At 65.3% G+C, this 55849-nt stretch carries 54 protein-coding genes (2 of these 54 running past the window's edge); 24 read left to right on the top strand and 30 right to left on the bottom strand.

The window, feature by feature from the left end; genetic code table 11:
- The 4 genes in view from AC07UX_RS13855 to AC07UX_RS13840 are tightly spaced (each overlapping or abutting the next) and all read left to right on the top strand, a layout consistent with a single transcriptional unit that may run on beyond the window.
- A protein-coding gene (locus AC07UX_RS13855) for a CDP-glycerol glycerophosphotransferase family protein (protein ID WP_495192583.1) crosses the window boundary here: on the top strand, positions 1-1012 show its 3' portion. Its footprint begins 233 nt before the window's first position; the window shows 1012 of its 1245 coding nt (coding positions 234-1245); the start codon falls outside the window, past its left edge; its stop codon occupies positions 1010-1012.
- Positions 1005-2168 carry a glycosyltransferase family 4 protein gene (locus AC07UX_RS13850; protein ID WP_495192582.1) on the top strand — a complete coding sequence of 388 codons (1164 nt, stop codon included), beginning with the start codon at positions 1005-1007 and terminating at the stop codon, positions 2166-2168. The genes AC07UX_RS13855 and AC07UX_RS13850 overlap by 8 nt, the downstream gene beginning before the upstream one ends.
- The gene (locus AC07UX_RS13845; RefSeq protein ID WP_495192581.1) at positions 2168-3157 is read left to right on the top strand and encodes a sulfotransferase; all 990 of its coding nucleotides are present in this window, start codon (positions 2168-2170) and stop codon (positions 3155-3157) included. The genes AC07UX_RS13850 and AC07UX_RS13845 overlap by 1 nt, the downstream gene beginning before the upstream one ends.
- Positions 3132-3845 carry a winged helix-turn-helix domain-containing protein gene (locus AC07UX_RS13840; protein WP_495192580.1) on the top strand — a complete coding sequence of 238 codons (714 nt, stop codon included), beginning with the start codon at positions 3132-3134 and terminating at the stop codon, positions 3843-3845. Before AC07UX_RS13845 ends, AC07UX_RS13840 begins: the two co-directional genes overlap by 26 nt.
- Before the next feature lie 3 nt (positions 3846-3848).
- On the opposite strand, the gene AC07UX_RS13835 is transcribed toward AC07UX_RS13840, so the two are convergent.
- From AC07UX_RS13835 to AC07UX_RS13800, 8 genes are all read right to left on the bottom strand, one after another.
- Positions 3849-4838 carry a DUF2891 domain-containing protein gene (locus AC07UX_RS13835; RefSeq protein ID WP_495192579.1) on the bottom strand — a complete coding sequence of 330 codons (990 nt, stop codon included), beginning with the start codon at positions 4836-4838 and terminating at the stop codon, positions 3849-3851.
- The gene (locus tag AC07UX_RS13830) at positions 4835-5770 is read right to left on the bottom strand and encodes a DUF979 domain-containing protein (RefSeq protein WP_495192578.1); all 936 of its coding nucleotides are present in this window, start codon (positions 5768-5770) and stop codon (positions 4835-4837) included. The genes AC07UX_RS13835 and AC07UX_RS13830 overlap by 4 nt, the downstream gene beginning before the upstream one ends.
- Positions 5767-6444 carry a DUF969 domain-containing protein gene (locus AC07UX_RS13825; protein WP_495192577.1) on the bottom strand — a complete coding sequence of 226 codons (678 nt, stop codon included), beginning with the start codon at positions 6442-6444 and terminating at the stop codon, positions 5767-5769. The genes AC07UX_RS13830 and AC07UX_RS13825 overlap by 4 nt, the downstream gene beginning before the upstream one ends.
- Positions 6445-6463: 19 nt before the next feature.
- The gene (locus tag AC07UX_RS13820) at positions 6464-7054 is read right to left on the bottom strand and encodes a LuxR C-terminal-related transcriptional regulator (protein ID WP_495192576.1); all 591 of its coding nucleotides are present in this window, start codon (positions 7052-7054) and stop codon (positions 6464-6466) included.
- 107 nt (positions 7055-7161) lie between these two features.
- Positions 7162-7755: a nitroreductase family protein gene (locus AC07UX_RS13815; RefSeq protein ID WP_495192575.1), complete on the bottom strand. Its 594-nt coding sequence runs from the start codon at positions 7753-7755 to the stop codon at positions 7162-7164.
- A 66-nt stretch (positions 7756-7821) separates the two neighbouring features.
- Positions 7822-8001, bottom strand: a complete 180-nt coding sequence (locus AC07UX_RS13810) for a hypothetical protein (protein WP_495192574.1) — start codon at positions 7999-8001, stop codon at positions 7822-7824.
- A 117-nt stretch (positions 8002-8118) separates the two neighbouring features.
- Positions 8119-10158: an amidohydrolase family protein gene (locus tag AC07UX_RS13805; RefSeq protein ID WP_495192573.1), complete on the bottom strand. Its 2040-nt coding sequence runs from the start codon at positions 10156-10158 to the stop codon at positions 8119-8121.
- A gap of 118 nt (positions 10159-10276) precedes the next feature.
- Entirely contained in the window at positions 10277-12412 is a 2136-nt protein-coding gene (locus AC07UX_RS13800; protein ID WP_495192572.1) for a TonB-dependent receptor plug domain-containing protein, read from the bottom strand.
- A 78-nt stretch (positions 12413-12490) separates the two neighbouring features.
- Between AC07UX_RS13800 and AC07UX_RS13795 the strand changes: the two genes are divergently transcribed.
- Both AC07UX_RS13795 and AC07UX_RS13790 read left to right on the top strand, forming a co-directional pair.
- On the top strand, positions 12491-13030 hold the full coding sequence (locus tag AC07UX_RS13795; protein ID WP_495192571.1) for a hypothetical protein: 540 nt from the start codon (positions 12491-12493) through the stop codon (positions 13028-13030).
- A 29-nt stretch (positions 13031-13059) separates the two neighbouring features.
- Positions 13060-14001 (top strand): cytochrome-c peroxidase, encoded by a 942-nt coding sequence (locus AC07UX_RS13790; RefSeq protein WP_495192647.1) that lies wholly within the window; start codon positions 13060-13062, stop codon positions 13999-14001.
- A 164-nt stretch (positions 14002-14165) separates the two neighbouring features.
- Here the strand turns inward: AC07UX_RS13790 and AC07UX_RS13785 are convergent, their stop codons facing one another.
- Genes AC07UX_RS13785 through AC07UX_RS13775 form a run of 3 tightly spaced genes read right to left on the bottom strand, consistent with a single transcriptional unit; the run spans position 14166 to position 16626 of the window.
- Complete coding sequence (locus AC07UX_RS13785) at positions 14166-14912, bottom strand: SDR family oxidoreductase (RefSeq protein ID WP_495192570.1); 747 nt, start codon at positions 14910-14912, stop codon at positions 14166-14168.
- Positions 14909-15850 carry a 2-hydroxyacid dehydrogenase gene (locus tag AC07UX_RS13780; RefSeq protein WP_495192569.1) on the bottom strand — a complete coding sequence of 314 codons (942 nt, stop codon included), beginning with the start codon at positions 15848-15850 and terminating at the stop codon, positions 14909-14911. Before AC07UX_RS13780 ends, AC07UX_RS13785 begins: the two co-directional genes overlap by 4 nt.
- A 14-nt stretch (positions 15851-15864) precedes the next feature.
- Positions 15865-16626 carry an SDR family oxidoreductase gene (locus AC07UX_RS13775; protein WP_495192568.1) on the bottom strand — a complete coding sequence of 254 codons (762 nt, stop codon included), beginning with the start codon at positions 16624-16626 and terminating at the stop codon, positions 15865-15867.
- Positions 16627-16766: 140 nt separating this feature from the next.
- On the opposite strand from AC07UX_RS13775, the gene AC07UX_RS13770 reads away from it, so the two are divergent.
- The 7 genes from AC07UX_RS13770 (at position 16767) to AC07UX_RS13740 (ending at position 22417) form a co-directional block, all read left to right on the top strand.
- Positions 16767-17822: an L-idonate 5-dehydrogenase gene (locus AC07UX_RS13770; RefSeq protein WP_495192567.1), complete on the top strand. Its 1056-nt coding sequence runs from the start codon at positions 16767-16769 to the stop codon at positions 17820-17822.
- Positions 17819-18154 carry a hypothetical protein gene (locus AC07UX_RS13765; protein WP_495192566.1) on the top strand — a complete coding sequence of 112 codons (336 nt, stop codon included), beginning with the start codon at positions 17819-17821 and terminating at the stop codon, positions 18152-18154. Before AC07UX_RS13770 ends, AC07UX_RS13765 begins: the two co-directional genes overlap by 4 nt.
- A 45-nt stretch (positions 18155-18199) precedes the next feature.
- Entirely contained in the window at positions 18200-19285 is a 1086-nt protein-coding gene (locus AC07UX_RS13760) for a LacI family DNA-binding transcriptional regulator (protein WP_495192565.1), read from the top strand.
- A 1-nt stretch (position 19286) separates the two neighbouring features.
- A complete protein-coding gene (locus AC07UX_RS13755; RefSeq protein ID WP_495192564.1) occupies positions 19287-20168 on the top strand; it encodes an NAD(P)-dependent oxidoreductase in 882 nt (293 codons plus the stop codon).
- Positions 20165-20659, top strand: a complete 495-nt coding sequence (locus tag AC07UX_RS13750) for a gluconokinase (protein ID WP_495192563.1) — start codon at positions 20165-20167, stop codon at positions 20657-20659. Before AC07UX_RS13755 ends, AC07UX_RS13750 begins: the two co-directional genes overlap by 4 nt.
- A 34-nt stretch (positions 20660-20693) precedes the next feature.
- Positions 20694-22049: an MFS transporter gene (locus AC07UX_RS13745; RefSeq protein WP_495192562.1), complete on the top strand. Its 1356-nt coding sequence runs from the start codon at positions 20694-20696 to the stop codon at positions 22047-22049.
- A 164-nt stretch (positions 22050-22213) separates the two neighbouring features.
- Complete coding sequence (locus AC07UX_RS13740) at positions 22214-22417, top strand: hypothetical protein (RefSeq protein ID WP_495192561.1); 204 nt, start codon at positions 22214-22216, stop codon at positions 22415-22417.
- 240 nt (positions 22418-22657) lie between these two features.
- Here the strand turns inward: AC07UX_RS13740 and AC07UX_RS13735 are convergent, their stop codons facing one another.
- Together AC07UX_RS13735 and AC07UX_RS13730 are read right to left on the bottom strand one after the other, a co-directional pair.
- Positions 22658-23602, bottom strand: coding sequence for an isocitrate lyase/PEP mutase family protein (locus AC07UX_RS13735; protein WP_495192560.1), 945 nt, complete (start codon positions 23600-23602; stop codon positions 22658-22660).
- Positions 23603-23631: 29 nt separating this feature from the next.
- Positions 23632-26472, bottom strand: coding sequence for a TonB-dependent receptor (locus tag AC07UX_RS13730; RefSeq protein ID WP_495192559.1), 2841 nt, complete (start codon positions 26470-26472; stop codon positions 23632-23634).
- 321 nt (positions 26473-26793) lie between these two features.
- On the opposite strand from AC07UX_RS13730, the gene AC07UX_RS13725 reads away from it, so the two are divergent.
- The 6 genes from AC07UX_RS13725 to AC07UX_RS13700 all read left to right on the top strand — a co-directional run bounded on the left by AC07UX_RS13725 (position 26794) and on the right by AC07UX_RS13700 (position 35949).
- Positions 26794-27855 carry an NAD(P)-dependent alcohol dehydrogenase gene (locus tag AC07UX_RS13725; RefSeq protein ID WP_495192558.1) on the top strand — a complete coding sequence of 354 codons (1062 nt, stop codon included), beginning with the start codon at positions 26794-26796 and terminating at the stop codon, positions 27853-27855.
- A gap of 195 nt (positions 27856-28050) precedes the next feature.
- Positions 28051-28524: a hypothetical protein gene (locus AC07UX_RS13720; RefSeq protein ID WP_495192557.1), complete on the top strand. Its 474-nt coding sequence runs from the start codon at positions 28051-28053 to the stop codon at positions 28522-28524.
- Between the two features lie 53 nt (positions 28525-28577).
- Positions 28578-29702 (top strand): hypothetical protein, encoded by a 1125-nt coding sequence (locus AC07UX_RS13715; protein WP_495192556.1) that lies wholly within the window; start codon positions 28578-28580, stop codon positions 29700-29702.
- Positions 29703-29768: 66 nt separating this feature from the next.
- Entirely contained in the window at positions 29769-34751 is a 4983-nt protein-coding gene (locus AC07UX_RS13710) for a hypothetical protein (protein WP_495192555.1), read from the top strand.
- The gene (locus AC07UX_RS13705; protein ID WP_495192554.1) at positions 34751-35275 is read left to right on the top strand and encodes a hypothetical protein; all 525 of its coding nucleotides are present in this window, start codon (positions 34751-34753) and stop codon (positions 35273-35275) included. The genes AC07UX_RS13710 and AC07UX_RS13705 overlap by 1 nt, the downstream gene beginning before the upstream one ends.
- 14 nt (positions 35276-35289) lie before the next feature.
- The gene (locus AC07UX_RS13700; protein ID WP_495192553.1) at positions 35290-35949 is read left to right on the top strand and encodes a PilZ domain-containing protein; all 660 of its coding nucleotides are present in this window, start codon (positions 35290-35292) and stop codon (positions 35947-35949) included.
- 4 nt (positions 35950-35953) lie between these two features.
- Here the strand turns inward: AC07UX_RS13700 and AC07UX_RS13695 are convergent, their stop codons facing one another.
- Entirely contained in the window at positions 35954-36232 is a 279-nt protein-coding gene (locus tag AC07UX_RS13695) for a hypothetical protein (protein ID WP_495192552.1), read from the bottom strand.
- Positions 36233-36414: 182 nt separating this feature from the next.
- Between AC07UX_RS13695 and AC07UX_RS13690 the strand changes: the two genes are divergently transcribed.
- Genes AC07UX_RS13690 through AC07UX_RS13680 form a run of 3 tightly spaced genes read left to right on the top strand, consistent with a single transcriptional unit; the run spans position 36415 to position 39979 of the window.
- Positions 36415-37071 (top strand): response regulator transcription factor, encoded by a 657-nt coding sequence (locus AC07UX_RS13690; protein ID WP_495192551.1) that lies wholly within the window; start codon positions 36415-36417, stop codon positions 37069-37071.
- The gene (locus AC07UX_RS13685; protein WP_495192550.1) at positions 37068-39584 is read left to right on the top strand and encodes an ATP-binding protein; all 2517 of its coding nucleotides are present in this window, start codon (positions 37068-37070) and stop codon (positions 39582-39584) included. Before AC07UX_RS13690 ends, AC07UX_RS13685 begins: the two co-directional genes overlap by 4 nt.
- Positions 39581-39979, top strand: a complete 399-nt coding sequence (locus AC07UX_RS13680) for a response regulator (protein ID WP_495192549.1) — start codon at positions 39581-39583, stop codon at positions 39977-39979. The genes AC07UX_RS13685 and AC07UX_RS13680 overlap by 4 nt, the downstream gene beginning before the upstream one ends.
- Here AC07UX_RS13680 and AC07UX_RS13675 read toward each other — a convergent pair.
- The 12 genes from AC07UX_RS13675 to AC07UX_RS13620 form a co-directional block, all read right to left on the bottom strand.
- Positions 39976-40194 carry a hypothetical protein gene (locus AC07UX_RS13675; RefSeq protein WP_495192548.1) on the bottom strand — a complete coding sequence of 73 codons (219 nt, stop codon included), beginning with the start codon at positions 40192-40194 and terminating at the stop codon, positions 39976-39978. The two genes, AC07UX_RS13680 and AC07UX_RS13675, sit on opposite strands and share 4 nt — an antisense overlap.
- Positions 40195-40246: 52 nt before the next feature.
- Positions 40247-40393: a cbb3-type cytochrome oxidase assembly protein CcoS gene (gene ccoS, locus AC07UX_RS13670; protein ID WP_495192547.1), complete on the bottom strand. Its 147-nt coding sequence runs from the start codon at positions 40391-40393 to the stop codon at positions 40247-40249.
- Complete coding sequence (locus tag AC07UX_RS13665; protein WP_495192546.1) at positions 40390-42516, bottom strand: heavy metal translocating P-type ATPase; 2127 nt, start codon at positions 42514-42516, stop codon at positions 40390-40392. The genes ccoS and AC07UX_RS13665 overlap by 4 nt, the downstream gene beginning before the upstream one ends.
- Complete coding sequence (locus AC07UX_RS13660; RefSeq protein ID WP_495192545.1) at positions 42516-42968, bottom strand: FixH family protein; 453 nt, start codon at positions 42966-42968, stop codon at positions 42516-42518. Before AC07UX_RS13660 ends, AC07UX_RS13665 begins: the two co-directional genes overlap by 1 nt.
- 3 nt (positions 42969-42971) lie before the next feature.
- On the bottom strand, positions 42972-44405 hold the full coding sequence (ccoG, locus tag AC07UX_RS13655; protein ID WP_495192544.1) for a cytochrome c oxidase accessory protein CcoG: 1434 nt from the start codon (positions 44403-44405) through the stop codon (positions 42972-42974).
- A 129-nt stretch (positions 44406-44534) separates the two neighbouring features.
- Positions 44535-45446 (bottom strand): cytochrome-c oxidase, cbb3-type subunit III, encoded by a 912-nt coding sequence (ccoP, locus tag AC07UX_RS13650; protein WP_495192543.1) that lies wholly within the window; start codon positions 45444-45446, stop codon positions 44535-44537.
- Positions 45439-45609, bottom strand: a complete 171-nt coding sequence (locus tag AC07UX_RS13645; RefSeq protein ID WP_495192542.1) for a cbb3-type cytochrome c oxidase subunit 3 — start codon at positions 45607-45609, stop codon at positions 45439-45441. The genes ccoP and AC07UX_RS13645 overlap by 8 nt, the downstream gene beginning before the upstream one ends.
- The gene (gene ccoO / locus AC07UX_RS13640) at positions 45606-46355 is read right to left on the bottom strand and encodes a cytochrome-c oxidase, cbb3-type subunit II (RefSeq protein WP_495192541.1); all 750 of its coding nucleotides are present in this window, start codon (positions 46353-46355) and stop codon (positions 45606-45608) included. Before ccoO ends, AC07UX_RS13645 begins: the two co-directional genes overlap by 4 nt.
- Positions 46356-46367: 12 nt before the next feature.
- Entirely contained in the window at positions 46368-48026 is a 1659-nt protein-coding gene (gene ccoN / locus AC07UX_RS13635) for a cytochrome-c oxidase, cbb3-type subunit I (protein WP_495192540.1), read from the bottom strand.
- 164 nt (positions 48027-48190) lie between these two features.
- Entirely contained in the window at positions 48191-48934 is a 744-nt protein-coding gene (locus AC07UX_RS13630) for a Crp/Fnr family transcriptional regulator (RefSeq protein ID WP_495192539.1), read from the bottom strand.
- A 255-nt stretch (positions 48935-49189) separates the two neighbouring features.
- Positions 49190-49819 (bottom strand): response regulator FixJ, encoded by a 630-nt coding sequence (fixJ, locus tag AC07UX_RS13625; RefSeq protein WP_495192538.1) that lies wholly within the window; start codon positions 49817-49819, stop codon positions 49190-49192.
- Between the two features lie 13 nt (positions 49820-49832).
- Positions 49833-50987 carry a sensor histidine kinase gene (locus AC07UX_RS13620; RefSeq protein WP_495192537.1) on the bottom strand — a complete coding sequence of 385 codons (1155 nt, stop codon included), beginning with the start codon at positions 50985-50987 and terminating at the stop codon, positions 49833-49835.
- A 133-nt stretch (positions 50988-51120) separates the two neighbouring features.
- On the opposite strand from AC07UX_RS13620, the gene AC07UX_RS13615 reads away from it, so the two are divergent.
- A complete protein-coding gene (locus AC07UX_RS13615) occupies positions 51121-51465 on the top strand; it encodes a hypothetical protein (protein WP_495192536.1) in 345 nt (114 codons plus the stop codon).
- 36 nt (positions 51466-51501) lie between these two features.
- On the opposite strand, the gene AC07UX_RS13610 is transcribed toward AC07UX_RS13615, so the two are convergent.
- Positions 51502-52164: an OmpW/AlkL family protein gene (locus tag AC07UX_RS13610; RefSeq protein ID WP_495192535.1), complete on the bottom strand. Its 663-nt coding sequence runs from the start codon at positions 52162-52164 to the stop codon at positions 51502-51504.
- Between the two features lie 130 nt (positions 52165-52294).
- Here AC07UX_RS13610 and hemN point away from each other — a divergent pair, with 130 nt between their 5' ends.
- Positions 52295-53599: an oxygen-independent coproporphyrinogen III oxidase gene (gene hemN, locus AC07UX_RS13605; RefSeq protein WP_495192534.1), complete on the top strand. Its 1305-nt coding sequence runs from the start codon at positions 52295-52297 to the stop codon at positions 53597-53599.
- Between the two features lie 187 nt (positions 53600-53786).
- On the opposite strand, the gene AC07UX_RS13600 is transcribed toward hemN, so the two are convergent.
- The 3 genes in view from AC07UX_RS13600 to AC07UX_RS13590 are tightly spaced (each overlapping or abutting the next) and all read right to left on the bottom strand, a layout consistent with a single transcriptional unit that may run on beyond the window.
- Positions 53787-54305 carry a phosphoribosyltransferase gene (locus AC07UX_RS13600; protein WP_495192533.1) on the bottom strand — a complete coding sequence of 173 codons (519 nt, stop codon included), beginning with the start codon at positions 54303-54305 and terminating at the stop codon, positions 53787-53789.
- Positions 54292-55464 carry a glycosyltransferase gene (locus AC07UX_RS13595; RefSeq protein ID WP_495192532.1) on the bottom strand — a complete coding sequence of 391 codons (1173 nt, stop codon included), beginning with the start codon at positions 55462-55464 and terminating at the stop codon, positions 54292-54294. The genes AC07UX_RS13600 and AC07UX_RS13595 overlap by 14 nt, the downstream gene beginning before the upstream one ends.
- Positions 55461-55849: the final stretch of a sugar-transfer associated ATP-grasp domain-containing protein gene (locus tag AC07UX_RS13590; RefSeq protein WP_495192646.1), read on the bottom strand. Its footprint extends 688 nt past the window's final position; the window shows 389 of its 1077 coding nt (coding positions 689-1077); its start codon lies beyond the right edge, outside the window — the gene reads right to left on this strand; it ends in the stop codon at positions 55461-55463. Before AC07UX_RS13590 ends, AC07UX_RS13595 begins: the two co-directional genes overlap by 4 nt.

The raw sequence follows: 55849 nt of genomic DNA, 5'->3' as shown, positions 1-55849 counted from the left end.
CTGTGGCGGGCGCTGGCTCGATGCGCTGGCGGGCCTGACCGGCGCCACCATCCCGCCCAAGATTGCCAGCCTGATCGCCGCGCGACGGCACATGGGCGATTATGACGCGATCGTCGTGCCGGAACGCACGTCGCTGCTGCTCAAGCGGCTTGGCCTGTCGCGCACCCGTTTCATCCACAGTTGCCATGGCGCGGGCGACCGGGCGGTCGGCTATGACCGGCGCATCGCCCAGTTCGACTTCGTCCTGCTGGCGGGCGAGAAGCAGCGGCGGCGGATGCTGGACGAAGGGCTGATCCGCGAAGGCCATTATGCGATCAGCGGCTATAACAAGTTCGACCTGACCCGTCCGCATGGCGCCCGGCACGGGCTGTTTGCAGACGACCGGCCGGTCGTCCTCTACAATCCGCATTTTTCGCCACGCCTGTCCTCCTGGCCGACCATGGGGGAAGACGTCATCCGCCAGTTCGCACGGGACGACCGGTTCAACCTGATCGTCGCGCCCCATGTCCGGCTGTTCGACAATCGCCGGAAAAGGGCGGCTATGGAACGGCGCCTGGCAGAACTCGCAAGCCTGCCCCACGTCCATATCGACCTTGGCAGCCGGGCCAGCGTCGACATGCGCTATGTCCATATGGCGTCGCTTTACCTCGGCGACGTTTCGAGCCAGATCTATGAATATCTCGCCCGCCCGCGCCCCTGCCTGTTCCTGAACGGTCATCGCGCCAACTGGCAGGAGGATCGCAGCTATGGCCATTGGCATTATGGGCCGGTCCTGGACAGCGCGCAGGGTATCACCGACGCGGCGGCAGCGGCGATCGCAGACCATGCCGCCTATGTCGATGCGCAGCGGCAGGGCGTCGCGCGTACCTTCGGCAATATGGACGCCCATTTGGCAGGAGGCGCCGGCGCTCGCGCCGCCCGTGCGCTGTCCCACTATCTCCAACGCAGCCACATGGCTGCGCGCCCGGCCCTGGACGGCCTCCCTCGACTGGAATTGGCCGCCCATGCCTGACATTTCGAACGCCATCTGGTCGAACGCCATCTGGCTCGTTGCCCGCGTCTATGCGCCCGACGAAGGCGGGGTGCAGACCTATGCCCGCGAAGTGGCCAGCGCCTATGCCGCGCAGGGTCGGCGCGTCACCATCTTCGCCAAAAGCTCGGCCGGGCCGCGGCATGAGCAGCAGGATGGGATAGAGTTGATCGACGTCGGCGCCGCGTCGATGATGACGGTCTATTGGCGGCTGTTCCATGCGATGCTGACCGCCTGGACCGCAGGTAATCGTCCGGCCCTGATCCACGCCTGCACATGGCGTGCGGCGCTGCCGGCCCTGCTCTTCCCCCGGCCCATCGTCGTCACCATCCATGGCCGGGAAGTCGCTCGTCCGCGCGGGCTGGCGCTGATGCTGCTGCGCCTGACGCTGAAGCGGGCGCGGCGGATCGTCGCGGTCAGCGACGTGACCCGTACCCTGCTGCTCTCGCGCCTGCCGCATCTGGCGGCTCGCACCGTCACCGCCTGGAATGGCGTCCGGATGCCGGTCGATCGGGCGCCGACCCGCTTTGCGCAGGGGGATGGCCCGGTCCAGTTGCTGACCGTCTGCCGGCTGGTCGCGCGCAAGAATGTCGCGGCGGCCGTGCGTGCCATTGCCGGCTGCGTGCAGGCCGGCGCGCATCTGCGCCATGTCATCATCGGCCGGGGTATCGATTCGGTGCGTGTGCGGGAAACGATCCGCCATTGCGGGCTGGGCAATAGCGTCACCATGGCCGGCTATGTCGGGGAGGCGGAACTGCGCACGGCCTATGCCGGCGCCGACATCTTCCTCCATCCCCAGATCGCGCTGGAGGATGGCGCGGAAGTCGAGGGTTTCGGCCTGTCCATCGCCGACGCCATGGCGCAGGGGCTGGTCTGCATCGTCGGCAAGGATGGCGGCCCGGCGGAATTTGTGCGCGACGGCGTGACCGGCTTCGTCGTCGATGGCCAGTCGATCGACGCGATCCGCACCGCCATTGACCTGTTGATATCGGATCCGGCCCTTTGCCGCCGCATCGGCGAGCGGGCACGGATCTGGTCGGCGGACAATCTGTCCTGGGACCGGCATTGCCGCCTGTGCCTGGGTGAGCCGGTGGCATCGTCATCGCAGCAGGCCACGCCAATGGCGGAGGCCGCCTGATGGGTCCGATCGTCCATATCGGTTATCACAAGACCGGCACGACCTGGTTTCAGGAGCGCTTTTATCCGGCGATACGGAACCGCCGCTACATACACCGCGCAACGGTACGGGCCGCTTTCCTGGAGGCTGGCGCGCTACAGTTCGACCCGGCAGAGGCGCGCGCATGTCTGGGCGACGCCGCCGATGCGATGATCCTGTGCGAGGAAAATCTGACCGGCGGCCTGCATAATGGTGGCCTTGCCGGCAATTTGTCGAAGGATGTGGCCGATCGCATAGTCCGTACCCTCCCCAATGCGCAAATCGTCATCTTCGTGCGCGATCCGCTGTCCGCGATCGTGTCCGCCTGGCTGCAATATGTGAAGGGCGGCGGCACGTTCGGCCTGCGCCGCTATCTGTTCGGTCGCGATCGGCTCGGCCCGGTGGCGCCGGAACGGGATGAGGCGCCGGGCTTCCGCCTTGACCATTTCGACACGATCCGCCTGATTTCCCATTATGACGGGCTGTTCGGGCCGGACCGTGTGCATGTCTTTCGCTATGAGGATTTCCGCGCCGACCCGCGCGGTTTCGCCGCCGCCTATGCCGCGCGCTTTGGGCTGGACGTCGATCTGGCCCATATCGATTGGGGTACGCGCAACCCCTCGCTCAGCCTGCCTCTGCTGTGGCTGGCGCGGGCGATGAACCTGTTCACCCGCCGCGCCGTGGCCGACAAAAGCTGGCTGGTCCATATTCCCGGCTGGTATGGCCTCAGCCGCCGCATGCTGCGCCGCGCCAACGGATCGGGCCGTTTCGGCCGACCGCTGGGCACGCACGACCTGCTCGACGATGCGCTGGCTGCCCGGCTGCGCAGCCATTTCGGTGCCGGCGAACGGCTGCTGGCGGCACGGCTGCAATGGCAGGCGCGCAATGATGACGCGGACGGCACGGTTTTACGCTGGCGGCAGCGTCCTTGCAGGTATGACGATCATGCTCAGTCGCCTGCTCATCGTTGACGATGACACCGCCCAGATCGGCCAGCTGGCGGATTATTTCGCGCGCTACGGCCTGCATGTCACCGGCGCGCCCTCCGCGCTCCAGATGCACGAGCGGCTGGCGCAGGACCAATATGCGCTGGTGGTGCTCGACCCTGCCGTCGCGCCGGGTCAGGGCGCCGGGCTGCTGCGCGAACTGGCGATCGAGCGGCGCCTGCCGGTAATCGTCCACAGCGCCGCCTGTGGCGATGCCGACCGCATCGCCGCGCTGGAACTGGGGGCGGAAGATTGCCTGAGCAAACCGGCCAATCCGCGCGAACTGCTCGCCCGCATCCGCGCCGCCCTGCGTGGCCGCGCGGGAACGGCGCGGCAAGTGCAGGCGCCCGTCGCCCGCAGCATCGCATCCTTTGAGGGCTGGCGCGTGGACATGACCACCGGCCAATTGTTCAACCCCGTCGGCATGGCCATGGCCCTGTCCGACGGCGAATTTCAGCTGCTGCGCGTCTTCATCGAGCATCCACGCCAGGTGCTGGATCGCACCCGGCTGCTCGACCGCGTCTATGGCGCGACCAGCGACCATTATGACCGGTCGATCGATGTGCAGCTATGCCGTTTGCGGCGGAAACTGTCGGCCTGCGGCCTTAAAGGCCCCGTGATCCGCACGATCCGTAACGAAGGCTATATGTTCGTCCATAGCGTGACGCACTGACCCCTATTCCAGCGCCAGCAGGGCGAAGGTGGCGAGCCAATGTTCGCCCATATAGTCGCCTGCGACATGGGGCAGGCTGGCGTCGATATGGGCGCGCGCAGCCTGCTCCGCCAGAGCGGCGACCGGATCGCCCGCACCCAAAGCGGCGGCGATCCCGCGCCAGCACCAGGCACGGCTGAGATTGAGGCCGTCGAGATGCGCGATCTTGCCATCGCTGCGGTCCGAAACCGTCGCAGGCATGAACAGTGTCGCCGGCTCGCCGCGCTCAAGATGGGGCAGGAAGGCGTGGAACCAGTCGGCAAACGCCGCGCGATCCAGCAGGCGGCTCATCAGCAGCGCCTCGCACAAGGCGGGCGAGAGAAATTCGTCGCCGCCCGGCTCCCATGCCTGACAGGCGCGGTCCTGCCCGAACCAGCCGATCGCCTTGTCGTGGATCAGCGCCACCAGCGCGGAATCGCGCGTCTGCGCCCAGCCCAGCGTCAGGATCAGCGCGAAGGCGATGTTGAAATGGGTGCCGACGCGCAGCGGATAGGTCAATTTAGGCAGAAAGGCGTGGAAGCGCGCTGCGAACGCATCGGCCAGCGGCGCGAAAGCATCCGCCCAGGGCGCGTCATGCAGCGCCAGTTCCTGATGCAGCGCCAGCGCCCAGGCCCAGCCATAGGGCCGTTCGAACCCGGTACTGAGCGGCCGATGCAGATAGGCCAGTTCGCCCGCTACCTTGTCCGGCACCAGCATCGCGTCGCCGCGCGCCCGGATCGCATCGCCCTGCGCCAGATCGGGGAAGAGGCGCTTCAAGCGCATCACCTGCCACCAGCCATGGACGCAGCTATGCCAGTCGAAACTGCCGTGGAAGATCGGGTGATGGTCCTGTGGCGGCCGGGCATCCTGTGGCCCGCCCATCACCAGATCCATCTTGTAAGGATAGAGGCGGCCCAGATGGGACAGTGTCAACGCGGCGAAACTTTCGCCGGTCTCTTGCGTCAGAAGCGTCATCGAAAGGCCAGCCAGTAGATAAGAGCGATGTTGACGATCAGCAGCGGCAGCGCGGTGCCGACCTGCCGCCTGATCACGCCATGCTTGTCCTTGAGTTCGAGCAGGGCGGCGGGGACGAGGTTGAAATTGGCGGCCATGGGGGTCATCAGCGTCCCGCAAAAGCCTGCCAGCATGCCGATGGCGCAGACCACCGCCGGATCGCCATGATAGGTACGGATTAGCAAGGGCACGCCGATCGCCGCGGTCATCACCGGAAAGGCGGCAAAGGCATTGCCCATGATCATGGTGAAGAGCGCCATGCCCAAAGCATAGGCGATGACGGCGCCGAGCAGGCTGCCCTGCGGGATCGCCTGTTGCACGATGCCGCCCACCACATCGCCCACGCCGGCGAGCGCGAAGACCGCGCCCAGGCTGGCCAGCATCTGCGGCAGGATGGCGGCCCAGCCGATACAGTCCATCAGCCGCCGCCCCTGCTGCAATGGCACCAGCGCCCCTGCGCGCAGCCACAGGCAACCGACCGTCATCGCTACAACCACGCCCAGCGCCAGCGCGATCAGCGTCGCCTGCCTGGCATCGAACCAGTCCGGCGCGGCCTTGAACAAAAAGGTGCCGGCCAGCGCCGTCACCGGGATGATGAGCGCGATGGCGAACAGGCGATTGCCGAAGCGATCGGCCCGCGCCTGCCGCTGCTCCGGCGGCACCGCGCCATCGCCCCGGCCAAGGCCCAGCGCGCCCAGAGCGATCAATCCCAGCACCAGCACGCCATTGCCAAGGTCGCCCAACCTGTCGCCCGCCCACATGGAGGTTGCGAGCAAGGCCCAGAAGGCGGCGGTCGTCCAGCGACGGGGATTGCCCATGTCGCGCGCGCCCAGCAGGGCGAAGGCGGCGAACACCGCGCCGGCGAGCGCATAGACCCAGTGCAGCGTAATCATGACGGCCCCTCCCCGCGCGGACGCGCCAGCCTGCGATCCAGTCGCCAAAGGCGGAAACCATGGATCAGCAGCGCCGCGATCGCGGTCGGGATCGCCCAGACCGACAGCTGCAATGGCTCCAGATTGATGCCATATTGTTCCAGCAGCCCCTTGATCAGCAGGATGGAGCCGATGGCGAGGAAGATATCCTCCCCAAAGAAAAGCCCGATATTGTCGGTCGCCGCCGCCCAGGCCCTGATCTCCTCCCGCTCGGCATCGTCCAGATCGCCCGCCTGACGCTCGGCCGCCGCTTCGGCGATCGGCGCGACCAGCGGCCGGACGGTCTGGGGATGGCCGGCGACGGAGGTGAGGCCAACGGCGGCCAGCATCTGCCGCAGGATCAGGTAGAAGGTCAGGAACCGCCCGACAGTCGCCCCGCGCATCTGCGCGATCAGGCCGCGCGCCCGCTCCTGCAATCCGTTCGCCTCCAACAGGCCGACGACTGGCAGCACGATCCAGATGATGCTGACATAACGGGCATCGTTGAACGCCTTGCCGAAGGCGGCGAGGATCGCCAGCGGGTCCAGCCCCGCCGCAAGGCCCGTGACGATGGCGGAAGCCAGGATCACCAGCAGCGGATGGAAGCGCAGCAGGAAGCCCGCCACGATGATGGCAATGCCCAGCAACACCATCAACGACGCCCCCGCTTCATGCTCACAGCCCCGCTTCGATCGCCAGGCGGATGGCGTCGGCCGCCGTGCGTGCACCCAGCGCCCGCAGCATCGCCGCGCGGTGCATCTTCACCGTCCGTTCGGTAAGGCCAAGGTCAAAGGCGATCTGTTTGTTGAGCTGCCCCTCCGCCATGCCGGTCAGCACGGCGCGCTGGCGATCGGTCAGCGTCGCGATCAGCGCAGCGGCCTCCTCGCTGCGGGGCGGCCCCACATCCTCGACCGCAACCTGCGACCCCAGATACCAGTCGAGCCTGCCGTCAGTGCCAAAGATCGGCGCGATCATCACCGCGTTACGGAAACCCGTCCCATCCTTGCGATAGTTGAACAGTTCGACCAGCACCGGCCGCTGCGCCTTCAGCGCGCCGCGGATGGTGTTGATCGCAGCATGGTCGGTATCCGCGCCGGACAGGAATCGGCAATTGCGCCCGATCACCTCATCTGGCGCATAGCCGGTCAGCGCGACGAAGGCGTCGTTGCAGGCGACGATCGGATTGTCGGGCAGGCGCGGATTGGTGACGACGGCCGCGACGGCGCTTTCAGCAATCATTGCGACGGTCGTTGCGGGCAGGAACATGAAAAACAGGCACTCGATGGGACGACGGGGACAACGCCAGCGCGCTGCCCCCGTCATGGTGCCCAATTCACCCCCCGACCGCAAGGCAAGGGAATGATTTCAAAAGGTCAGCCCGCGAAATTGCCCTGATGGGCGAAGCTTTCGACCGGCTTGCGATCGCTTGGCTCCTCGCGCGCCTGAAGCGCTTCGGGCAGGACCGACTTGTCGCCCTGACGCCCGATCGCGACCGCCGCTTCGATCCGGAAACGCTCCGGCACGGCCAGTTCGGCCCGCGCCTTGTCGAAATCCACGCCGGTCATGCCATGGGTGTGATAGCCAAGCCGCGTCGCTTGCAACGCCAGCAGCGCCCAGGCGGCACCGGCGTCGAAGCTGTGGCTGTGCGACGGCTTGTAATCGTCCGATCCCGGCGCGGCGATCAGCGTATCGGACAGGATGAAGACGATCGCGCCGGCATTCTTCACCCAGCCCTGGTTGAACGGCAGCAGCAATTCCAGGAAACGCTGCCAGTCCGCATCGTCGCGATGGGCGTAGAGGAAACGCCAGGGCTGATAGTTGAAGGCCGAGGGCGCCCAGCGCGCGGCGTCGAAAATCGTGTCCAGATCCGCCTGCGGGATCGCCGAACTGTCGAACGCACGCGGCGACCAGCGGTCAAGGAACAGGCTATCGACGGGGCGCGTGGAGGCGCGGGGATTGGTGGCCATGCTATCTCCTGGAAAAGACGAAGGAAGGACCGTCAATGTAGGCGATCCTGCGCGCATGCGAAGGGGTCAGTTGACGGTTTCGCGCGTCGGTGCGGGCAGGTCACGGGCATGGGGCAGGTCGAACAGGACATCGGCGTCCCGATCGATCAACACGACCGAAGGCTCACGGAGCAACGCCTGCGCCAGTCGCGCCCGCCACCGCCCGAACAGGCCATCGGCCCTATCCTGCTCCTGCCTATCCTGCATAGATTCTCCGCGCCGACTCATGCGGCTTATCTACCGATGCTATAGAGAATCGTCCTGCAAGCAATGCTGGATCGCGACACAGAAAAATTTGGGGGCAGGCCGGCCCGCCCCCGCCCCTCATTTGGGCATGCCGGACAGGCCGCTCGCACGCCGCAGCGCATCTCCGTCCAGCCGATAGCCATCCAGGAACACGGTGTTGACCTGGCGAAGCCTTGTGATGTCCTTCGACACGTCGCCATCGACCAGGATGATGTCGGCCTTCTTGCCCGGCGCGATCGATCCGATGCTGTCGGCAAGGCCCGTCATCCGCGCCGGCACGATGGTCGCGGTCTGCAAGGCCTGCGCATTGGTGAGGCCAGCCTGCTCATAGAGTTCCAGTTCACGCACCAGTTCGAGCCCATAGCCATCCGTACCGGCGACGATGCGGACGCCGGCGGCATGCAGTCGCCCGACCAGCCCGACCATCTTGTCGAAACTCTTGCGATAATCGTCCCGCGTCAGCCCGGCGACCAGCGGATAGCCGCCGATCTTCCAGCCCCGCGCCACCGATGGCGGGGCAATATCGGCGAACGGCGCATATTCGGGCGAGATGGTCGTGCCGTCCGACGTCATCAGCGGTTCCCACACGGTCAGCGTCGGGTCGATGATGGTCCCCCGCTTCGCTAGTTCAGCGTAAAAGGCCTTCATAGTCGGCGAATCGAGATCCACATCCTTGCCATATCTGGCCGGTCCCTCCAGCCGCGCGGCCGTGTTCGCCTTGTCCACCACATCCTGCGGCATCGCCTGCATCATGATGAAGTTGATATGGGTGATCTCATCATAGCCCGCCCGCACCGCATCGAGCGGACGCATGCCGGCGGGCACATGGCCATGGACATGCAGGCCAAGCTTGTGCGCCTCCGCCGCCGCCGGTGCGATCCAGGCCGGGTCCATGGAGGTGTAGAATTTGGCGCCCCACAGGCCCGCCGCCTTGATCCGGTCGACCGCCGCCACCGCTTCGGCCGCCGACGACACGGTCAGCGCGCCCTGCGCGGCTAGCGGATCCTTGCGGTCGATGATGACCGATATCTTCCCGTCCGGCGCCAGCAGGTCGCCGGCCGCCCGGCGCTTCTGGATGCTCAGCGCCTCGTCGATCATGGAGCCGGGGCTGCGATAATTGGTCATGCCCGTCGCCAAATTCTGCAACAGGTTCCAATCGTCGCCGACATGCTGGTGCGCGTCCCACAGGCCGGGCGACAACGTCTTGCCGCGTCCGTCGATCAGGGTCGCGCCGCCCGGCGCCTTGATGGAACCGCCCGCGCCGACCTTTGCAACCTTGCCATCGGCGATCAGCACCGCCCGGTCGGGCAGGTAGGTGCCGGCGACCGAATCGAACAGCAGAACATGGTCGATCAGGGTCGGGGTGCGATTGGCGGGGCTAAGGAATTGGTGCGCCACATCGCGCACCATGGCGGCGGTGGCCGCGTCCTGGATATCCTTCAGCTTCGGCCCGTTCTTCTCATAGCCCGCCGGCAGCAGCGATATCACACCGGCATTGCCGAAGAAGCGATTATCCTGGTCCAGCCACATGGGCGAGGGGGAAAAGCCATAGCCCCTGATGAAGGCCAGCTTGACCGTCTTTGGTCCCTGCGGTCCGTCTATCTGCACCGGCTGGCCGATGCTGATGCTGGCATGGCCGGTCGGCAGCAGGTCGATGCCCTTGTCGCCGGCGGCCACCAGCGCCTCTATATCCTTTTCACCCGCCAGCCAGGGGCCGCCATATGTATTGTACCGCTTGCCGGCATAGGGCGCGGCGCCCTCGTCGATCACTGTCTTCCACCGGCCGGTCCCATCCGCACCGACGTGGAAGGTCTCGGCCGCATCGCCCTGATCGGTAAAACCGCGAATGACGATTCCGGTCGGCCGCCCGTCGGCGCCCAGCGTCATCACCTCGTCCGTTTCCGTCACCCATCCGCGCAGCGACATGGACATGCGATAGGCGACCTGCCCGTCCGCCAGCGTCCAGGACCAGATGTCGCCGTGATTGCCGGCGGTCGAACTGATGGTGAAATGGCGCGCATCGGACGACGCCGTCAGCAATTGTTCCTTGGGCGTCGGCGCCGCCATGGCGATGGACGAAATGGCGGCAAGCAACGAAGCCAGCATCGTTCGGCGCATATCTCACTCCCCATAGATTATGAAAGCAGACTGACGCGCCCGCGCGCGCCGCGCAATGGCTATTCGTTGCGACCGCCGGGGCTGCGGCAGGTTACCCGCTACAGCCCCGGCGCCCTAGTCAGTAGCGCGCGCGGATGCTGGCGAAGAGCGTGCGACCCGTTTCCGGGAAGCCATCGGTCAGCGTATAATAGTCATCGAACAGGTTGCGGCCGCCCACGCCGATCTCGATCCCGTCGGTGATGGCATAATCGACGCGCAGCCCGGCATTCACATAGGCGCCGGTGCGATAATAAAGCTGCGGCGCGCTGGCCGGCAGGGCGGTGAACAGGGTCCAGCGGTTCGACGCCAGATCCACGCTGGGGACGATGTGCAGTTTCTCGACCGGTGCCCAGTCGAGATAGGCGAAGCCCTTATGCGTGGGCACGCCGGTCGGATGGAACAGCGGGTTGGCGGCATAGTCCAGATCGCGCTTCGTGCCGGTATAGTTGAACCCGGCATCCAGCCGCGGCAGGATCGTGGCCGATACCGACAGTTCGACGCCATAATATTCGCCCCTGCCGACATTGCGGCTCTGCGACAGGTTGGTCAGCACGCATCCGGCGACCGGCACCGCCGGCGGCGTGGTGGACGCGGTGCAGGGATAGGCCGGCGTCGGCACGCTGAATATGGCATTGCGCACCCAGCTGTAGAAGAGCGCGCCCTCCACCCGCAGTCTGCCCGCCGCCCAGCTCCCGCCGATTTCCGCGTTGGTGGCGCGTTCGGCCTTCAGGTCGGGATTGGGGATGGCGGCGTTGAAGCGTTGGCTGAACCGTTCGAAGATCGTCGGGAAACGCGCGCGCGACGACAGGCTGGCATGCAGCTTTACCGCATCGCTCGCCTGCCAGTCGAACCGGCCCTGAAGATTCCAGGTGTCGGCATCACGGCGCGGATAATCATACAGCACCGACGCACCCGACGTGCCGAGCGGCGCGCCATATTCCTGCGCGTTGATGAGGTTGCGCCAGTCGAAGCTGCCGCCCAGCGTAAAGCGCAGGTCCGGCGTCAGGCGCAGCTCATTTTCCAGCGCCGCCGAAAATGTTTCCTCCGTCTGGGTCTGGCGCGGCTCGGTGGTGCCGACGCCGGCGGTGGAAAAGCTGGTTTGATACTCGACATGCCTGTCATGCCGATAATGGAAGGCCAGACGCAGCGTATCCGCCTCGCTCGCCTCGAAATCCAGCTGGGCCGATCCGCCCCAGGCGCGATCTTCATAGGGGCTGTCGAACGTGTAGGGCCGGGTCTGCGTCGTCATCGTCCGGTCGGTGAAGCTGCGCAGGATCGAATCGAACTGGTTGTAATAAGCGCGCGTCTTCAATGTCGCCCGGTCGCCCAGCGCGGTGGTCGACAGGAAATAGACGCTGGTTATGTTCCATTCCGGCCAGTCCCAGAAGCGCGGCGTCGTCACCGTATCGCTGATGTGCAGCGGCGCGCCCTTCGCCCCCTCCTGATAGGTGTAGCTCAGCGCATATTCGTCGGTCGCATTGGGGGTGAAGCCGACCTTGGCATTGACGCGCCAGTCGCGGGTGCGCGAAAAATCGCGCGCGCCGCCATCCTCCAGCGCCACGTTGCGCGGGGTGAAATCATCGGGCAGATCCCAATGGTCGGTGAAGCTGCGGGCATAGCTGGCCTGCGCGTACCAGCGCTCATGGCGCGTCCCGACCTTGGCGGAGACATTATAGCCGGCATAATCGGCATCATTGTCGAAATTCACGGTGCCGCGCAGGTCGATATCCAGCGCCTTGGCCGGCTTGGCAGTGACCAGATTGATCGCCCCGCCCATCGCGCCCGGCCCGTCCAGTACCGACGCATAGCCCTTGGCCACCTGCACTTCGGCGATGTCGGTGATCAAAAAGCGGCCATAGTCCAGCCGGTTGTCGGCGGGCAGATAGACGCGGATGCCGTCGATCGACAGCGGCACCTGAAACCGGTCGAAACCGCGCACGAACACCAGCCGTTCGTTGCGCGTGCCGCCGCTGTTGCCGGCCGACACGCCGGGCATCAGGTTGACCGCATCGTCCAGCGCGGTGCGGCCGAAGGTGTAGATCGCGTCCGACGACAGGGTGTTGCCGTCAATCTCGATCCCCTGAGTGCGCGGCGCCGTGACGATCATCTGGCCCAGCGAGAAGCGATCGCTCCCCTCTTCCGGCTGAACCTGTGCCTGGGCCTGCCCCGCAAGGGCGCTGCCCGCCAGCAACAGGGCGGTGAAAGCGATCCGCATATATTTTCCCCCTTTTCCGGTCGTTCGACTCGATATATCCGGCCGTATATAGCGAAATATTTCAGAGGGAAGCCCCAGATGCCATTCAGCGCCCCGTTCCAGCGCCTTGCGCCTGCCGCCATCGCCGCGCTCCTGTGCGCCGCGCCTGCCGCCGCGCAGATGGACCATGCGCCGGTCCAGTGCGCCGCCCCGGGGGACTTGCCCGCGCCGATGACCTCCTGGCGCAGCCCGGTCGCGCTCAAGGCCGCCGCCGATGGCAAGGGCGCCGCGCGCGCCATGCTGACGCCGGGCCGGGCGGTGACGCTGGCGCTGCTTCCCACGCCCAGGGTCGCCTATCCGGTGCGGCCGGCCAAGCCGGGCGGCAGCGTCAGCCACGGCGGCTTGGCCAGCTTCACGGTGAAGGACGCCGGCACCTGGCGCGTGGCGCTGGGATCGGGGGCCTGGGCCGATGTCATCGGCGACGGTCGGGTCGCGACCTCGACCGCCCATGGCCATGGGCCCGACTGCACCGGCATCCGCAAGATGGTGGATTATGATCTGAAGCCCGGCCGCTACACGCTGCAAATCGCGGCCAATGGCGAAGACAGGCTGACCCTGCTGGTGACGCGCCTGCCGTGAAGCCCCTGCTGCTGGCGGCCGCATTGCTGATGCTGGTCGCGGCCGGCAAGCCATGGCGCTGGGATCTGCCGGCCGGGGTGGATGCCCCGCCCGTGCCCGCCGACAACCCGATGAGCGCGGCCAAGGTCGAACTGGGCCGCCGACTCTTCTATGATGCGGACCTGTCGGCCGACGGCACCATGGCCTGCGCCGCCTGCCATGAACAGAAGCGCGGTTTTGCCGACGGCAATGCCACCCGGCCGGGCGTGCATGGCAATCCGGGCCGGCGCAACGTGCCGGGGCTGGCCAATGTCGGCTGGCTGTCGCCGCTGACCGTCGCCGATCCCGCCCTCACCCGGCTGGAGGATCAGGCGCTGGTGCCGCTACTGGGTACGCAGCCGGTGGAAATGGGCATGAAGGGGCTGGAGGCGGAACTGCCACGCCGGCTGGGCGCCGACGCCTGTTATCGCACGATGTTCGCTCGCGCCTTCCCGGCGCAGAAGGGGCGTATCGACACGCGCATGGTCACGGCCGCGCTGGCCGCCTTTCAGCGCACGCTGATCGCCCGCGACAGCCCCTATGACCGGTTTCGCCGGGGTGAGGCCGGACTGCCCGCCGCTGCGCAGCCGGGGCTGCGCCTGTTCGACCGGCACTGCGCCACCTGCCATGGCGGGCAGGACATGACGGACCTGCGCTATCATGGTTTCGAGCCGGCGCAGGCGCGCGACCCCGGACTCATCGAAAAGACCGGCCGGGCGGAAGATGCTGGCCATTTCCGCACGCCATCGCTGCGCAATGTCGCCGTCACCGGTCCCTGGTGGCATGACGGTTCGGCCCCGACCATGGCCAGCGCGGTCCGCCGTCATGGCTCGTCGCTTCCTAAAGACGCGATGGCCCCGCTCGGCGCGCTTCTCGACCAGATGACGGACGCCACCTTCCTTGCCGATCCACGCTTCGCCATGCCCGATCGCGCCTGCGGGAAGCGGCTATGATGCACTCAGGGGCGATCGGGTCAAACCGCCGGACGCCGGGCAGAATGAACAATCTTGACGGACAGGGGGCCAGACTCTCCCAAATTTGGCCATGGCCTACCGGAAGCTGATAAATAGGCCTTGATGTTCGCGCATGAGCGATATCGAAATGCCGGTGCGTTATATTATCCTCGGCCGATAAAGGGCATGTTGGTCGCCATCAGCGTCATGAACTGCACATTGGCGTCGGGCGGCAGTCCGTCCATATAGGCGACCGCCTCCCCCACTTGGCCCACGTCCATCACCGGTTCGGGCATCCTCTCGCCATTGGCCTGGGCCACGCCGGCCGACATGCGATCGCCCATGGCGCTGCTGGCATTGCCGATGTCGATCTGGCTGCACGCGATGCCAAACGGCCGGCCGTCAAGCGATGCCGATTTGGTGAGGCCCGTCACGCCATGTTTGCTGGCTGTATAGGCGATCGAATCCGGGCGCGGGCTGTGCGCGGAAATCGAGCCGTTGTTGATGATGCGCCCGCCCTGCGGCGCCTGCGCCTTCATCGCGCGGAACGCCGCCTGAAGGCACAGGAACGCCCCTGTCAGATTGGTGTCGATCACCCGGCGCCAGTCGCCTTGCGCCAGCGCGTCGATCGGCACATCGACCACATTGACGCCCGCATTGTTGAACAGCAGGTCGATCCGGCCGAATGCCGCGATAGTGGCGTCGAACAGGGCGGTGACGCTCGCCCCATCGGTGACGTCGGTGGGAACGGACAGATGGTCCGCGCCTTCCAGCAGCGCCAGGGTTTCCGCCAATCCTTCCGCGCGCCGGCCTGCCAGGGCCAGCCGATAGCCGCGCCTATCAAGCGCGATCGCCACCGCCCGCCCGATCCCGCTGCCCGCGCCGGTGATGACGGCGACGCGCCCGGTCACGGCAACGCACTCGGCAGCGTCGCGCCCGCCAGCAACGCATCCACATTGGCCAGCACCAGATCGGCCATCGCCTTGCGCGTCTCCACCGTGCCGCTGGCGATATGGGGCGCCAGCACCGTGGACCCGCTGGCGATCAGACCGACCGGCACGACCGGCTCGTCCGCCACCACGTCGAGCGCCGCGCCGGCGATCGTGCCGCGCTCCAGCGCCGCCACTAGCGCATCCTCATCTACCACGCTGCCCCGTGCGACATTGACCAGATAGCCCTCCGGCCCCAGCGCCTCCAGCACCGAAGCATCGATCAGACCGCGCGTCTCCTCCGTCGCGGCGCAGGCCAGCAGCAGCACGTCGCTGTCCCGCGCCAATGCGTGCAGGTCAGGCTCGAACCGATAGGGCGCATCCTTTGGGCTACGGCCATGATAGGCGATCGGCCCGAACGCAGCCAGCCGATCCGCCGTCGCCCGGCCGATATGCCCCAGCCCGACGATGCCGAAGCGCCGCCCCGTAACTTTGCGCTTCAGCGGAAAGCCTTCCTCCAGCCAGCGCCCGTCGCGCACGAATCGATCCGCCGCGGCAAGCCCGCGCAGCAACCCGATGGTCAGGCCCACCGCCAGATCGGCGACATCTTCGGTCAGCACGCCGGGCGTCGTGCTGACGGCGACGCCGCGCGCCTGCGAATAAGGGACGTCGACCTTGTCGAACCCCACGCCGTTGATGGCGATCAGCCCCAGCGACGGCAGCGCATCGATCAGATCGTTGGAACAGCCCAGATGCCCGCCGGTCACGACGATGGCGGCGCTGTCGGCCTGCGTCGCCAGCCACGCGCGCTGCGCCGCCTCGTCCAGTTCGAACCAGCGCACCACCGGGCCACGTTCGGCTAGTTGCGCCTCCAGATACTCCGACAGCGGGCAAAGCTGCAACGCGACCCGTTTTCCCATGATCCCGTTTCCCTTTAGATGACGGACAAGATGCCGCCATCGACATAGATGGTCTGGCCGTTGACGAAATTGGATGCGGACGAAGCAAGGAACACGGCCGCGCCATGCAGTTCCTCCAACTGGCCCCAGCGACCGGCGGGCGTGCGATTGCATAGCCATGCGTCGAACACAGGATCTTCCACCAGCGCCTTGTTGAGCGGCGTGTCGAAATAGCCCGGCCCGATCGCGTTGACCTGAAGCCCGTGCCGCGCCCAGTCGGCGCACATGCCCTTTGTCAAATTTTTCACCGCGCCCTTGCTGGCGGTATAGGGGGCGATGCCGGGTCGGGCCAATTCGCACTGGACGCTGCCAATATTGATGATCTTGCCATGGCCGCGCGCGATCATGTGCGGCGCCACCGCCTTGCTGACATAATAGACGCTGTCCAAATTGGTCGCCATCAGTTCGCGCCAGTCCTCGTCGTTGAAGCTGTCGAGCGGCGCGCGGCGCTGGATGCCCGCATTATTGACCAATATGTCGATCGCGCCGACATCCGCCTCGACCGCCGCTATGGCGGCGTTGACCGACGGCTGATCGGTCACGTCGAACAGGCTGGTCGCAACCGCGATGCCCTGCGCCTCCAGTTGCGCCGCCGCCGCATCCAGCGCGTCCTGACTGCGGCCGTTCAGCACCAGGCGGGCACCGGCCTGCCCCAACGCCGTGGCGATCGAAAGGCCGATACCGCGCGCCGCGCCGGTGACGAGCGCCGTGCGCCCTTCAAGGGAGAAAAGGGTCATGTGGCAAACCTCCATACCTGCCTGTTAGCGTAGAAAGTGACCGGTCACATTGCAATCGACATTTTTCATTTTATCGTGTTTCATAACTTCATTGCAGCAAGATGTGACAAATGATATCGGTCCCATCAAAGGAGAGACTCATGCTGGCTGCGATATGTCATGGGAAGAAGGATTTACGGGTGGAATCCCGCGCGGAGCCAGCGCTGGCCGCCGATGAGGTCAGGGTAGGCGTCGCCTATGGCGGCATTTGCGGGTCGGACATGCACTATTATCATCGCGGCGCCGTGGGCGACTTTGCGGTGCGCGAACCGATGGCGCTGGGCCATGAAATTTCCGGCGTCGTGCTGGAGGTCGGATCGGCCGTCAGCCATGTCGAACCGGGCATGAAGGCGGCACTCGACCCCAGCCGCCCCTGCCTTACCTGCGACTATTGCCGCGCCGGCCGCATGAACCTCTGCACCGACATGGTTTTCCTCGGCAGCGCCGGCCGCTTCCCCCATGTGCAGGGCGGCTTCGCGCAAACCCTCATCCTGCGTGGAGACCAGATCATCCCGGTCCCTGCCGATGCCGACCTGCTGGCCCTTTCGGTCGCCGAACCCCTGTCGATCGGCCTCCACGCCGTCAACCGTGCCGGCTCGCTGATGGGCAAGCGCGTCATCGTCACCGGCTCCGGCCCGATCGGCCTGCTGACCGCGCGCTGCGCGCTTCATGCCGGCGCGATCGAAGTGGTCTGCACCGATGTCGAGGACGCTGCGCTTGCCGTCGCGCGCGACCGCATGGGCGCCACCCGCACCATCAACGTCGCCACCGATCCCGACGCGCTGGCCGCCTATGCCAGCCCCGCCGGCCATTTCGACGTCGCGTTCGAAGCATCGGGCGCACCGTCCGCCTTGCTCTCGCTCTTCCCCATCGTCCGGCGCGGCGGCCGTATCGTGCAGGTCGGCATGCTGCCCCCCGGCACCGCCCCCATCCCGGTCAACCCATTGCAATCGCGCGAGATCGAGTTCGTCGGCGCCTTCCGCGCCAATGGCGAGTTTCGCCTGGCCGTCGATCTGATCGTCAGCGGCGCGATCGACGTGTCGCCGATCCTGTCGGGCACCTTCCCGCTCGAACGGTCGGTCGACGCCTTCGAACAGGCCGGCGACCGATCACGCTTCGTCAAACTGCACATCGCCATCAACGAGGATATATTGTGATCACACGCACCGCCATTTTCGAAGGCACGATCAAGCCGGGTTTCGAGGATCGCTTCCGCGAAGAGGTCCGCACCCGTCTCGCCCCGCTCTGGGGCCAATTCCCCCATGGCAGCAACGTCCGCCTTTTCTTCGTCGATCAGGTCGATGACGGCGCGCCGCCGATCGCGATGATGCAGCAGGTGGACTATCCCTCGCTCGCCGCGCTGGACGAAGCGCTCGCTTCCCACATCCGCACCCAGGCCCGCGCCCTGACGCTGGAATTGCTGGAGATGTTCGAGGGCCGTTTCTACCACATCATTAGCGGCGGCAACGCGGTGGCCGAGGCCGCCTGACGCTGATATGCGACAAGCATCGCAGCCATCAGGAAAGCCCCGCCCATGAGCCGTCCCCCCCGCGAAACCGCCGCCGCTCCCGCTGAGCCGAAACCCGGCCGGCGCGCGTCGCAGCGCCCGACCATCCGCGACGTATCGCGGCTGGCCGGCGTGTCGCGCATGACGGTATCGCGGGTGCTGAGCGATCCCGAACTGGTCCTGCCAACCACGCGCGACAAGGTGCTGAAGGCTGTCGCCGACCTGGGCTATGTCCCGGACAAGACCGCCGGCAGCCTGTCCAGCCGCCGCACCGGCTTCATCGCGCTGATGCTGCCGACGCTGACCAACGCCAACTTCGCCGCGGTCGCCCATGGCCTGACGGAAGCGCTGCGGGAAGCCAATTATCATCTGCTGATCGCCTATACCGACTATGACATGGCGGAGGAGGAACGGCAGCTTCTGAACCTGCTCGCCCGCCGACCCGAAGCGATCGTGCTGACCGGCGCTATGCACCGGCGCAATGCGTCTCGCATGCTGATGGCGGCCGACGTACCGGTGGTGGAGATTGCCGACCTGCCCAGCCAGCCGATCGAACATGCGATCGGCTTTTCCAACTATCAGGTCGGCCGCACCGCCGCCCGCTATCTGCTCGATCGCGGCTTTACCCGCATCGGCGCCCTAGCCGCCTCGCCAGACGGCGAAGTCACCGACCATCGCGGCGAAGAACGCATGCGCGGGTTCGAGGACGAGTTGCGCCTCGCCCGCCTGCCCACCGACGCCGTGCTGCGCCATGGCAGCGCGCCTGTCAGCTTCCATCATGGCGCGGCCGCCTTTCGTGCGCTGGTCGAAAGTCATCCGGATGTGGAGGCGATCTTCGCCGTGTCCGACCTCTCCGCCGTCGGCGCGGTGATGCAGGCGCAGCGCATGCATATCCGCATCCCCCAAGATGTTTCCATCATGGGATTTGGCGACTTCGAAATCGGGCGGGAAATCAACCCCGCCCTCACCACCATCCATGTCGATTTCCGCGCGCTGGGGCTTCGCACCGGCAAGATGCTGGTCGACATGCTCGCCAGCGATGCCACCCCGGCCCCGTCCGTCGTCGATGTGGGCCTGCGCATCGTGGAGCGGGCCTCTATCAAGGACAGATAAGATGCAGCTTGCGGTCATCGGCGTGGGTGTCATGGGGTCGGCGATCGCCGGCCGGCTGCTGGACAGCGGAGCCACCCTCCACCTCTATGACCGCAATGCCGCACAGATGGCGCCCCTGATCGCGCGCGGCGCCATTGCCGCCAGCAGCGCGCGGGACGCCACCGCCAACGCCGACCATGTCATCATCAGCCTGAACAGCGCGGCCATCGTCGAACAGGCCGTCTTCGGCCCCGATGGCGTGGCGCAGGCGGCAGATGCTTCCAAACTTCTCATCGACATGTCCAGCATCGACGCCGGCCGCACCGCCACCATGGCGCAGCGGCTGCGCCAGGAAACCGGCATGGGCTGGGTCGATGCGCCTTTGTCGGGTGGCGCACCCGCCGCCGCGCAGGGCAGGTTGACCCTGATGGTCGGCGGCACGGCGGAGGATTTCGCCCGCGCCCATACCGTGCTGGATCATCTTTCCATCAACATCACCCTGTTCGGTCCACCCGGCGCGGGCCAGACGGTGAAGCTCATCAACCAGATCCTCTGCGCCAATGCATTCATGGCCGTCGCCGAAGCGGTCCGCTTTGCCGAAGCGCATGGCGTGGACGCCACGCTGATCCCCGCCGCGCTGGCCGGCGGTCGCGCCGACAGCCGCATCCTTCAGGAATATATGAGCAAAATGGCCCGGCGCGATTATTCGCCGACCGGCCGGATCGACAATATGCTGAAGGATCTGGAGACGGTGCAGGCCTCCGCGCTGGCCACCCGCACGCCGATGCCCGTCACCTCGCTGATCGCTGACCTGCACCGCATCGCCGTCGCCGGCGGCCTCGGCCCGGCGGACAGCGCCGCCTATATGCGCCTCTTCGACATGGACAGGGAGCAACCGGCATGACCCGCGCCGTCGTGGTGATGGGCGTGGCGGGCTGCGGCAAATCGACCCTGGGTCGCGCCCTCGCCCAACATCTGGGCTGGTCCTTCGTGGAGGGCGACCTGTGCCACCCGCCCGAAAATGTCGCGCGCATGACCGCCGGCATCCCGCTGGACGACGAAGCCCGCCAGCCCTTCCTGCGCAATGTCGCCACGGCGCTGACCGCATCGCATAACGGCGCCGTCGCCTCCTGCTCCGCGCTCAAGCGCGACTATCGCGACCTGATCCGCCGCCATGTGGGCGATGTGCTGTTCGCCCTGCCCCATCTGTCGCGCGCCGATCTGGAACGGCGCATGGCGCAGCGGCCCGGTCATTTCATGCCGACCTCCCTGCTCGACAGCCAGCTTGCCACGCTGGAGCCGCCCGACCCGGACGAGCGGGCGCTGATCATCGACGGCAACCTGCCCGTCGCCCAGCAGGTCCGCCAGATCGAGGCCGCACTGCAATATTCATAAAGAGGCTGACGTCGCCAGCCCGCAAGATGAGAGGATGACCATGGCCCTGATGCCCCAGCCGGACATCGCCGCCCCTGACGCCACGGACCTGCGCCCCTGGCCGAACCCGCGACGGGCATGGACCGTGGCGCTTTTGCTGTCGCTCGCCTCGATCGCGTCGCAGTTCGACCGGGTCGTCCTCAACCTGACCGTCGAACCGGTGAAGGCGGAATTCGGCCTCGACGACACCAGCTTCGCGCTGTTGCAGGGGGTGGCGTTCGGCATCTTCTACACATTGGGCGCAGTCCCGCTCGGCCGCCTCGCCGACCGCTATGAACGGCGGATCGTCTTGGGCATCAGTCTCTTCTTCTTCAGCCTCGCTTCCATGGCATCGGGCCTGTCCCGCAATTTCTCGCAGCTCTTTCTTTCTCGCGTCGCGGTCGGCTGCGGCGAAGCCAGCGTCACGCCCAGCGGCCTGTCGCTGCTCAGCGACCTGTTCCCGCCCGAAAAGCTCGGCCGCGCCGTCAGCGTCTTTTTCCTGAGCGCGCCGTTCGGCATCGGCCTTGCCTTCATGGCCGGGGGCAAGCTGCTCCAGTCCCTCACCGAACGCTGGCACGGCGCCGGACTGCCCTTTGGCCTGGAGCCTTGGCAGGCGGCCTTCCTGATCGTCGGCGCCCCCGGCCTGCTGCTCGCCCCGCTGCTCTTGTTCATGAAGGAGCCCGACCGGCGCGGTCCCGGCGGCACGACCCCGCTCACCATAGCCGAAGTGCTGGGCGTCATCCGCGCCCGCCGCCGCGCGCTGATCCTGATGTTCGCCGGCTTCTCGATGGTGACGGTGGTGAACTTTGCGTACAATGTCTGGACGCCCGCCCTCTTCGCCCGCGTCTATGGCTGGACCCCGGCGCAGGTCGGCATCGGCTTCGGCCTTATCATGATGATCTGCGGCACGGGCGGCACCTATTTCGCCGGCTGGCTGAGCGACCGTCTGACCCGCGCCGGCCATGTCGATGCCCATCTGCGCGTCGCCGCCTTCGGCTTCCTCGCCTGCGGCGTCTTCGGCACGCTCGCCCCGCTGATGCCCAACGCCTGGGCCGCGCTGGCGCTGATCGCCCCGGCGATGTTCTTGAGCTGCATGCCGGTCCCCTGCGCCGGCACCGCGCTGCAACTCATCCTGCCCAACCGCGCGCGGGGACAAGTGACGGCGCTCTACATCATGGTGATCTCGCTGGTCGGGATCGGCATCGGCCCGGTCGTGATCGGCTTCATGACCGACCATCTCTTCACCGCCCCCACCGACATCCGCTATTCCCTCGCCATCGTCGTCGGCTGCGCCGCCCCGATCATGTGCGTGCTGTTGCTGCTGGCGCTGAAGCCGTATCGGGCGCTAAGGCTGGCCGGGGTAGAGGGGTAAGCGCCAAAACATACCGTCACCCCGGACTTGATCCAGAGTCCAGCTTTTCTTCTCCTACGGTGCCCAGAAAGAAGCGGGATGCCGGGTCAAGCCCGGCATGACGAAGGGCACTGAGATTGTATGAGATCCCTTGCAGACCTGATGCAGGTGCGTACCATTCGCCAATGACCGAAGCAGCTGTCACCGGTGTTCTATTGGCTCTATTCTCTACGGGTATCCTCTCCGTGGGGTTAGCCACCGGTAAAATGCCGTTCAACTACCAGTCGCTCGATACGGAGCGGAGCAGCGCGCCAATGACATTCTGGACTTTCGTCTGGTTGTGGGTGCTGTTCGCAACCCTCGGCTTGGCCATTGCGTGCAGACACTGAGGTGGATGACTGCTGTTGACCCAAACCCTGTCCTACGCCCGCCCCAGCTGTTATCCCTCATCCTGCTCTTTCACACCGTCCGCCACCCCCCCCTCACGACATAAAATTTCCTACTCTTATTCCAAAATGTCGCAATCAGCGGGAAACGTGCCAAGTTAAGCGTCGCCTTTCCTACACCACACACAAAAAAAGCCCGGTCGCGTGCAGTCGACCGGGCTTCCAGGGGAGAGGATCTAAGCCTTAAAGGCGATCGTCGATCGAGGAGCGGACGAAGCCTTCGGGGAAGTCTTCGACCTGATTGCCAACGATCGTATATTCCTTGGCGCGACCCGAAAAACGGCCTTCCAGTTCCATATAGCTTTGCGGGTCGAACAGCGGCGTGGCGCTCATGCCCATGATGCCAGTCGCGTCGACCTTCTCGCAGGTATAGTCGCAGCCCTGCTGGGCGAAGTTCTTGATGCCATGTTCCAGCATCCCGTCCATCGCGGCCTTGAGCGTATAGTGCATCGTCATCATGTTGAAGCCGAGCGGATAGATGTCATCCACCGTCACCGCCGGCTTGCCGTTGATGTTGCGCACATCGGGGAACATCTTCCATCCCGGCACCTTGGACGAGACATATTGGGCATGGGCCAGCGTGCCGATCTTGACGACGGTGGTCATCTTCGCACCCAGTTCATGCGCCAGCCGCATCCGTTCGCAGCCTTCGTCCATCTGCCTTTCCGGGTCGGCATTGGTGCGCGCGATCAGGAAGCAGTTGGTGCCCTCCAGCGCCGCGAGCGCCGCCCGCACCTTTTCCAGATAGCGTTCACGCGGCAGCAGGCCGGTGGATTCCTCCATATCGTCGGCATCCTCCAGCTGAAGCGCGGTCGCGCCCGCCATCGCCATGCGCCGGGCGCTGCGATAGACAGCCAGCGGCCCGCCAAAGCCGTCCTCGATATCGGCGGCCAGCGGAATGGGCGATGTCTGGCTGATGCGGCTGGTGATCCATTCCACATCGGTCAGGTTGCTGAAGCCATAGTCGATCACGCCGTTCATCGCGATCGACACTTCGCCGCCCGACAGCATCATCGCTTCGAAGCCGACCATCTCCACCGCCCGTGCCGACGCACAGTCATAGACGCAGGGAGCGACGATGCACTTGTCGCTGGTTTCGAGCAGTTGTTGCAGAGACTTTTTTGCCATGTGCTTGCCAGTTTCCTTAGTTGAACCAATTACATGCGGATGCGGGCGCCGACCTTGAAGTAACGGCCGATCGGATCGAAATAGACCTGGTTGGTACCGCCCTGCGCGCTGGCGGCGAGCGGCGGATCCTTGTCCAGCAGGTTGTTGACCACGCCGAACAGCTCGAACTGGTCGTTCACCTTCACCGTCGCGCCAAGGTCCAGGTAGAAGCGGCCGGCGACGCGATTATTGTTCACGCTGTTGGGCAGGCCGGCCGAATAATCGTCATCCTGCGGCCCCACCAGCGTCGTGTCGAACACGCCCTTGGGGATATATTTGCCGTGCAGGTTCAGCGCCACGCTGCCCAGATCCCACAGCACGGTCCCGTCCACGATCCAGTCCGGCACGCCCGTCGTAGTGCCGGGGCGATATCCGGTCTGGCCGGTGCGGTCGATGCCGCCAATCTCCAGCTTCAGATAATGAGTGGCGAGCAGGCGGAAGTCGAGGTTGCCGAGCGTGCCGACATCGGTGCGATAGCTGGCCTCGATATCGATGCCGCGATTGCGCACCTGGCTGACATTCTGGAGCACGTCGCTGACGCTGGTGAGCGCGCCCGCGCCATCGCGCTGTACGAAGTTGCACAGTGCCGTCTGCCCCGCCGCGCAGCGATCGACCACCACCTGCGCGCCCAGGGTCGAGATCGCACCCTTCAGGTCGATGTCATAATAATCGACCGAGAAGCGGAAGTTGCGCAGGAAGCCCTTGGGCGCCAGCACCACGCCCGCCGTCCAGGTATCGGCCTTTTCCGGCGCCAGTTGCTGATTGGCGCCGGAAAAGCTGTTCACCTGAATTTGCGCGCCATTGTTGAGCGGATCGACGATCGTCGTGCGGCCCAGCGTTACCGGACCGAACAACTCCGTCAGATTGGGCGCGCGAATGTCGCGCGAACGGGTGACGCGGAAACGCACTTCCTCGATCGGGGCATAGACGCCGCCCAGCTTCCAGGTGGTGGCATTGACCGTCGTGGTATTCAGGCCGGGGCTGGAGCGACGATAATGGGTACGGCGGACCGCGCCGTTCAGTTCCAACGTCTGGGCGAAAGCGACGTCCTTCAGGATTGGCGCCTGCGCCTCCAGATAGGCTTCGGCAACACGGATGCTGCCATTTACCGCCTTGCCATTGAACGACCAGAAGGCATTGGCAGTTGATAGCGCGTCAGCCGTTCCGACCGCCTTGTCGCTGCGATATTCGCCGCCCGCCGCGATAGAAAAGTCTCCGCCCGGCAGCGCGAAGACCGCACCATTGATGTTGGCGGCGATGACATGCTCGGTCGTGTCGGTGGTCTGATAGCCCGCCGGCGCGATATAGGCGGCGGCGGCCTGCGAGATATTGCCTGCGCCAAACAGGTTGATCGGCGCGCAATTGGGATCGTTATTGGCCGGGTTGGCATCGGCATTGATGCCGCACACAATCTGCCCGTTCACGTTGACGGCATTGGCCGCGTTGGTAATGCGCGACCCGACGACATTGCCCGTATAATCCTGGCGGAATTCGTTGCGGCCATATTGATAATAGGCGTCCCAGCGCCAGTTATCGCTGATCTTGCCCTCCAGCGACAATACCGCGCGATAGGTCTGGTTGTCGCTATGATTGACCGACCCGCCCAGATCCATCAACGCGCGGCCCAGGCTGAACGAACTGATGCCGTTCGCGTCCATGATCGCCGCGACACCCGAAGGCAGATAGGCATTGTTGCGCTGGATCGTCTGCGTCGTGCGCGCCACCGATCCGATCACCATGCCCTTCGATCGCGCGTAGGACAGGTCGAGATTGGCCTTCAGCGCGTCGGAAAATTCGTAAGACGCCTGGCTGTAGGTGACGAACCGCTTGACCGGTGGGATCAGCAGAATGCCGTCCAGGAATCCGTTGCGCACGGACTCTTCGCCCCCTTGCGTGAACAGCGGCGATGGATTGGTGCCGTAGATGGTGCCGAAATCATACGCATGGGTCGTGCCGTTCGGATTGAACGCCAACCCGCGCAACGGCCCGGAATTGGCGACGATCAGGCCGCCGGACGAAATATTGCCCGTGCCGGCCGGACCGCCACGGATACTGGCGGGCAGGCCGCCCGCACCCGCCGGCGTATTGCCGATCAGCTGTTCGCGCGGGCACCAGCTGCGGGTGTAGCAATCGCCCATCCCATCCGACTTGTCATATTCGCCCGCGATCATGAAATGACCCTTGTCGTCGGCGAATTTCGTGCCCCAGGCGAGCTGGGCATTTTGCTGCCCATAATCGCCCCGGCTGGAAATGCCGGCCTGGATCGAACCTTTCAGCCCGGTCAGGTCGCGATCGAGGATGAAGTTGACGACGCCCGCCACCGCGTCCGACCCATAGGCGGCCGATGCGCCACCGGTCACGACTTCGGTGCGCGACACAAGCGAACTGGGGATCAGGTTGACGTCGATCGTCCCCTGCGTGGTCGAAGGCACGAACCGCTTGCCATCCAGAAGCACCAGCGTTCGGGTCGCACCCAGGCCGCGCAGGTCGAGCACGCGCGCGCCGATATTGCCGCCCACGGCCTGCTGCGTCGCCGGCGTTACCAGCGGACGGAAGGACGGCAATTCGTTCAGGGCATCGCCGACATTGGTGATGGCCCGCTGGGCCAGTCGTTCCTCACCGACCACGGTGACCGGGGTGGGAGCGTTGAAGCCGGACCGGGCGATGCGAGAACCGGTAACGACGATATCGGCCGCGACCGCGCCATCCACTTCGGCCTGCTGTCGCTGGGGCGCGGCCTGCTGCGCCATCGCCGGCGCGACCAGCGCGCATAGCGCCGCTCCGCCGCCCATCAATCCATATGTGAAGCGATTCACCATCATACGATGCATCAACTCATCCTCCCAACACTGCCGGATCTGCCATCCGCTTGCTCGTGATATCGGTCACATTAAACAACATGAGGGGACAAGGCAATCCCTTTCCCGGCAGGAAATGACTTTTGCTTTAGCGTTAGGAATTTGCCCAATATCCTCGTTTTTTGCCTTTTAATGCCCAATTTTTGAAAAATAGCGCCGGCCAAGTCACGTGATCCGAATCGCCGGCTTGGCGATGAACCCATTTTTTGATATCGGTCCCATACATGTACTAGATAGGAAATTGAGGATCATATGGATATTCGCGCAGCCATCGTCGAAGCATCGGATCGACCCATGGTTATCCGCCCCCTGACCATAGAGGCACCGCGCGCCGGCGAACTGCTTGTCCGCCTCGTCGCCACCGGCATCTGCCACACCGATGCGACCATGTGGCAGCAGGGCGTCCCCGTCCCCCAACCGGTGGTGCTGGGCCATGAAGGCGCCGGCATCGTGGAACAGGTGGGCGAAGACGTAACCGACATTCGTCCGGGCGATCCCGTCGTGATGAGCTATAACAGCTGCGGCACCTGTCCAACTTGCTGTTCGGATCATAGCAGCTATTGCCACGACTTCTTCCCGCGCAATTTCTTCGGCACCCGTCCCGATGGCAGCAGCGCGCTCAGGGCGCAGGACGGCAGCCCGGTCTTCGCCAATATTTTCGGCCAATCCTCCTTCGCGACCCATGCCATCTGCCATGTCCGCAATGCGGTGGTTGTGCCGCGCGAACTGGACCTGCGCATCGCGGGACCATTAGGATGCGGTATATTGACCGGGGCCGGGGCGGTGATGAATGCGCTGAAGGTGCAGCCGGGACACAGCGTCGTCGTACTGGGCGCCGGATCGGTCGGCCTGTCTGCGATCATGGCGGCCAAGGTCGCCGGCGCTGCGTCCATCGTTGCGGTGGACCTGAACCCGGACAGGCTCGCAATCGCCGCCGAACTGGGCGCGACACTGACCATCAATGGGCGGAGCAACGATCCTGTCGCGCGCGTACTGGACATGCTGCCCGCCGGCGTGGATTTCGCCATCGACTGCACTGGCCTGCCGGCGGTCATCCAGCAGGGCATCGCCATGCTGGGGGTGCGCGGCACCTGCGGCATCGTCGGTGCCGCGGCGCCCGGCACGATGCTTCAGGCCGATGTGTCGCACATCATGAGCGGGGGCCGCACCATCCGCGGCATCGTGGAAGGGGACGCCGATCCCAAAAGCTTCATCCCCCATCTGGTGGCGCTGCATCAGGCCGGGCAATTCCCTTTTGACCGGCTTATCCGCTTCTATCCGTTCGACGCGATAAACGAGGCATTTCACGATGCTGAGAGCGGCGCCGCGATCAAGCCTGTCCTGCTGTTCGACTGACTGACATATCGGGCGACCTGTCGGGTCAAGCGCTCGGCTGGTCGCACGAGGCATGCGGCTGGACGCTTCCGATACGAAAATCGGACGACCATTAGACCATGGTCGAACTTCGCTCCACCGCGGACCGGCCGGTAAGAGTTCATTAGCCGCAAAACCATCCAAGGGCTCCAGTACCTCATAGCAAGGACTGAGCCCATGGCCCGTACATTGATGACCGCTCTAATCGCCGCCGTGGCCGCCGGCACGCCGGCGATCGCTGCACAGGGACCGTTACAGGTCGCCTCGAAGATTTTCGTCGAACAACGCGCCCTCGACAAGGCAGGCGCGGTCAGCACGGCGCTGGCACCGGCAACCCGCGCGGTACCGGGCGACCATGTCGTCTTCGTGCTCGCCTATCGCAACACCGGCGCGCAACCGCTGTCCGACATCGTCCTCGACAATCCCGTGCCTGATGCGATCACCTATCGCGCGCCCGGCGCCGGATCGGCCGCGCCGCTCCTGTCGGTGGACGGCAAGACCTATGGCCCGCTCGCCCAGTTGCGCGTGCCCATGGCCGGCGGCAACAGCCGCGCGGCCACATCCAATGATGTTCGCCATATCCGCTGGCGCATCGCGACCGTCCCTGCCGGAGGACAGGGTCAGTTCGCCTTCAAGGCTGTCCTCAAGTGATCGCTCTTCCGGGCGCTCGCGCGCATGACCCTCAAGCAACAGGAATTCACAATATGATGTCTCGCTCAATGCGGCTGATGCTGCTGGGCGGCGCCGCCATGGTTGCGACCGGCACGGCGCATGCCCAGACCGGATCGACGGCCACCGCCGCCGGCACGGAAGTCTCCAATATCGCCACCGTCACCTACACCGTGAACGGCGCGTCGCAGACCACCACCTCCAACGCTGCCAAGTTCGTGGTCGATCGCAAGGTCGATTTCACCGTCATTACCGACCAGACCGGCGCAACGCAGGTCAATCTGAGCCAGCAGGCGGCAGTGACCAAGTTCAAGGTCACCAACCACACCAACGGCATTCAGGATTTCTGGCTCGATCCCGACCAGACCACCCTGTCCGTCGGCATACTGACCGGCACCGACGATTTCGACATTTCCTCCATGAAGGTCTTCGTCGATAGCAACAATAATGGCGTCTATGATGCCGATGTGGATACCCAGACCTATATCGACGAACTGGCGCCCGAAGCGTCGGTCGCGGTCTTCATCGTCGGCAACATCCCCGCAACCGTGGGCATCCATGAAGCGCAGGTTTCATTGCATGTCATCGCCGCGGCCGGTGGCGCATCGGGTACGAAGGGCGCGATCCTGCTCCCGACCGACCTCAGCCTGGGCAATGCCGACAATGTGGTCGATATCGTATTCGCCGACGACGACAGCGACGGACTGGTCAATCTGGGCGACGCCGCACGCAATGGTCAGGGTCGCGCCTATGCCTCCTATGTCATCGGCACCCAGAATGTCGCGCTGACCGTGACCAAATCTGCGCTCGTCCTGTCGGATGGCGTCAATCTGGTCAATCCCAAGGCGTTGCCGGGCGCAACGGTGCAATATTGTCTGCTCGTCCATAATGGCACCGCCCTGACCGGCGCGAGCGGCGTGGTATTGACCGACATCATACCGACGAACACGACCTATGTGCCGGGTTCGATCAGCGCCGGCCTGCCCGGCGGCACCTGCGTCCTTTTGGGTACGACCGAGGATGACGATGCCGACGATGCGGCCGAAACGGATGGCTATACCGCTAACTTCAATACGGGAACCACGACCGTGACCGCCAATGTCGGCACTGTTGCGGGCCTGGCTTCCGTGGCTGTCGCCTTTAAAGTAACGATCAACTAACCCCTTCCACAGCAACGGAAAAACCCACGTCGTGCGCCTTGACCCGCGCGCGCCGATAGGAAAGCCATGCCCAAAATCCGCGCTTCTGCCAGCCTGATGGCTGCCCTTATGGGTCTTGTCGCTGCGACCCCGGTCGTGGCGCAGGGGCAGACGCGCGTCACCAACATAGCGACGCTGACCTGGCAGGCGCCTACCGGCCCGGTCAGCGTCGATTCCAATATCGTGACCTTCGACGTGGAATCGCGCGGCAAGCGCCCGACCCGGCTGAGCTTTCGCCTGCTCCCGGTCGGTTACAGCCTGCAAGGCATGCGATGCGACACGTCCCCCACCATCAATTTCACGCCAGCCCCGATCGACGCTGCCGACCTTGCGCGCGCGCCGGTGGCCGAATCCATCGACACCCATGTCCCGTTGATCCTGGTGCTGGACAATCCGGGCGGCAATCACGATCCCGATGTGCGTGAAACATCGCGGATCAACGTCCATACCCAATATCTGACCAGCACCATCCTGTTGCAGGAAACCGGTCCCGATACCGGCGTCTTTGCCGGCGGCGTGCCGCAGAGCGATGACGGCACAGCCTCACCCTGCGACCCGACGCTGGATCGCGGGGCTGATCTGACGCTCAGCTTCACCGAGGATGAGTATAGCTATGGTTCGGACACGTCGATCCTGATCGACCCGACCGGCTATGTGTTCGATTCGCAAACCGGCGCATTGGTCGATGGCGCAACCGTGACCCTGCTCGACGACAGCGACCGCCCCGCCAGCGTCTTCGGCGACGATGGCGTCAGCGCCTATCCCTCCACCGTCATGAGCGGTGGCAGCGCGACCGATGCCAGCGGGCGCACCTACAAATTCCCGCAGGGCAATTATCGCTTCCCGCTGACGGCACCCGGCCGATATCATCTGCGCATCACCCCGCCGACCCATTATGTGGCGCCATCGACCCGCAACAGGGCCGAACTGGAGGCAATGCGCGACCCCAAAAACCATCCTTTCATGCTGAATGAGGCCTCCTTCGGCGGCATTTTCACGCTGAAGGATCCCGAGCCCTTCATTGCCGACATTCCGCTCGACCGGATCGGCGACACGCATCTGCTGCTGACCAAGACAGCATCGGTGCGCGAAGCATCGCCGGGCGATTTCATCCAATATCTGGTCCGGGTCGACAATCGCTCGGACAGTGACGCCAGCGGCATCCACCTGACCGACATCCTGCCGCCCGGCCTGCGCTACGAGCGTGGATCATCACGCGGCGCAGAAGAACCGATCGTCGCGACCGACGGCCGTACGCTGGACTTCAGCGTTCCCACCCTGCCCGCCGGCAAGACGGCGGAGGTGCGCTATGTCGTGTCCGTCGCGCCGGGCGCGCCCCGCGGTGAGGCGCTCAACCGCGTGCTGGCTTCCGGATCGGCCGGGGCGACCAGTAATGAGGCCGCCGCCTCCGTGCGCATCGGCGCCTTGCTCTTCACAGACGGCTTTACCGTCGTCGGCCGCGTGACCGAAGGGGATTGCAACAGTCCTGCCAGTGGCCGCAAAGGCGTGGCCGGCATCCGTATCCTGATGGAAGATGGCAGCTATGTCGTGACCGACAAGGATGGCCTCTATCATTTCGAGGGCGTGCGAAACGGCCGCCATGTCGTTCAACTCGACAGCGCCAGCCTGCCCGCCAGCCACGCGCCCTCGCTGTGCGATGCCGATACCCGCCAGGCCGGCAGCGCCATCTCCCGCTTCGTCGAAAGCGATGGCGGCCTGCTGAAGCGCGTGGATTTCCAACTGCGCCCGACCGGCATCGCCGCTGCCAGCACGGCCGACGCCCTGCCGGTCGCGCCTGATGCCGGTGCAGCCGCCGGCAATCGCGAATGGTTGACCGGGCAGGATGCAGGCATCGCCCTGCTCTTTCCGGCCGCTGGCTACAACCCTCGCTCGCCATCCACCCGCGTCGTCGTCCAGCATCATGCCGGGCAGAAGGTGGCGCTACGCCTGAATGGCGTGCTGGTCGATGCGCTGGCCTATGACACGACCGACGCGGATGGCGACGTCGCCATCGCCAAATGGTCCGGCATCGGCCTGGAACCCGGCGACAATGCGCTGGAAGCCACGGTGATGAACGAAAACGGGACCGTCGCGCAGACTTTGCATGGCACCGTCCATTATTCCGGCCCGGCCGCCAATGCGGTGCTGGTTCCCGAAGCCAGCAAGCTGGCCGCAGATGGCCTGACCAATCCTGTGCTCGCCTTCCGCCTCACCGACCGGACCGGTCGCCCGGTGCGCGACGGCACCACCGTTCCCGTCACCATCGACCAGCCCTACAGCATCGCGGTCGACGCCACCGTCGCGGGCGCCCGCCCCGGCGACCGGATCGGCCGCAACGCCGGCACCGCGCTGGTCATCGGTGACGGCGGCATCGCCTATCTGGCGTTGCAACCCACGTCCCAGGCCGGCGCGCTGCGTGCCACCGTGACGCTGACCGACGACCGGCAGCAGCGCTTGATCGAACTGCGCAGCCGTCTTACCGCCGTCGCCCGCGACTGGACCGTGGTGGGCTTCGGATCGGGCACGATCGGCTATGACACGCTGCGCAAGCGCTCCGCCCGCCTGCCTGCCGCCAGCCGCGACAGCCTGATCACCGACGGCCAGCTGGCCCTCTATGCCAAGGGCCGGATCAAGGGCAGCTGGTTGATGACGATCGCCTATGACAGCGACCGTCAATATGACCGGTCACGCGGGCTTCTGGGTCAGATCGACCCGGACCGCTATTACACCGTCTATGGCGACGCCACCCGTCAGGGGCAGGATGCCCCGACGGCCCGGAAACTCTATCTGCGGCTGGAGAGACGGGATTTCAGCACCCTGTTCGGCGATTTCGAAACCGGCATGACCCAGACCCAGCTGACCCGTTACAGCCGTACGCTGAACGGGATGAAGGCCGATTTTGCCAATGATCGCCTCAGCTTCAGCGCCTTTGCCGCCAACAGCGACGACCTGCATGCCCGCGACGAGATTCAGGGCAATGGCCTGACCGGTCCCTATCGCCTGTCGGGTCGCGATATCGTGCCCAACAGCGACAAGCTGACCATCGAGGTGCGCGATCGGTTGCGGCCCGAACGCATCCTCTCCTCGACGCCTATGACCCGCCATATCGACTATGATATCGACGCCACCATCGGCACGATCCGCTTCCGCGAGCCCGTGCTGGGCCGAGATGCCGCCAACAATCCGGTCTTCATCGTCGTCGATTATGAAACCTACGGCAAAGGCAAGAAGCTGACCGCCGGAGGCCGCGCCGCGATCAAGTTCGCCAAGGGCAAGGCCGAAGTCGGCGTGTCGGCTATCAAGGACGACAGCCATGGCAACGGCTTGCTGCTGGGTGCGGACCTGAACGCCCGCGTCAGCGACACGACCCAGTTGCGCGCCGAAGTCGCCGCCGGCAGCCGCGATGGCCTGTCCGATGGCCGCGCCTATCTGGCGGAGGTCGAACATCACAGCAAGCGCGCCGACATCCTGGCCTATGCCCGCCAGCAGGACGACGCATTCGGCCTGGGCCAGCAGAATCTGGTAGAGGCCGGCACCCGCCGCGTCGGCTTCGACGGCCGGGTACAAATCGCCGACAAATGGGCCGCCACTGCATCCGCCTGGTATCAGGACCAGTTGATCGGCGCGGGCAGCCGCATCGCTGGCGAAGCCCGTATCGAATATCGCCGCGAGCGTGGCACGCTGTTCGCCGGAACCCAGTTCGCAATGGATCGCGGCATCGACGGCAAGGACCGCGACAGCCGCCTTCTCACGCTGGGTGGCACGCAGGCAATGCTGGGCGGCAAGCTGACCCTGACCGGCCAGACCCAGTTCGCGCCGGGTGGCGAAAAGGACAGCATCGACTTCCCCGCCCGCCAGCAGTTGATCGCCGCCTGGCGCGTAAAGCCCGGCGTCCGCCTGATCGGTGGCTATGAAATCGCGCAGGGCTCCGATTTTACCGCCCACACCGCGCAGGTCGGTTTCGACGTGCAGCCGTGGAAGGGCGCCAAGGTTACGACCGCGATCAACAACCAGACATCGGGTGAAAATGGCGGCCGCCTGTTCGCCAACTATGGCCTGATCCAGTCGCTGCCGATCGGCGAGCGTTGGACCATCGACGCGACCTTCGACGCCAGCACCACCGTGCGCGGCAATATCCCCGCCGGCGGCGTGGTCCAGCCGTTCCAGACCAGCGGTTCGGGCAGCGTCAGCGGCGGGGCGCTGAGCGGTCTCTACGGCAATGACGGTGATTATAAGGCTGTAACGCTGGGCGCCAACTACCGGGCCGACCTGTGGTCATGGAATGGCCGAGTCGAATATCGCAAGTCCGACCGGAATAGCCGTTTCAACATCACCGGCAACGTCGTCCGAGCACTGGGCGAGGGCAAGACGCTGGCCGGCACCGTCCGCTATTCCACGCTGGGCCAGACCAGCGGCGCACAGGCCAAGAGCCTGACCAGCTCGGTCGCGCTCGCCTGGCGCCCGCTCGACGGCCGCTGGTCGCTGCTGGAGCGGTTCGAACTGCGCAAGGAGAGCGCGGATTCGGGCATCACCGGCGGCAATGTGCTGGGCGTGCCGGCGGGCAGCGGCGTTGGCCAGCGCACGCTGCGCCTGATCAACAACCTGGCCGTCAACTATCGCACCGGGCCTGAAGGCGCGCCCCACGCGGTCGAAGCGACCGTCTATTATGGCGCGAAGTGGGTGCGGGGCAGCTATGGCGCGGACGATTATGCCGGCTATATCGACGTCACCGGTTTCGACCTGCGCATGGACATGGGCAAGCGGTTCGACGTCGGCATTCAGGGGTCGGTGCAGCATGCCTGGAACCGGGGCGCCTTTGCCTTCAGCGGCGGTCCATCGGCCGGCGTCTCGCCCGCACCCAATGTGTGGATCAGCGCAGGCTATAATGTCGCAGGCTATCGCGATCGCGATTTCGAGGATGATCGCTATACCCGTCGTGGCCCCTATGTCACGATGCGCATGAAGTTCGATCGCGGCACCGCCGCCGGCCTGCTGGGAAAGGGCCGCTGATGCGCGCGCCGGCCCTCTTCCTCTCCGCCCTGCTGGCCATGCTGCCCACGGCAGCGCTGGCCGATCCGATCACCGCCACCAAATCGATGGCCATGGTGTCCGACCCGATGGGCAATCTGATCCCGCGTGCCATTCCCGGCGCGGTGCTGGATTATACGGCCACACTCGCCAACCCGCTGGCCAATGCCGGCAAGACGGTGCGTGGCATCGCATTTGAGGACCAGTTGCCCGCCAACGTCATCCTGCGCGTCAGCGACCTGGGCGCGGGTGGCAGCGGACCGGTGATCTTTACCAATGGCGCGATCGTGCTGGGCGTCGGCGACAGCGGCCTGACCTACAGCTTCTTCAGCCTGTCCAGCACCAGCGACGGGATCGAATTTTCCAACGGCACCAGCTGGACCTACGTCCCTGCGCCCGACGCCGACGGCTATGATGCCAATGTCCGCGCCATCCGCGTCAAACCCGTGACCAATTTCAAGGCGGGCGGCTCCTTTACGGTCCGCTTCCGCGTCAAGCTGCGCTGAACAGGAGGATGGACATGCCCCATGGACTGGAACAGGCATCGGCGGGACCGATCCTGACGATATTGCCGGAACTGACCGACGACCTGCCGTTCAACCCGATGGAACGGCGACAGGACTGGCGCGCTGCGACCGTCTTCACCATCGGCAAGATCAGCTTCGTAGGTCGCAGCCTGCCCTGCATGGTGCGTGACCTGTCCGAAGGCGGCCTGCGCATCCAGATGCCCTTTCCGCCCGCGCCAGCCACCCGCGTGCTGATCGAGATGCGCGGTCTGGAACCGCGGCTCGCCCGCATCTGCTGGACATCGGGTCATGAAGCCGGGCTGATGTTCGATATGCGTTGCAGCCCTGCGGACATCTTCGCCGCGCGCAGCAACAAGGCGGGCCGGATTGCACGCCAGCCGCGCTTCGCATTGCGCCGCGACGCGCTCTTGTTCGTCGATGACATGCCTGTCCCCGCCCGGATCGACAATATCTCTGTCGGCGGCGTCCGCCTGACCCTGCCTGCCGCGGCAGAGCATGGCACGCACGCCGTCCTCGATCTGGCGCTGGGCGACCGGCAAAGGGTGGCTGGCGAAATATGCTGGGTGCGCGACGACAACTGCGGCTTCCGTTTCCTGCAACCGGTCAGCAGCGTCGCCCTGTCGACCATGCTCGATACCCCCGACCTGATCTGACGGCCTATTCCTCCTGGCGGAGCCAGTCGTCGATCGCGATCAATGCGATCCGGCTGTCGCGCACCGCCGCTTCTACATCGTGCCCCCCCTGATCCACCGCCTGCCAACTGGCGCTGGCATCGGCAAAGCCCAAACTACCCGCCAGCCCGGCAATCCGGTGCGCGTCGGCCGCCTCCGGCCGATCGATCGCCTGCCGCAATTCGGCCTGCAATCCTTCTACAACAGGCCTTAGACCATCCCGCCCGAACAATGTGGCCATGCGTGTCAGGCCTTCGCTCGCCATATAATTCTCCCCGCCCCGCATGATCTTGGCAAATGCCCCGTCGCTACGGGACTATCCTCATCGTTCACGGACAAAGATGGCAGCCAATGTATTTTGCGATTGATACATAGGGGCAATATCCTCACACTCTGACCCAGCATCAATAACCCATTCCGCAAGGGATGGATAATGAAAGCAAGAGGATGGCGGATACAATAGCCGGCGGCCGCGTATTGATTGCGGACGATCACCCTCTCATTCGCGAAGGTTTGGGCCTTGCTGCGCGCGCAGCTATGCCTGGCGTCACGGTCGATACCGCCGGCACGATCAGCGAGGCATTGGACGCTTTGTCGCGCCACGGCAAATATCGGCTGATCCTGCTGGATTTCGTCCTGCCCGATGCGCGCGGATTTTCGGGATTCCTGCAATTGCAGCATCAGGCCGGACGCATACCGATCGCGCTGATTTCCGCCAATGAGAGCGCGACTTTGGTGGAAAGCGCGCGCGCGCTGGGCGCCGCCGGGTTCCTCTACAAGACCCGACCTTTCGATGATCTTGCGCGCGAAATAAGGCGGCTGGCGGAGGGACAGAGCAGTTTCCCGCATGCAGAAGCGGAAAGCGGTTCCGGCACCTTGCGCGATCGTATCGCCAGCCTGTCAGGCGCCCAGTTGCGGGTATTGATCGCCCTGTCCGACGGGCGGCTGAACAAGCAGATTGCAGCCGATCTCGACGTATCGGAAGCGACCGTGAAGGCCCATCTCACGGCCATCTTCCGCAAGCTGGACGTCGGCAACCGGGCACAGGCCCTGCTTGCGGTGCAGCCTTTGCTGGGCGATGTCAGGGCCGGGCGCCCGGCATGAACGGCGTGCCGCCTCAGCCACCGCGCGGCCTGCCCTTCCTGCTGCTCGCCCTGTTCGTGCCGCTGGGTCTGGCTGCGCTGCTCTTCTGGCTGGGCGGGGAATATGGCCGGTGGAACGGCCTGCGTGAGGAAGCGGACAGGAGTTTCGAACGGCGCGTGCTGCTGATCGACATATTATCCCAACTGCGCGCAGCGGAATCCAGCCAGCGTGGTTATGTCATCACCCATGATCCGGAATTTATGACGCGCTACGGTGAATGGCATAGCCACATAGAAAGAGCCTTTGCCAGCGCCGATCGACTGTATCGCAATGTGCCGGAGCAACGGGCGGGCTTCGCCGGCCTGCATAGCCTGGCGCGTGCCAAGATTGCCGAAATGGACGAAGTGCTGCGCCTTCATGCCACGCAAGGACCGGATGCCGCGCGCCACCGCGTCAGCGACGGCGAGGGCAAGAGGCTGATGGCGCGGCTGCAACATCAACTGGACATGGTGATCAGGGACGAGCAGCGGATGGGCGATACCCGCGTTGCCGCCTATCGCAACCGCACCGAAGCGCTCCAGCGCGTGATGTGGATATTGGTCACGATCAGCAGCCTGTCGCTGGCGATAGCACTGTTTGGCCTGTGGCGTCAGCGCCTGTCCCAATATCAGATCGAACTGCGGGGATTCGCCGCTGCACAGCGTAACGAAACGATCCTCGACAGCACGATCGACCCGATCATCATCATCAATCCCAGCGGCACGATCGAGACGATCAACAAGGCGGCCTCCAAGATGCTGGGCTATGATCCGGCGGACCTGGCACGGCGCGATTTCGACGTGATTTCGGACATCGCACCCGGCGTCGGCAGCTTTCTCGATCGCATCGGCCTGGTCGATGGCGAACTGAAAATGCCCTATTGGACCGATCGGCAGGTGCGGCACCAGAGCGGCCGCCTGCTCCCTGTCGATATCGCCCTTGGCCTCATGCCGCTTCCCGATGGCGACCATATCGTCATGTCGCTGCGCGACATCGTCCAGCGCAAGCGGATCGAGCGGTTGAAGGACGACCTCATTTCCACCGTCAGCCATGAGTTGCGCACGCCGCTCACCTCCATCGTCGGCGCGCTCGCCCTGTTGCGGCTGGACGCCGGCAAACAGCTGGCAGAAGAACCCGCCGGCCTGGTCGCCATCGCCGAAAATAACGCACAGCGCCTCATTCGCCTCATCAACGACATGCTCGACATCGATCGGATCGATTCGGGCAAGCTGCGCATGACGCTGGCACCCACCGACCTCTATCATGTGATCCAGCGGGCCTGTGATGATAATAGCGGCCTGCTTCGCGCCGCTGGCGCGGTGCTCGACTGTACGCTACCGGACGAGCATTTGATGATTCAGGCCGATGAGGAGAGGCTGCTCCAGGTTCTCACCAACCTTATGTCCAACGCGGTCAAAGCCGGGCCGGAAGGCAGCCATGTCGGCGTCGGCCTGCGACGCACCACCGACGGTCGCCGCGCGACCATCTATGTCGACGACCAGGGACCGGGCATTCCGCAGGAGTTCCGGTCGCGCATCTTCGGCCGTTTCGAGCGTGCGACCAGTGACGAAGCGGCGGCAGGCACGGGCCTTGGCCTGGCCATAGCGCGCGAAATCGTGAGCCAGCATGGCGGCGAGCTCTGGTTCGAGGATCGCGCCGGCGGCGGTACCCGCTTCGCCTTCTCGCTACCCGTCATGCTGCCGCTGTCGATCCCGCGCGACCGGCTGGCCGACGGAGACGGGAGCGCCAGCATCCTCATCTGCGAAAGCAATCCCGCCATCGCCCGCCAGCTGCAATCGCAACTGTCGGAGGAAGGCTATGCCTGCCGCGTGGTCACCAACGCCCGCGCCGCGCGAGAGGCGATCGCCGCCAATGGCTATAGCCTGCTGCTGCTCGACATGGCGCTCGACGATGCAGATGCGTTTCAGTTCGCGCGCGAAATGCGCCGTATCGAGGGGCCGAAGTCATTGTCGATCCTGATGGTGTCGGCACCCGGAGGGGACGATGGATCCCCGCTATCGCTCGATCTGATCGACTGGATCGACAAGCCGATCGACCCCAGCCGCCTGAAAAGCGCCATCGCCGCCTCTTTCCGCCATTCGGGAATAGACCGGCCGACCGTGCTGCATTTGGACGACGATCAGGATACGTTGGAAATCACCGCTTCCGCGCTCAAAGGCATCGCCTATATCCTCAAGGCGACGACCCTGGCCGAAGCCCGCGCCCTGTTGCGGGTCGAAACCCCGCATCTGGCGATATTGGACGTCCATCTGGAAAAGGGGTTGGGACTCGACCTGCTGCCCGACCTGGTGGACGATCAGGGCATCGCCATTCCCACGATCATCTATTCCGCGCATGATATCGATATGGAAATTGCCGGGCAGATCGACGCGATTTTGGTCAAGTCGCGCACGTCGCTGCCCGATCTCAAGGCGACGGTACGCCGCGTGGTGGCAACCCGGCACAGCAAGGGAGGGGGAGAAGACGGGATATGAGCCAGGACGACAGATTGCGTGTCCTGTATGTCGATGACGACAAGGACATCCGCCATATCGTAAAATTGTCGCTCGCCCTCGACCCCGGCATAGAATTGCGCCTCTGTGCGGACGGCTTCGAAGCGATGGCGGCGGCGAAGAATGACGAATGGCGGCCGGATCTCGTCATGCTGGACGTGATGATGCCGCGCATGGACGGGCCGACTTTAATGGTCGAACTGCGCGATCTGCCGGGCTTTTCCGACAAACCCTTCGTCTTCGTTACCGCGCGCGCGCGGGAAGCCGACGTCCGCAGCTATCATGACGCGGGCGCCAAGGGGGTGATATTGAAGCCCTTCAACCCGCTTACCCTGGCCAGCAGCGTCCGCACGCTTGCAATGGACGCGAAAAACTAGCTCGCGCCCTGCGTCACATTGTCGCCATTGACCTGATCGGCGCCGGACTGGCCCGTCTCGAAAAATCCAAAGCCCATGGTGATGGCCAGCAAAGCGATCACCAGCACCAGGCTGACAACCAGTATGTTGCGCGTCACGCGTGTGCGCGATCCCCCGCGCGCTTCGGTTTCCGACACATGGGTGACGACCTCACCGTCTTCCTGTTCCTTGTGCATCCCTTATCTCCTTCAAAGGGAGACAACAGGGGGCGGCGGAACGAGTTCCGGATCAGTCATCTTCTCCATCGGCCAGCATCCGCATCGCCGCACCGTCCAGATCGTCATATTGCCCGCTGCGGAGCGCCAGAAAGAAGGCGCCAAGCGCGACCAGCCCACATAGCAAGGCGATGGGGATGAGGAGGACAAGACCGGTCATTTCGCGCTTCCGTTCAGGCGCAGGGCATTGGCGACGACGATGAACGAGGACAGCGACATGGCGACCGCTGCCACCAGCGGCGTCACCGTGCCCGCGATTGCCAGCGGCACCGCCAGGACATTATAGCCAATGGCGAGGCCGAAATTCTGCTTCACCACCCGCACCGTCCGGCGCGCGACGTGCAGCGTAACCGCCACCGGCGCCAGTCGATCGCCCAGGAAGACGGCATCTGCGGTCAATTGACTGGCATCGCTGGCCGATGCCGGCGCCATGCTGGCATGACCCGCGGCCAAAGCCGGCCCGTCGTTGAGGCCATCGCCGACCATCAATATCTTTTGACCCCCTCGTTTCAGCCGCTCGACCAGCGCCAGCTTGTCGGCGGGGCGCAAGTGACAGATCGCGGTCGTGCCGGTCGCGCGCGCCACTTGCTCCAGCGCTTCGGGCCTGTCCCCGCTGGCAATCAGGATCGACAGGCCATCCCGCTTCAGATCGCCGACCACGTCGATCGCATCGGGCCGCAGCGCATCGGCAAAGCCGAGCAACATCGTATGTTCGCCACGCCGATATTCGCTGGCGAGGCCGAACAGGTCTATGAGGCTGCGCGGCCGGGCGAGCGATACCGCCTCCTGTCCGTGACGCGCGAACACGCCTTCCCCGGCGACCTCCCGCACATCCTGAATCGCGGCCGCCGTGCCCCCTTCCAGTGCCTGCCGCAGCGCGTTGCTGAGCGGATGCCGGCTGGCTCGGGCGAGCGCGAGCAGGATCGCCCTGTCCTGCGGTTCCAAACGGTCGAGATCGCACGGCACCGGACGGCCCAGCGTCAACGTGCCGGTCTTGTCGAACACCACCTCGTCCACTTCGGCCAGCCGTTCCAGCGCCGATCCATCCTTCACCAACACACCGCGCCGCATCAGCGCACCGCACGCCACGACCTGCGCGGCGGGCACTGCCAGCCCCAGCGCGCAGGGGCAGGTGATGAGCAGGACGGCCACCGCGATCAGCAAAGCCTGATGCACGCCCGCGCCTGCCACCATCCATCCCGCAAAGGACAGCGCCGCCAGCATATGCACGCAGGGCGCATAGAGCCGCGCCGCCCGATCGGCCAGGCGCACATAGCGCGACCTGCCTTGCCCCGCCTGCTCCATCAGCCGGGCGATGTCGGCGATGATCGTATCGGCGCCAGCCGCCGTCACCATGATATGGATCGGCCCGTCGATATTCAGCGCGCCCGCCTGCACCATGTCGCCGGGTCCGACACGGACGGGTGCGCTCTCGCCGGTCAGAAAGGCGATGTCCACACCCGAAACACCCTCTGCCACGCGCCCGTCCGCTGCCAGTCGCTCGCCCGCTGCCACCAGCATCCGCATCCCCGGTCGCAGGTCGGCGGCCTTCGTCCAATGGCTGTGCCCCTGCCCGTCCAGCACCAGCGCGCCGGGTGCGCTCTGCTTCAGCAGCGCCGCCACGCCGACGCGCGCCCGCGCCCGCATCAGGCTGTCCAGGCATCGGCCCGCCAGCAGGAAGAAGAGCAGCATTACCGCTCCGTCGAACCAGGCATGATCCCCGCCGGTCAGCGTTTCATAGAGGCTCATGCCCGTCGTCAGCAGCACCCCGATGCTGATCGGCACATCCATGTTGGTTCGCCCCTGCCGCACGGCGGCAAGGGCGGAGCGGAAGAAGGGCTGTCCGGCATAAGCGACCGTGGGCAGCGCGATCAACGCGGATAGCCAGTGGAACATCTGCCGCGTCGCCCCATCCGCCCCGGACCAGATGGACACGGACAGCAACATGATGTTCATCGCCGCAAAGCCCGCCACCGCCAGCGCCCGGATCAACGTGCGATTTTCGGCAGCGGCGACATCCACACCGGGATCGGCCAACGGTTCCGCGTCGAAGCCGATCGCGGCGATCGCCGCCTTCAAGGCTGGCGGGTCCAGCATCGGATGGTGGCGAATGGCGACGCGCTTGGCAGTCATGTTGACGCGGGCGGATTGGATCCCCGGCAATTTGGCCAGTCCATGTTCGACCTTGGCGATACAACCCGCGCAATGTAGCGCGGGCACGGCGAACAGGCTTTCGATACTGTCCGGGACCGGAGCCTCGGCAAGGATGGGGTGGGTCGCCATTAAAAGACCTCCCGCAGGAGATGCTGTTCGCCTTGGTCGATGTCGATGCGAACCTGCCAGCGCCCGGCGGGCAGGCGGGCATCACTGACATAATGTCCCGGCGCCGCCTCATGGAAGACGAGCTGCATGTCCGGCGCGCGACCCAGCGGATGCTCCGCCAAGGCCTTGATCCGGGCGCCCGCCACCGCCACACCCTTCGCATTGCTTAGGGCCAGCGTGACATGCCGGCCTGCGTCCAGCAGCATCTCATATTTCCACTGCAGGCGACCCTGCGCGCGCGCCTGCGCCAGATAGTGGTTGAACTTCTGGCTTTCGACATAGCTGTTGTCGACCACCGTGCCGCCAAAGGAGCGGATGGCGACGGTCGCCATCAGCACATTGACGGCGATCACCACCGCGAAGAAGGCGACCAATATGCCGGTCATGTGCCAGCCGGTGAAGCGACGGATCATATCTCAGGGCCTTTCGAAGCGGGCGGGTTCATGGTCGCCGCCGCCTTCGCGGTCGGTGGCGCGGACCGTGAAGGCGAAGTCCTGCCGCGGCGGTCCGGGGGCCGGCGCGGCGATGAAGAGGCGCAACTTGGCCAAGCTGTCGGCCGGGATGGTGGCGCTGACGGTGGGCGCGGCGGCCGCGCGCGGCATGGCGTCGGTCCACAGCATCGCGCCGGGCAGCCCCTCGACAGCGACCGTCACCGGGCGCGGCCGCGCCTCCATGTTGCGGACCTTGATCATGTAGGCGTTGCGGATCGCGCCGTCGGAGAGCCGCACGAAGATCGGGTTGCGATCCTGCTGCGCGGCGATGTCGATCCGGGTACGCGCGCCCAGCGCGAACAGCATCGCCGCGCCGATCGATGCCCATACCGCCGCATAGGCCAAGGTGCGGGGCCTGAGCAGCGTTCTTGAAGCAGGCCTGGGCGCCGCGCCCTGTTTCTCCGCCTCCGCATCCTCCTGCGTGCAATAGTCGATCAGGCCGCGCGGGCGGCCGACCTGCGCCATCACCTTGTTGCAGGCGTCGATGCACAAGGCGCAGGTGATACAACCGATCTGCGCGCCATCGCGAATGTCGATGCCGGTCGGGCAGACCGCGACGCACTGGTTGCAATCGATGCAGTCGCCGAACAGATCAGGGTTGGCCTGCGCTTTTTTTACGCTGCCGCGTGTCTCGCCACGCCAGTCCTTGTAGGTGACGACCAAAGACTTTTCGTCCAGCATCGCCGTCTGGATGCGCGGCCAGGGGCACATATAGATGCACACCTGTTCCCGCATGAAGCCGCCCAGCAGGAAAGTCGTCGCGGTCAGCACGGCCATGGTGGCATAGGCGACGGGCGCAGCAGCGCCGCTCCAGACATCATGGCTGAGCGTCGGTGCATCGGCAAAGTAGAAGATCCACGCGCCACCGGTCGCGAAGGCGATGCCCAGCCAGACGCTCCATTTGGCGAGGCGGCGGGCCAGCTTGGCAACACCCCAGGGTGCCTTCGCCAGCCGGATCTGCGCATTGCGGTCGCCATCAATCGCGCGCTCGACATGCTGATACAGGTCGGTCCACACCGTTTGCGGGCAGGCATAGCCGCACCAGGCCCGCCCCACCGCCGACGTCACCAGAAACAGCCCGATCCCCGCCATGATGAGCAGGCCGGCGACATAATAAAATTCATGCGGCCAGATTTCGATCGCGAACATATAGAAGCGCCGGTGCGCCAGATCGATCAGCACCGCCTGGTCGGGCGCATAAGGCCCGCGATCCCAGCGCAGCCATGGCGTGCCCCAGTAAATGGCCAGCGTCATCGCCATGATCGCCCATTTAAGGCGCCGATAGAATCCGTCGACCGCCTTGGGATAGACGCCCTTGCGCTTCTCATAGAGATCGGAAGAACCGGCTGACATCAGCATGGCGGGATTCCGTTGGGTCTTAAAATCCCCGTTATCCCGGGCTTGACCCGGGATCCCACTTCTTCTTCGCGCCTGTTGAAAAAGGCAGCTGGACCCTGGTTCAAGCCCGGGGTGACGGAAGCGGAGAGATTATTGCGCGCCATTGCCCGCTTCCACTGGTGCCGCCTCGCCGCCGCCCAGGCTGTGGACATAGGTCGCCAGCATGCGGATGGTCGCCTTTTCCAGCTTGTCGTCCCAGCGCGGCATCACGCCCTGACGGCTGTTCCACACCGTTTCATGGATCGTCTCCGCGTCGCCGCCATAGAGCCAGATGCCGTCGGCCAGATTGGGGGCGCCCAGCGCCCGTGTCCCCTTGCCGTCCGCACCGTGGCAGACCGCGCAATTGTCGGCGAAGAGCTTCCCGCCGCGCTGCGATGTGGCGCTTGGCTTGTCCTGCTGGCTGATGACGCGGACATGGGCGACCAAGTCGTTGACCTGCGCGCCGGTCAGCAACTGGTCGCGCCCGAAGGCAGGCATGATCGACATGCGGGTCGCTTCATGATTTGGGTTGCGCACACCATCGGTGATCGTCTTTTCGATCGTGGCAAGGTCGCCGCCCCACAACCAGTCATCGTCGTTGAGGTTGGGATAACCCTTCGCTCCCGCCGCACCCGATCCGTGGCACTGGACGCAATGGACCTTGAACGCGGCGCGCCCGCCCTCGACCGCCGCCTGCATCAGCTTCGGCTTGGCGGGCAGGTCAGTGATGGCGGTGTCCGCAATCGCCCGGCGCAGCGGCGCGACCTGCGTTTCGCGTGCGGCCAGTTCCTTGTCCAGCGCGCCCCGGCTCGACCAGCCCAACATCCCCCGCGTATAATCATGCAGCATCGGGATGGCCGGATAGGCGATGACATAGCCGATCGCGAAAAGGATCGTCGCGTAGAAGGTCCATAGCCACCAGCGGGGCAGCGGCGTGTCCAGTTCGGCGATGCCGTCCCACTCGTGGCCCTTCAACTGCGTGCCGGTGGCGGCGTCGATTTTCTTGTCCTGTCCGTCAGCCATGGTCGGCCTCCGTCTCTGTATCCCTGAAGATCATCGTGGCGGCATCGCGGCTGTGGCGGCCGCCGCGCGGCAGGAAGTGCCAGCCGACGAGGACGAGGTAGCTCGCTCCCATGAAGACCAGCCCCCAGCTGTCAGCGAAGTGGCGCAAGCCGTCGTAGCTCATCGCGGCTCCTCCGTTTTCGGAGTTTCCTGAGGCTTGGCTGCGTCCACATCGACCAGCGTCCCCAGCATCTGGAGATAGGCGACCAGCGCATCCATCTCGGTCAGCCTGGCCGGATTGCCGTCGAAATCGCGTTGCTGCGCCCTGGGATAGCGTTTGAGGAGGTCGGCGGCATCGGCATTGGGATCGGCTTGTGCGGCCAAATCCTCATTGGCCTTGGCCACATCCGCCTCGCTGTACGGCACGCCCACCCGCGTCAGCGCGGTCAGGTCGCCGCGCATGTCGCCGGCGTTCAGTTCGCGCTCGGCGAGGAAAGGATAGGTCGGCATGATGGACTCCGGCACCACGGCGCGCGGGTCTTTCAGATGCTGGACATGCCATTCGTCCGAATAGCGGCCGCCCACGCGGGCCAGGTCCGGCCCGGTGCGCTTCGACCCCCATTGGAAGGGATGGTCGTACATGCTCTCCGCTGCCAGGCTGTAATGACCATAGCGTTCCGTCTCGTCGCGGAAGGGGCGGATCATCTGGCTGTGGCAGTTGTAGCAGCCTTCGCGGATATAGATGTTCCGGCCCGCCAGTTCGAGCGGGGTGTAGGGGCGCATCCCCTCTACCTTCTCGATCGTGTTGTCGATCCAGAAGAGCGGCGCGATTTCCACGATGCCGCCGATGGCGACGACGATCAGAGAGGCAATGCCCAGCAGCGAGATATTCCGCTCCAGCCGGCCATGGTCGAAGAATTTGGAAGCCATGATGGCGTCTCCTTATACAGGCTGGGCGATGAGAGGTTTGTCCGCATCCGCGTCATAGGCCGCGTCGTGCATCGGCTTTTCCGCGCGCAGCGGCTTGCCCGCGATGGTCATGCCGATGTTCCAGGCCATGATGATCGCGCCGCTGAGGTACAGCAGGCCGCCGGCCGCCCGGATCAGATATATGGGCAGCATCGCGCTCACGACTTCGGAGAAGGCATAGACGAGATAGCCGTCGGCCCCATATTCGCGCCACATCAGCCCCTGCATGATGCCCGCGACCCACATGGCGGCGGCGTAGAGGACGATCCCCAGCGTCGCGAGCCAGAAGTGCCAGTTGACGAGGCGCAGCGAGTAGAGCCGTTCCCGCTTCCACAGGCGTGGCGTCAGATAATAGAGGCAGGCGAAGGTGATGAGGCCGTTCCAGCCCAATGCGCCGCTATGCACATGGCCGATCGTCCAGTCGGTATAATGGGACAGGCTGTTGACCGCCTTCACCGACATCACCGGCCCTTCGAAGGTGGACATGCCGTAAAAGGCCAGCGCCATCACCATCATGCGGATGATCGGATCGGTGCGGATCTTGTCCCAGGCGCCGTTCAGCGTCATCAGGCCGTTGATCATCCCGCCCCAGCTCGGCATCCACAGCATGATCGAAAAGACCATGCCCAGCGTCTGCGCCCAGTCGGGCAGCGCGGTATAGTGGAGGTGGTGCGGACCCGCCCAGATATAGAGGAAGATCAGCGACCAGAAATGGATGATCGACAGGCGATAGCTGTAAACCGGCCGCTGCGCCTGCTTGGGCACGAAATAATACATCATCGCCAGGAAGCCGGCGGTCAGGAAGAAGCCGACCGCATTATGGCCGTACCACCATTGGGTCAGCGCATCCTGCACGCCGGCAAAGGCGCTGTAGCTTTTGGAGCCGAGCAGGCTGACCGGCATGGAGAGGTTGTTGACGATGTGCAGCATCGCGATCGTCAGGATGAAGGCGAGGTAGAACCAGTTGGCCACATAGATATGCGGTTCGCTGCGCTTGATGACCGTGCCGCCGAACACGACCAGGTAGCAGACCCAGACGATCGTCAGCCACAGGTCGACATACCATTCCGGCTCGGCATATTCCTTGCCTTCAGTAATGCCCATCAAATAACCGGTCGCGGCCAGGACGATGAAGAGCTGATAGCCCCAGAAGACGAAATCGGCGAGCTTTGGCGAGAAAAGCCGGGCGCGGCAGGTGCGCTGAACGACATAGAAACTGGTCGCGATCAGCGCATTGCCGCCAAAGGCGAAGATCACCGCCGATGTGTGCAGCGGACGCAGGCGGCCGAAGCTGGTATATTCCAGGCCGAGATTGAGCGCCGGGAAGGCCAGTTGCAACGCGATATAGAGGCCCGCCAGAAAACCGGCGAGGCCCCAGAAGACGGTCGCGATCACGCCCCAGCGGATCACATCGTCATAATAGCGCCCCTGATCGGCGGGCATCTTGACAAGGCCGCGTGCGAACCCTGCATAGTCGGCGCTTCGCATGGCATAGATGGCCAGCCCCAGCGCCACCGCGCTTACGATCCCCATATGGACGGCAAAGCCGCTGTCATGTGCCGCCAGCATCGCCGCAAAGGCGATCAGCGCCAGCGCGAACCAGCCGCCCGTCCGCATTACCAATCTGTCCATGGCCTTGTCCCCCGCATCAGCTCTTTGCGGCGCTCCATCGGACAGGCGCCGCGCTGATGCCTTGACCTCTGTCAAAAGTGGGCGGCGGGGTCTTTACGGGATAGTGCGTAGGTGGACGGATCGGTTGCCGATCATCCGTTCGCTCAGCCCGAACGGACGTTGGGCTAACCCGCCTCCGCCAGCGCTTCCAGCGCCTGCCTGTCCACCAGCCGCACGCCGCGCCGGCCGACCAGGTCGATCACGCCCGTGCGCTTCATCTCAGTCATCTGACGCGAGACGGTTTCGATGGTGGTGCCCAATATGTCGGCGATCTGCTGGCGCGACAGGGGCAGTGCGATCACGCCGTCCGTGTCGGTGCGCAGCCGCCGCCCCATGTCGAGCAGGAAGGTCGCGACCTTTTCCCGCGCGGTCTTGCGGCCCAGCAGCAGCATCCAGGCGCGGGTGCGGTCGAGATCATCGAGCGTCCGTTGCAACAGCCGCTGTTGCAACGCGCCATGGCGCAGGGCGAAGCCGTCGAAACCCCCGCGCGGAAACAGGCATAGCCGGGCGTCTGTCAGTGCGGTCACGCTATGCGGCGTGCGCGCGCCAAAGGGGCGGCCGATAAAGTCGGCGGCATAGACCACGCCCACGATCTGCTCCCGTCCGTCGCCGGTGGAGGTGGCGAGTTTCAGCGTCCCTTCGATCACATTGGCTACGACCATGCTATCGTCCCCTTCCCACATCACCGTCTGTCCGGCCTGCACCGTGACGCGCCGCCCGATCCGGCTGAGCGCATCACGATCGATGTCAGTCAGGCCAGCACAGATCGCATGGTCGCGGACCACGCAGCTGTCGCAGGACTGCCCGCCACAGGAGCGGGCCGTGGGATGAAAGGCGGCGTTTTGCGCCATGTCAAATCGCATATCCATGCCGCTGCATGACGCGGCGGCGCGCCGCCACCTATCCGTAAATGTCCCTAGCGACGGGCGAGATCGAACGATGCGGAAATAGGAAATCCCGCGCTTAACTTCGCATATTTCCCGCTCAATGCGACATTTTCAAACATAAGTTGGAAATTTTGTTGCGAGAGCACTGCGTGTGGATGCCGCGATTTTATAGCAGGTACAGGGAAGATAGGACAGGGTTGCTCTCCCGATCATCATCCCAGTGACGCATAAAGGCCGTCAATTGCCCGCCACTTCTCCCCCTTGGCTTGCGTGAAACGCAATGCGCAGGGCTTCGGCGAGACTCTTGACCTCCAATTTGTGCATCAGGTTGGCGCGATGGATTTCCACCGTCCTTGGGCTGATGTCGAGATCATAGGCGATGCTCTTGTTAGGCAACCCCTCGACCAGCCCGTTCAGCACGTCGCGTTCGCGGTCGGTCAGCACGTTCAGCCGCGCCTGCGCCTCCTGCGCGCGGGCGCCGGCGCCGCGTGCGGCGATCGACTGGCGGCGGGCGGCTTCGATACAGGCTATCAACGCCGCTTTTTCGAACGGCTTTTCGATGAAGTCGCTGGCGCCCGCCTTCATCGCGGCGACCGCCATGTCGATGTCGCCATGGCCGGTCATGATGACGACCGGCAGCATCACGCCGCGCGCTCTCAGTTCCTGCTGCACCGCCATGCCGTCTATATCGGGCATCCGAACGTCGAGCAGCACGCAGCCCGGCTCCAGCCCGGCCGCTTCCTTCAGAAATTCATGGCCGCCGTCGAACAGGCGAACGGCATAGCCGCTGGTCCGCAGCATGAAGGACAGCGACCGGCGGATCGCATCGTCATCGTCGACGATATAAATGGGATAGGGTTCGCTCATGCGCGTCTCCGGCTCAGTCTTCGGCGATATCTAGGGTGAAGTGGAAGGCGGTGCCGCCCCAGGAGGAAGGGCCGGCCCAGATGCGGCCGCCATGCCCCTCCACGATGGTCTGGCTGATCGACAGGCCCACGCCCATGCCGCGCGCCTTGGTCGTCGAAAAGGGCGTGAAGAGCGTGCGCGACATGTCCGGGTCCAGCCCCGGCCCGCTGTCGGCGACGATCACCTCGACCTTGCCCGGCGCGTCGATGGCGGGCGCAGCGGTGACGCGCAGGATGCGGACCGGGCTGTCCTGCATCGCCTCCACCGCATTTTTGACGAGGTTGATGACCACCTGCTGCAACTGCACCCGATTCACGAACACCCGATCGATGGCCGGATCGACGCTGACGTCCATGTCGATGCCCCGGCTGTCGATGCCGATGAAGGCCAGCGCCGCACCCTCGGCCAGCAATCCCCGCAAGGGTTCGGGCTGGCGCATCGTTTCGCCGCGCTTGATGAATTCGCGCAGCGAGCGGATGATCTCCCCGGCCCGCAGCGCCTGCCCCGCGCTCTCGCTCATCGCCTCCCGCAGCATGTCGCGGTCGACGGGGCCATCCACCTCCAGCAGGTCGCGCCCCGCCTCCATATAATTGGCGATGGCGGTCAGCGGCTGGTTCAGTTCATGCGCCAGCGCGGCGGCCAGCGTGCCCATGGCGGTGACGCGCCCGGCATGGGCGAGTTCGGCCTGCAAATCGGCGACGCGCCGTTCGGCCTGCTGCCGTTCGGTCAGGTCGCGGATGAAGCCGGTGAACAGGCGGCGGCCCTCCGTCTCCACTTCCCCCACCGACAATTCGATGGGAAAGGTCGATCCGTCCCGCCGCCGCGCGCTGGTAAGCCGGCCGATGCCGATGATCCGCCGTTCGCCGGTGGTCAGATAATGGTCGATATAGCCGTCATGCCGCTCCCGATCGGGCGATGGCATCAGCATGGAGATATTCTCACCCAGCACGTCCGCTTCGCCATATTGGAACATGCGCTGCGCCGCCGGGCTGAAGGATACGATCCGCCCGCGCATGTCGATGACGATCAGCGCGTCGGGCACGGTGGTCAGGATCGACCCCAGCAGCGCCTGTTCCAGGCTATGGTCGCGCAAGCCCAGTCCGTCGGTATCGTCATCCGCTACTGCCATCGGGAAATCATGCCGTCCTTTGCCTGCGCCAGCAAGAGTGGCGACCCTGATCCGGTTAGGCGTCCACGTCCATGCCCGCCATCCGGGATAGTCCGTATTTCGCGTCGAGCGCGAGGCGGCCAGACAGGGTGCCATGACATGGACCACGATACGCCTGGAACTTGCCCGCACCCCGGGCTTCCCAAACGGGTCGGCGGCGCGCAGCTATGTGATGCGCCTGCCGCTGCGTCCGGACGGGCAGATCGACGAGCAGGAATATCGCCATCATCCCGAATATGCGACCGTGCGTCGTTTCTGGCCCAATGAGCCGGACCGGCACGGCCATCTGCTGCGCACGGCGGAAGGATGGGCGCTGACCTACCCGCATGAGGCGCCGTTCCGGCTGGAGGCGGCCATGATCCGGTCGGGTAGTCATCTGACGCTGATCGAGCCGGGCGGCCGGACCCTGCCCTTCGAGGTCAAGGCCGTCGCGGTGTAAGGGCGGCGGCCACGGTCGGACCGCCGCCCCATCTCCTTACAGTTTGAAACCGATCCCCACGCCCACGACCAGCGGGTCGAGGTGGACGCGCACCTTCTGCACGCCCGCCGCCGTGGTGGAGAGGCGGGCCGTCGTGTCGATGTCGATATATTTGACGTCCAGATTCAGGAACATCCGGTCATTGAGGTCGATATCGACGCCTGCCTGCGCCGCCCAGCCGAAGCTGTCGGACATATGCACCTTCGTCCTGCCAACCGCGCCTTCCAGACCGCCCGACGCATCTTCATTGTAGAAGAGCGTATAGTTGACGCCCGCGCCGACATAGGGGCGGATCCTGCCTTCGGGCAGGACATGATATTGCGCCGTAAGCGTCGGCGGCAGCACCCAGGTCGATGCCAGCTTGCCGATCGAACCGGTCGTGCCGGTGCGGCCGCTGGCCGAATGTTTGGTGGTTGCGGCGATCAGTTCGAAGCCGATATGGTCGCTTGCCATATAGGTGAAATCGACTTCGGGCGTCACTGCGTTATCGACGCTCACCTTTTCGCCGGAGAAGCCGGGCAGCACGCTGCCGCTCTTCTCGTTGGGCGCGACCATGATGCCGCGTACGCGGACCAGCACATCGCCCTGTTTCGCCTGCGCCGGCGTGGCGAGCGCGCCGATCATGGCGGCGGCGCCCAGCAATATGGCGTTCCTGTTCATAGGGGTCTCCTTCCCTTCTGGTTGGTGACTGCCCTTTGCACCCGGTGACGCGGCGCGGCATTGATCGGGCGCAACGCGCATTTTGACCTGGCGCAATGCGCATGGGGGACAGGCGTGCGATCCCGCCCCCATGTGGACCTATCATCCCGATCTGCTCGCCCGGCCGGTGCCGCGCTACACCAGCTATCCCACCGCTGCGCAGTTTAGCGAAGCGGTGGGGGAGGCGGACCTGCTGGCGCGGCTGGACGACCTGGAGGCGGATACGCCGCTCTCCCTCTATGTCCACATCCCCTATTGCCACGACATATGCTGGTATTGCGGTTGCAACACCGGCGCGGCCACCCGCATCCAGCGGCTGACCGCCTATGTCGAGGCGCTGGAGCGGGAAATGGCGATGGTCGCCGCGCGGCTTGGCGGACGGGGGCGGGTGCGACGCATCGCCTTTGGCGGGGGTAGTCCCAATTCGCTGCCGCTGGTCGATTTCATCCGCTTGTTGCAGCAGTTGACCCGATGCTTCGATGCGGGTGACGCCCATATCTCGGTCGAACTGGACCCGCGACGGCTGGATGGCCCCTGGATAGCGGCAATGGCGGCCATGGGGGTGGACCGGGTCAATCTGGGCGTGCAGACCTTCACCCCCGCGGTGCAGGCGCGGATCGGCCGGGTCCAGCCGCACGACATGGTGGAGCGCGCGGTAGAAGGGTTCGCCCGCGCCGGTGTGTCTGTAGGATTCGACCTGATGTATGGCCTGCCGGGGCAAGGGATGGACGATCTGGCCGCGACGCTGGAGGCCAGCATCGCCATGGCCCCGGCGCGGATCGCGCTGTTCGGCTATGCCCATATGCCGCGCCTGCTGCCGCGTCAGCAGCGGATCGACGCCAGCGACCTGCCCGATCTCAAAACCCGGTTCGCGATGGCGGCGCAGGGGCATGACCGGCTGGTGGCGGCAGGCTATCAGGCGATCGGATTCGACCATTTCGCGCTTCCCGGCGATTCACTGGCGCGGGCCGCGCGCGACGGAAAGTTGAGGCGCAATTTTCAGGGCTTTACCGATGATGATGCCGATGTGCTGATCGGCATGGGGGCGAGTGCGATCAGCGCCTTTCCGGACCTGCTGATCCAGAACGAGAAGCGCGCCGGGCCCTATCGCGAGGCGATTGCTGCCGGGCGCCTGGCCGCGACGCGGGGCGTGGCGCGCAATGGGGAGGATCGGCGGCGCGGCCGCATCATAGAGGCGTTGCTCTGCCGGGGCGAAGCCCATGTGGGCGCGACGCCGATGCCCGACCTGTCCGATTTCGAAGCGCTGGGGCTGGTCCAGTGCAGCGAAGGGCGCGCGCTGCTGACGCCGGCCGCCCGGCCCTATGCACGGGCCATCGCGGCGCGGTTCGACAGCTATCTGGCGGTCGAGGAAAAGCGGTTCAGCCATGCGGTGTAGCGGCGGCTGGCTGGCGGCGGTCGCCTGCCTCAACCTGGCGGCAGGAGCGCTGCCGGTCCCGGCGGCGGGACGCGCCATCCCCTTTTGCGGGACGCCACCGCCCGACCATCGCGCGCCGCAGCGACAGCCCATGCCGGGCGGTCCCTGCCACGTCCTGCTATGTAATGCCGATCGTGAAAGGCGCGGATCAGGCTAGGCGATCGGGCACCGACAGGGCTTCGTCCACGATCGCCTGCTGCGTGGCGAGCGCTTCCCAGGGGAAGACGAACCAGCGTTTGTCACTGTCGCGATCGATGCTGTCCGCCCGATAATCGACGCGCTCGGCCGAACGGCTGTTGTCGAGCAGGACGGCGAAGCGCAGATGCCGGGCATCGCAGCCCTTGTCGCTGAGCGCACGGCGCAGGGCCGCGATCGTGCCGCCGCTGTCATTGATGTCATCGACGATCAACAGTCGCGTGCCCGCTGCGCTGCGCGCCGCCACATCGGCCAGCGCCGCGTCCGCCGATGCGCTGCTATAGTCGATCGACAGCATCGGCATAGTCAGCCGGTGCGCCAGATAGACCGCCGGGACCAGCCCGCCGCGCCCGACGCCCACCAGCATGTCGGGCGCCCAGTCGCCCGCCTCGATCGCGCGGGCCAGTGCCTGCACATCGGCCAGGAAGCGGTCGTGGGTGATGGGGTGGAGGATCGGGCTATCGTTGCTCATGCGTGGGGACAGGAATTAGCCTGTCCGACGCGCGGGGGCAATGCGGGTCGATACCGTCCAGCAAGGCGGCCCACCGATCGAACATCGCGTCCAGGCCATAGGCCGCGATCCGGTCGCCGGGGTGCAGCGCGGTGGCGGGGTCGACCTGATGCCGCAGCGCCTGCGCCATGGCCGCCGCATCGGCCGGGTCGACGAGCAGGCCATGGCGTCCCCCGTCCAGCACCGACGCAGCATTGCCGGCGCTGCGTGAGGCGACGACGGGTATGTCGAGCGCCATCGCCTCCAGCAGGACATTGGCCGATCCCTCCCACCAGCTGGGCAGGATGAAGGCGGCCGCGCGGGCGATCCAGGGGAAGACATTGTCGACCGCGCCCGGCAACAGCAGGTCCGCACCGATGCCGAGGGCGTCGGCCTGTTTTTGCAATATGCGCCGTGCGTCGTCGCGGCTCTCCCCCAATATGACGAGGTGGGCGGCGGTTCCGCCTTGCCGCAACCGGGCGAAGGCGGCGAGCAGCGTGCCGAAATTCTTCTGCGGCGCGAGCCGGCCGATGGCCAGCACCACCGGCACGCCGTCGTCGAAACAGCCATGGGGTGATGGCCCGGCGGCGCGGGCGCGGGCGATGGCGGGGTCGATCGCATTTTCGATGATGGTGGCGCGGCCCTGCGCACGGGCGCGGCCGAAGGCGGGCGTATCGCTGGCCAGCGTCGGCGACACCAGCACAAGATGATCCGCATCCGCCGCCAGCAGCCGGGCGATCAGCGACCGACCAGCCGAACGGATCGCGCTTTTGGGCGTGCCCGGCGCAGCGCGGCGCAAATCGTTGCTGATGCGATAGAGGCGGCGCAGGCCTGGCACCGCCCGGCTGCCCAACAACGCGGTCAGATGACCATGATTGCCGGCGGAAATGAGCAGGTCGGGACGGCGCGTGCGCAGGTGAGCGTGGAGCCGGGGCATGGCCCGCCATTTCTGGAGCAGGCGCGACCCGCCCGTGTCGGACAGCAGCGCATGATGCGGCACGCCGTCCACGCCCCCGCCCCCCGGTAGCGCAGTCAGAATTGCCACCTCATGTCCCCGCGCCCGGAAATCGGCGGCGAGGAGGCGGACGTTGCGCACGACCCCAGTGGCGACCAGCGCATGAACGTAGAAGGCGACCTTCATCGCCGGTCCCGCTGCACCACCCGCGCATCGCGCCAATCCGCCGTCGTCAGCTGCGCCAGCGCATGGTTGTACAGGATGCCGAGCCGGCTGTCCGCCAGCCCCCGGCCATTCACCAGCTGGAGGATATCGGTGCCGGGGTTCCAGTTGCCTTCGATCAGCACCGGTCCCTGCGCCGTCAGGCCGATATCCCAGCCGATCAGGGTGAAGCCTTCGCGAAAGCGCTCATGCGCGCGGATCGCCAGCGCCTGCGCGGCGGCATGATCTGGCAGCAACGCGCCTTCGATCCGGGCGCCGGTGGTAGGGTGGCGACTGTGCCGGGAGGGTGGCCGCTTGCCCCCGCTGCGCCAGGCCGGACCGCATCGCCCCATGCCATCGACCGCCAGCA

The sequence above is a fragment of the Sphingobium sp. GW821-FHT02B05 genome (genome assembly GCF_059421905.1).
Note: the sequence above shows the minus strand (reverse complement) of the source record. Positions and strands in the feature narration are given on the sequence as shown.

What these genes read in the sequence shown, in the direction of transcription:
- AC07UX_RS13850 (WP_495192582.1), top strand. Translation starts at nt 1,005, where the DNA reads ATGCCTGACATTTCGAACGCCATCTGGTCGAACGCCATCTGGCTCGTT.
- AC07UX_RS13845 (WP_495192581.1), top strand. Translation starts at nt 2,168, where the DNA reads ATGGGTCCGATCGTCCATATCGGTTATCACAAGACCGGCACGACCTGG.
- AC07UX_RS13840 (WP_495192580.1), top strand. Translation starts at nt 3,132, where the DNA reads ATGCTCAGTCGCCTGCTCATCGTTGACGATGACACCGCCCAGATCGGC.
- AC07UX_RS13835 (WP_495192579.1), bottom strand. Translation starts at nt 4,838, where the DNA reads ATGACGCTTCTGACGCAAGAGACCGGCGAAAGTTTCGCCGCGTTGACA.
- AC07UX_RS13830 (WP_495192578.1), bottom strand. Translation starts at nt 5,770, where the DNA reads ATGATTACGCTGCACTGGGTCTATGCGCTCGCCGGCGCGGTGTTCGCC.
- AC07UX_RS13820 (WP_495192576.1), bottom strand. Translation starts at nt 7,054, where the DNA reads ATGTTCCTGCCCGCAACGACCGTCGCAATGATTGCTGAAAGCGCCGTC.
- AC07UX_RS13815 (WP_495192575.1), bottom strand. Translation starts at nt 7,755, where the DNA reads ATGGCCACCAATCCCCGCGCCTCCACGCGCCCCGTCGATAGCCTGTTC.
- AC07UX_RS13810 (WP_495192574.1), bottom strand. Translation starts at nt 8,001, where the DNA reads ATGCAGGATAGGCAGGAGCAGGATAGGGCCGATGGCCTGTTCGGGCGG.
- AC07UX_RS13805 (WP_495192573.1), bottom strand. Translation starts at nt 10,158, where the DNA reads ATGCGCCGAACGATGCTGGCTTCGTTGCTTGCCGCCATTTCGTCCATC.
- AC07UX_RS13800 (WP_495192572.1), bottom strand. Translation starts at nt 12,412, where the DNA reads ATGCGGATCGCTTTCACCGCCCTGTTGCTGGCGGGCAGCGCCCTTGCG.
- AC07UX_RS13795 (WP_495192571.1), top strand. Translation starts at nt 12,491, where the DNA reads ATGCCATTCAGCGCCCCGTTCCAGCGCCTTGCGCCTGCCGCCATCGCC.
- AC07UX_RS13790 (WP_495192647.1), top strand. Translation starts at nt 13,060, where the DNA reads ATGCTGGTCGCGGCCGGCAAGCCATGGCGCTGGGATCTGCCGGCCGGG.
- AC07UX_RS13780 (WP_495192569.1), bottom strand. Translation starts at nt 15,850, where the DNA reads ATGGGAAAACGGGTCGCGTTGCAGCTTTGCCCGCTGTCGGAGTATCTG.
- AC07UX_RS13775 (WP_495192568.1), bottom strand. Translation starts at nt 16,626, where the DNA reads ATGACCCTTTTCTCCCTTGAAGGGCGCACGGCGCTCGTCACCGGCGCG.
- AC07UX_RS13770 (WP_495192567.1), top strand. Translation starts at nt 16,767, where the DNA reads ATGCTGGCTGCGATATGTCATGGGAAGAAGGATTTACGGGTGGAATCC.
- AC07UX_RS13760 (WP_495192565.1), top strand. Translation starts at nt 18,200, where the DNA reads ATGAGCCGTCCCCCCCGCGAAACCGCCGCCGCTCCCGCTGAGCCGAAA.
- AC07UX_RS13755 (WP_495192564.1), top strand. Translation starts at nt 19,287, where the DNA reads ATGCAGCTTGCGGTCATCGGCGTGGGTGTCATGGGGTCGGCGATCGCC.
- AC07UX_RS13750 (WP_495192563.1), top strand. Translation starts at nt 20,165, where the DNA reads ATGACCCGCGCCGTCGTGGTGATGGGCGTGGCGGGCTGCGGCAAATCG.
- AC07UX_RS13745 (WP_495192562.1), top strand. Translation starts at nt 20,694, where the DNA reads ATGACCATGGCCCTGATGCCCCAGCCGGACATCGCCGCCCCTGACGCC.
- AC07UX_RS13740 (WP_495192561.1), top strand. Translation starts at nt 22,214, where the DNA reads ATGACCGAAGCAGCTGTCACCGGTGTTCTATTGGCTCTATTCTCTACG.
- AC07UX_RS13735 (WP_495192560.1), bottom strand. Translation starts at nt 23,602, where the DNA reads ATGGCAAAAAAGTCTCTGCAACAACTGCTCGAAACCAGCGACAAGTGC.
- AC07UX_RS13730 (WP_495192559.1), bottom strand. Translation starts at nt 26,472, where the DNA reads ATGCATCGTATGATGGTGAATCGCTTCACATATGGATTGATGGGCGGC.
- AC07UX_RS13725 (WP_495192558.1), top strand. Translation starts at nt 26,794, where the DNA reads ATGGTTATCCGCCCCCTGACCATAGAGGCACCGCGCGCCGGCGAACTG.
- AC07UX_RS13720 (WP_495192557.1), top strand. Translation starts at nt 28,051, where the DNA reads ATGGCCCGTACATTGATGACCGCTCTAATCGCCGCCGTGGCCGCCGGC.
- AC07UX_RS13715 (WP_495192556.1), top strand. Translation starts at nt 28,578, where the DNA reads ATGATGTCTCGCTCAATGCGGCTGATGCTGCTGGGCGGCGCCGCCATG.
- AC07UX_RS13710 (WP_495192555.1), top strand. Translation starts at nt 29,769, where the DNA reads ATGCCCAAAATCCGCGCTTCTGCCAGCCTGATGGCTGCCCTTATGGGT.
- AC07UX_RS13705 (WP_495192554.1), top strand. Translation starts at nt 34,751, where the DNA reads ATGCGCGCGCCGGCCCTCTTCCTCTCCGCCCTGCTGGCCATGCTGCCC.
- AC07UX_RS13700 (WP_495192553.1), top strand. Translation starts at nt 35,290, where the DNA reads ATGCCCCATGGACTGGAACAGGCATCGGCGGGACCGATCCTGACGATA.
- AC07UX_RS13695 (WP_495192552.1), bottom strand. Translation starts at nt 36,232, where the DNA reads ATGGCGAGCGAAGGCCTGACACGCATGGCCACATTGTTCGGGCGGGAT.
- AC07UX_RS13690 (WP_495192551.1), top strand. Translation starts at nt 36,415, where the DNA reads ATGGCGGATACAATAGCCGGCGGCCGCGTATTGATTGCGGACGATCAC.
- AC07UX_RS13685 (WP_495192550.1), top strand. Translation starts at nt 37,068, where the DNA reads ATGAACGGCGTGCCGCCTCAGCCACCGCGCGGCCTGCCCTTCCTGCTG.
- AC07UX_RS13680 (WP_495192549.1), top strand. Translation starts at nt 39,581, where the DNA reads ATGAGCCAGGACGACAGATTGCGTGTCCTGTATGTCGATGACGACAAG.
- AC07UX_RS13675 (WP_495192548.1), bottom strand. Translation starts at nt 40,194, where the DNA reads ATGCACAAGGAACAGGAAGACGGTGAGGTCGTCACCCATGTGTCGGAA.
- ccoS (WP_495192547.1), bottom strand. Translation starts at nt 40,393, where the DNA reads ATGACCGGTCTTGTCCTCCTCATCCCCATCGCCTTGCTATGTGGGCTG.
- AC07UX_RS13665 (WP_495192546.1), bottom strand. Translation starts at nt 42,516, where the DNA reads ATGGCGACCCACCCCATCCTTGCCGAGGCTCCGGTCCCGGACAGTATC.
- AC07UX_RS13660 (WP_495192545.1), bottom strand. Translation starts at nt 42,968, where the DNA reads ATGATCCGTCGCTTCACCGGCTGGCACATGACCGGCATATTGGTCGCC.
- ccoG (WP_495192544.1), bottom strand. Translation starts at nt 44,405, where the DNA reads ATGCTGATGTCAGCCGGTTCTTCCGATCTCTATGAGAAGCGCAAGGGC.
- ccoP (WP_495192543.1), bottom strand. Translation starts at nt 45,446, where the DNA reads ATGGCTGACGGACAGGACAAGAAAATCGACGCCGCCACCGGCACGCAG.
- AC07UX_RS13645 (WP_495192542.1), bottom strand. Translation starts at nt 45,609, where the DNA reads ATGAGCTACGACGGCTTGCGCCACTTCGCTGACAGCTGGGGGCTGGTC.
- ccoO (WP_495192541.1), bottom strand. Translation starts at nt 46,355, where the DNA reads ATGGCTTCCAAATTCTTCGACCATGGCCGGCTGGAGCGGAATATCTCG.
- ccoN (WP_495192540.1), bottom strand. Translation starts at nt 48,026, where the DNA reads ATGGACAGATTGGTAATGCGGACGGGCGGCTGGTTCGCGCTGGCGCTG.
- AC07UX_RS13630 (WP_495192539.1), bottom strand. Translation starts at nt 48,934, where the DNA reads ATGGATATGCGATTTGACATGGCGCAAAACGCCGCCTTTCATCCCACG.
- fixJ (WP_495192538.1), bottom strand. Translation starts at nt 49,819, where the DNA reads ATGAGCGAACCCTATCCCATTTATATCGTCGACGATGACGATGCGATC.
- AC07UX_RS13620 (WP_495192537.1), bottom strand. Translation starts at nt 50,987, where the DNA reads ATGGCAGTAGCGGATGACGATACCGACGGACTGGGCTTGCGCGACCAT.
- AC07UX_RS13615 (WP_495192536.1), top strand. Translation starts at nt 51,121, where the DNA reads ATGACATGGACCACGATACGCCTGGAACTTGCCCGCACCCCGGGCTTC.
- AC07UX_RS13610 (WP_495192535.1), bottom strand. Translation starts at nt 52,164, where the DNA reads ATGAACAGGAACGCCATATTGCTGGGCGCCGCCGCCATGATCGGCGCG.
- hemN (WP_495192534.1), top strand. Translation starts at nt 52,295, where the DNA reads ATGTGGACCTATCATCCCGATCTGCTCGCCCGGCCGGTGCCGCGCTAC.
- AC07UX_RS13600 (WP_495192533.1), bottom strand. Translation starts at nt 54,305, where the DNA reads ATGAGCAACGATAGCCCGATCCTCCACCCCATCACCCACGACCGCTTC.
- AC07UX_RS13595 (WP_495192532.1), bottom strand. Translation starts at nt 55,464, where the DNA reads ATGAAGGTCGCCTTCTACGTTCATGCGCTGGTCGCCACTGGGGTCGTG.